The organism is Delftia sp. WSY_7 (assembly GCF_043104845.1).
Classification (GTDB): Bacteria; Pseudomonadota; Gammaproteobacteria; order Burkholderiales; family Burkholderiaceae_C; genus Comamonas; species Comamonas tsuruhatensis.
Genome location: NZ_JBICLB010000028.1, coordinates 1 through 55619 on the forward strand (window position 1 = coordinate 1; position 55619 = coordinate 55619).

Annotated in this window: 57 protein-coding genes (1 of these 57 running past the window's edge); 13 read left to right on the forward strand and 44 right to left on the reverse strand. The window is 59.0% G+C overall.

Annotation, left to right across the window (positions count from 1 at the left end; genetic code table 11):
* Positions 1 to 741: ATPase, T2SS/T4P/T4SS family (locus ACF8ME_RS11410; protein WP_392416452.1), on the forward strand; the 741-nt coding region annotated here is incomplete at its 5' end.
* Between the two features lie 18 nt (positions 742 to 759).
* On the opposite strand, the gene ACF8ME_RS11415 is transcribed toward ACF8ME_RS11410, so the two are convergent.
* The 18 genes from ACF8ME_RS11415 to ACF8ME_RS11500 form a co-directional block, all read right to left on the reverse strand.
* On the reverse strand, positions 760 to 1485 hold the full coding sequence (locus ACF8ME_RS11415; RefSeq protein WP_392416454.1) for a hypothetical protein: 726 nt from the start codon (positions 1483 to 1485) through the stop codon (positions 760 to 762).
* Between the two features lie 297 nt (positions 1486 to 1782).
* Positions 1783 to 4170, reverse strand: a complete 2388-nt coding sequence (locus ACF8ME_RS11420) for an SNF2-related protein (protein WP_392416455.1) — start codon at positions 4168 to 4170, stop codon at positions 1783 to 1785.
* Positions 4171 to 4287: 117 nt separating this feature from the next.
* Positions 4288 to 4890 (reverse strand): hypothetical protein, encoded by a 603-nt coding sequence (locus tag ACF8ME_RS11425; RefSeq protein WP_392416458.1) that lies wholly within the window; start codon positions 4888 to 4890, stop codon positions 4288 to 4290.
* Between the two features lie 64 nt (positions 4891 to 4954).
* Positions 4955 to 5209, reverse strand: coding sequence for a hypothetical protein (locus ACF8ME_RS11430; protein WP_126312624.1), 255 nt, complete (start codon positions 5207 to 5209; stop codon positions 4955 to 4957).
* The gene (locus ACF8ME_RS11435; RefSeq protein ID WP_126312623.1) at positions 5202 to 5549 is read right to left on the reverse strand and encodes a hypothetical protein; all 348 of its coding nucleotides are present in this window, start codon (positions 5547 to 5549) and stop codon (positions 5202 to 5204) included. Before ACF8ME_RS11435 ends, ACF8ME_RS11430 begins: the two co-directional genes overlap by 8 nt.
* Positions 5550 to 5777: 228 nt before the next feature.
* Entirely contained in the window at positions 5778 to 6713 is a 936-nt protein-coding gene (locus tag ACF8ME_RS11440) for a hypothetical protein (RefSeq protein ID WP_392416462.1), read from the reverse strand.
* 68 nt (positions 6714 to 6781) lie between these two features.
* On the reverse strand, positions 6782 to 7069 hold the full coding sequence (locus tag ACF8ME_RS11445; protein WP_392416464.1) for a hypothetical protein: 288 nt from the start codon (positions 7067 to 7069) through the stop codon (positions 6782 to 6784).
* A gap of 2 nt (positions 7070 to 7071) precedes the next feature.
* Positions 7072 to 7389 (reverse strand): type I restriction endonuclease subunit M, encoded by a 318-nt coding sequence (locus ACF8ME_RS11450; protein ID WP_289241074.1) that lies wholly within the window; start codon positions 7387 to 7389, stop codon positions 7072 to 7074.
* 113 nt (positions 7390 to 7502) lie between these two features.
* Positions 7503 to 7754, reverse strand: a complete 252-nt coding sequence (locus ACF8ME_RS11455) for a hypothetical protein (protein WP_392416467.1) — start codon at positions 7752 to 7754, stop codon at positions 7503 to 7505.
* Between the two features lie 65 nt (positions 7755 to 7819).
* Positions 7820 to 8947: a DUF6094 domain-containing protein gene (locus ACF8ME_RS11460; protein WP_392416470.1), complete on the reverse strand. Its 1128-nt coding sequence runs from the start codon at positions 8945 to 8947 to the stop codon at positions 7820 to 7822.
* A 91-nt stretch (positions 8948 to 9038) separates the two neighbouring features.
* On the reverse strand, positions 9039 to 9269 hold the full coding sequence (locus ACF8ME_RS11465) for a hypothetical protein (RefSeq protein WP_392416473.1): 231 nt from the start codon (positions 9267 to 9269) through the stop codon (positions 9039 to 9041).
* Positions 9270 to 9390: 121 nt separating this feature from the next.
* Positions 9391 to 9633, reverse strand: a complete 243-nt coding sequence (locus tag ACF8ME_RS11470; RefSeq protein WP_392416475.1) for a hypothetical protein — start codon at positions 9631 to 9633, stop codon at positions 9391 to 9393.
* A 201-nt stretch (positions 9634 to 9834) separates the two neighbouring features.
* Positions 9835 to 10119 (reverse strand): hypothetical protein, encoded by a 285-nt coding sequence (locus tag ACF8ME_RS11475; protein ID WP_392416478.1) that lies wholly within the window; start codon positions 10117 to 10119, stop codon positions 9835 to 9837.
* Positions 10120 to 10191: 72 nt separating this feature from the next.
* A complete protein-coding gene (locus tag ACF8ME_RS11480) occupies positions 10192 to 10509 on the reverse strand; it encodes a hypothetical protein (RefSeq protein ID WP_392416480.1) in 318 nt (105 codons plus the stop codon).
* 453 nt (positions 10510 to 10962) lie between these two features.
* On the reverse strand, positions 10963 to 11661 hold the full coding sequence (locus tag ACF8ME_RS11485; RefSeq protein WP_392416482.1) for a DUF3275 family protein: 699 nt from the start codon (positions 11659 to 11661) through the stop codon (positions 10963 to 10965).
* A gap of 369 nt (positions 11662 to 12030) precedes the next feature.
* A complete protein-coding gene (locus ACF8ME_RS11490) occupies positions 12031 to 12786 on the reverse strand; it encodes a DUF3577 domain-containing protein (protein WP_392416483.1) in 756 nt (251 codons plus the stop codon).
* A gap of 213 nt (positions 12787 to 12999) precedes the next feature.
* The gene (locus ACF8ME_RS11495) at positions 13000 to 13599 is read right to left on the reverse strand and encodes a hypothetical protein (RefSeq protein ID WP_392416485.1); all 600 of its coding nucleotides are present in this window, start codon (positions 13597 to 13599) and stop codon (positions 13000 to 13002) included.
* Between the two features lie 90 nt (positions 13600 to 13689).
* The gene (locus ACF8ME_RS11500) at positions 13690 to 14154 is read right to left on the reverse strand and encodes a hypothetical protein (RefSeq protein ID WP_392416487.1); all 465 of its coding nucleotides are present in this window, start codon (positions 14152 to 14154) and stop codon (positions 13690 to 13692) included.
* A 294-nt stretch (positions 14155 to 14448) separates the two neighbouring features.
* Between ACF8ME_RS11500 and ACF8ME_RS11505 the strand changes: the two genes are divergently transcribed.
* A complete protein-coding gene (locus tag ACF8ME_RS11505) occupies positions 14449 to 14730 on the forward strand; it encodes an H-NS histone family protein (RefSeq protein WP_338500735.1) in 282 nt (93 codons plus the stop codon).
* 433 nt (positions 14731 to 15163) lie between these two features.
* On the opposite strand, the gene ACF8ME_RS11510 is transcribed toward ACF8ME_RS11505, so the two are convergent.
* The 17 genes from ACF8ME_RS11510 to ACF8ME_RS11590 form a co-directional block, all read right to left on the reverse strand.
* The gene (locus tag ACF8ME_RS11510) at positions 15164 to 15448 is read right to left on the reverse strand and encodes a HigA family addiction module antitoxin (RefSeq protein WP_392416489.1); all 285 of its coding nucleotides are present in this window, start codon (positions 15446 to 15448) and stop codon (positions 15164 to 15166) included.
* 9 nt (positions 15449 to 15457) lie between these two features.
* On the reverse strand, positions 15458 to 15736 hold the full coding sequence (locus ACF8ME_RS11515) for a type II toxin-antitoxin system RelE/ParE family toxin (RefSeq protein ID WP_338500734.1): 279 nt from the start codon (positions 15734 to 15736) through the stop codon (positions 15458 to 15460).
* 202 nt (positions 15737 to 15938) lie between these two features.
* Complete coding sequence (locus ACF8ME_RS11520; RefSeq protein WP_392416603.1) at positions 15939 to 17789, reverse strand: DEAD/DEAH box helicase; 1851 nt, start codon at positions 17787 to 17789, stop codon at positions 15939 to 15941.
* A 173-nt stretch (positions 17790 to 17962) separates the two neighbouring features.
* Positions 17963 to 18247, reverse strand: coding sequence for a hypothetical protein (locus ACF8ME_RS11525; RefSeq protein WP_289241057.1), 285 nt, complete (start codon positions 18245 to 18247; stop codon positions 17963 to 17965).
* Positions 18248 to 18367: 120 nt separating this feature from the next.
* Positions 18368 to 18694 (reverse strand): hypothetical protein, encoded by a 327-nt coding sequence (locus tag ACF8ME_RS11530; protein ID WP_392416492.1) that lies wholly within the window; start codon positions 18692 to 18694, stop codon positions 18368 to 18370.
* A 3-nt stretch (positions 18695 to 18697) separates the two neighbouring features.
* Positions 18698 to 19330, reverse strand: a complete 633-nt coding sequence (locus ACF8ME_RS11535) for a hypothetical protein (RefSeq protein ID WP_392416494.1) — start codon at positions 19328 to 19330, stop codon at positions 18698 to 18700.
* Between the two features lie 172 nt (positions 19331 to 19502).
* Entirely contained in the window at positions 19503 to 19931 is a 429-nt protein-coding gene (locus ACF8ME_RS11540) for a single-stranded DNA-binding protein (protein WP_289241054.1), read from the reverse strand.
* A gap of 61 nt (positions 19932 to 19992) precedes the next feature.
* Entirely contained in the window at positions 19993 to 20586 is a 594-nt protein-coding gene (locus ACF8ME_RS11545) for a hypothetical protein (protein WP_392416497.1), read from the reverse strand.
* A complete protein-coding gene (locus ACF8ME_RS11550; protein WP_392416499.1) occupies positions 20546 to 21730 on the reverse strand; it encodes a PFL_4669 family integrating conjugative element protein in 1185 nt (394 codons plus the stop codon). Before ACF8ME_RS11550 ends, ACF8ME_RS11545 begins: the two co-directional genes overlap by 41 nt.
* Before the next feature lie 151 nt (positions 21731 to 21881).
* Entirely contained in the window at positions 21882 to 22247 is a 366-nt protein-coding gene (locus tag ACF8ME_RS11555) for a hypothetical protein (protein ID WP_392416501.1), read from the reverse strand.
* Between the two features lie 291 nt (positions 22248 to 22538).
* Complete coding sequence (locus tag ACF8ME_RS11560) at positions 22539 to 24458, reverse strand: hypothetical protein (RefSeq protein ID WP_392416503.1); 1920 nt, start codon at positions 24456 to 24458, stop codon at positions 22539 to 22541.
* Between the two features lie 14 nt (positions 24459 to 24472).
* Positions 24473 to 24901 (reverse strand): hypothetical protein, encoded by a 429-nt coding sequence (locus tag ACF8ME_RS11565; RefSeq protein WP_160853054.1) that lies wholly within the window; start codon positions 24899 to 24901, stop codon positions 24473 to 24475.
* 6 nt (positions 24902 to 24907) lie between these two features.
* Positions 24908 to 25531 carry an STY4526/YPO1902 family pathogenicity island replication protein gene (locus ACF8ME_RS11570; protein WP_160853056.1) on the reverse strand — a complete coding sequence of 208 codons (624 nt, stop codon included), beginning with the start codon at positions 25529 to 25531 and terminating at the stop codon, positions 24908 to 24910.
* A gap of 15 nt (positions 25532 to 25546) precedes the next feature.
* Positions 25547 to 27277 (reverse strand): hypothetical protein, encoded by a 1731-nt coding sequence (locus ACF8ME_RS11575; protein ID WP_392416505.1) that lies wholly within the window; start codon positions 27275 to 27277, stop codon positions 25547 to 25549.
* 25 nt (positions 27278 to 27302) lie between these two features.
* A complete protein-coding gene (locus ACF8ME_RS11580; RefSeq protein WP_160853060.1) occupies positions 27303 to 28184 on the reverse strand; it encodes a ParA family protein in 882 nt (293 codons plus the stop codon).
* Between the two features lie 663 nt (positions 28185 to 28847).
* Complete coding sequence (mobH, locus tag ACF8ME_RS11585) at positions 28848 to 31529, reverse strand: MobH family relaxase (RefSeq protein ID WP_392416507.1); 2682 nt, start codon at positions 31527 to 31529, stop codon at positions 28848 to 28850.
* A 522-nt stretch (positions 31530 to 32051) separates the two neighbouring features.
* Positions 32052 to 33005, reverse strand: coding sequence for an aromatic alcohol reductase (locus ACF8ME_RS11590; protein WP_392416508.1), 954 nt, complete (start codon positions 33003 to 33005; stop codon positions 32052 to 32054).
* Positions 33006 to 33100: 95 nt separating this feature from the next.
* On the opposite strand from ACF8ME_RS11590, the gene ACF8ME_RS11595 reads away from it, so the two are divergent.
* Positions 33101 to 33514, forward strand: a complete 414-nt coding sequence (locus ACF8ME_RS11595; RefSeq protein WP_034347780.1) for a helix-turn-helix domain-containing protein — start codon at positions 33101 to 33103, stop codon at positions 33512 to 33514.
* A gap of 458 nt (positions 33515 to 33972) precedes the next feature.
* Here ACF8ME_RS11595 and ACF8ME_RS11600 read toward each other — a convergent pair whose 3' ends face one another.
* Both ACF8ME_RS11600 and ACF8ME_RS11605 read right to left on the reverse strand, forming a co-directional pair.
* The gene (locus ACF8ME_RS11600; protein ID WP_392416510.1) at positions 33973 to 38307 is read right to left on the reverse strand and encodes a hypothetical protein; all 4335 of its coding nucleotides are present in this window, start codon (positions 38305 to 38307) and stop codon (positions 33973 to 33975) included.
* Positions 38308 to 39180: 873 nt separating this feature from the next.
* On the reverse strand, positions 39181 to 40533 hold the full coding sequence (locus tag ACF8ME_RS11605) for a hypothetical protein (protein WP_392416512.1): 1353 nt from the start codon (positions 40531 to 40533) through the stop codon (positions 39181 to 39183).
* A 261-nt stretch (positions 40534 to 40794) separates the two neighbouring features.
* Here ACF8ME_RS11605 and ACF8ME_RS11610 point away from each other — a divergent pair, with 261 nt between their 5' ends.
* The gene (locus tag ACF8ME_RS11610; protein WP_392416514.1) at positions 40795 to 41154 is read left to right on the forward strand and encodes a hypothetical protein; all 360 of its coding nucleotides are present in this window, start codon (positions 40795 to 40797) and stop codon (positions 41152 to 41154) included.
* A 14-nt stretch (positions 41155 to 41168) separates the two neighbouring features.
* Here ACF8ME_RS11610 and ACF8ME_RS11615 read toward each other — a convergent pair whose 3' ends face one another.
* Positions 41169 to 41318 (reverse strand): hypothetical protein, encoded by a 150-nt coding sequence (locus tag ACF8ME_RS11615; RefSeq protein WP_392416516.1) that lies wholly within the window; start codon positions 41316 to 41318, stop codon positions 41169 to 41171.
* On the opposite strand from ACF8ME_RS11615, the gene ACF8ME_RS11620 reads away from it, so the two are divergent.
* Positions 41317 to 43044 carry an Eco57I restriction-modification methylase domain-containing protein gene (locus ACF8ME_RS11620; protein ID WP_392416518.1) on the forward strand — a complete coding sequence of 576 codons (1728 nt, stop codon included), beginning with the start codon at positions 41317 to 41319 and terminating at the stop codon, positions 43042 to 43044. The two genes, ACF8ME_RS11615 and ACF8ME_RS11620, sit on opposite strands and share 2 nt — an antisense overlap.
* Positions 43034 to 43792, forward strand: coding sequence for a PaeR7I family type II restriction endonuclease (locus ACF8ME_RS11625; RefSeq protein ID WP_392416519.1), 759 nt, complete (start codon positions 43034 to 43036; stop codon positions 43790 to 43792). Before ACF8ME_RS11620 ends, ACF8ME_RS11625 begins: the two co-directional genes overlap by 11 nt.
* A 529-nt stretch (positions 43793 to 44321) precedes the next feature.
* Here the strand turns inward: ACF8ME_RS11625 and ACF8ME_RS11630 are convergent.
* The 5 genes from ACF8ME_RS11630 to ACF8ME_RS11650 form a co-directional block, all read right to left on the reverse strand.
* A complete protein-coding gene (locus ACF8ME_RS11630) occupies positions 44322 to 45734 on the reverse strand; it encodes a hypothetical protein (protein ID WP_392416521.1) in 1413 nt (470 codons plus the stop codon).
* Positions 45731 to 46690: an MvdC/MvdD family ATP grasp protein gene (locus tag ACF8ME_RS11635; protein WP_392416523.1), complete on the reverse strand. Its 960-nt coding sequence runs from the start codon at positions 46688 to 46690 to the stop codon at positions 45731 to 45733. The genes ACF8ME_RS11630 and ACF8ME_RS11635 overlap by 4 nt, the downstream gene beginning before the upstream one ends.
* Positions 46691 to 46890: 200 nt before the next feature.
* Positions 46891 to 47124 carry a hypothetical protein gene (locus ACF8ME_RS11640; RefSeq protein ID WP_392416525.1) on the reverse strand — a complete coding sequence of 78 codons (234 nt, stop codon included), beginning with the start codon at positions 47122 to 47124 and terminating at the stop codon, positions 46891 to 46893.
* 251 nt (positions 47125 to 47375) lie between these two features.
* The gene (locus tag ACF8ME_RS11645) at positions 47376 to 47921 is read right to left on the reverse strand and encodes a transposase (protein WP_392416527.1); all 546 of its coding nucleotides are present in this window, start codon (positions 47919 to 47921) and stop codon (positions 47376 to 47378) included.
* A gap of 210 nt (positions 47922 to 48131) precedes the next feature.
* The gene (locus ACF8ME_RS11650; protein WP_392416528.1) at positions 48132 to 48611 is read right to left on the reverse strand and encodes a TetR/AcrR family transcriptional regulator C-terminal domain-containing protein; all 480 of its coding nucleotides are present in this window, start codon (positions 48609 to 48611) and stop codon (positions 48132 to 48134) included.
* Between ACF8ME_RS11650 and ACF8ME_RS11655 the strand changes: the two genes are divergently transcribed.
* On the forward strand, positions 48594 to 48896 hold the full coding sequence (locus ACF8ME_RS11655) for an SDR family oxidoreductase (RefSeq protein WP_392416529.1): 303 nt from the start codon (positions 48594 to 48596) through the stop codon (positions 48894 to 48896). The genes ACF8ME_RS11650 and ACF8ME_RS11655 overlap by 18 nt on opposite strands.
* Positions 48897 to 49157: 261 nt before the next feature.
* Here the strand turns inward: ACF8ME_RS11655 and ACF8ME_RS11660 are convergent, their stop codons facing one another.
* Positions 49158 to 49649 (reverse strand): hypothetical protein, encoded by a 492-nt coding sequence (locus tag ACF8ME_RS11660; protein WP_392416531.1) that lies wholly within the window; start codon positions 49647 to 49649, stop codon positions 49158 to 49160.
* 587 nt (positions 49650 to 50236) lie between these two features.
* Between ACF8ME_RS11660 and ACF8ME_RS11665 the strand changes: the two genes are divergently transcribed.
* The 6 genes from ACF8ME_RS11665 to ACF8ME_RS11690 form a co-directional block, all read left to right on the forward strand.
* Positions 50237 to 50740, forward strand: coding sequence for a hypothetical protein (locus tag ACF8ME_RS11665; RefSeq protein ID WP_392416533.1), 504 nt, complete (start codon positions 50237 to 50239; stop codon positions 50738 to 50740).
* 293 nt (positions 50741 to 51033) lie between these two features.
* A complete protein-coding gene (locus tag ACF8ME_RS11670; RefSeq protein ID WP_392416535.1) occupies positions 51034 to 51924 on the forward strand; it encodes a hypothetical protein in 891 nt (296 codons plus the stop codon).
* Positions 51925 to 51980: 56 nt separating this feature from the next.
* Positions 51981 to 52478: an integrating conjugative element protein gene (locus ACF8ME_RS11675; protein WP_392416537.1), complete on the forward strand. Its 498-nt coding sequence runs from the start codon at positions 51981 to 51983 to the stop codon at positions 52476 to 52478.
* Positions 52475 to 53050: a PFL_4695 family integrating conjugative element protein gene (locus ACF8ME_RS11680; RefSeq protein WP_392416539.1), complete on the forward strand. Its 576-nt coding sequence runs from the start codon at positions 52475 to 52477 to the stop codon at positions 53048 to 53050. Before ACF8ME_RS11675 ends, ACF8ME_RS11680 begins: the two co-directional genes overlap by 4 nt.
* Positions 53051 to 53122: 72 nt before the next feature.
* The gene (traD, locus tag ACF8ME_RS11685) at positions 53123 to 55384 is read left to right on the forward strand and encodes a type IV conjugative transfer system coupling protein TraD (protein WP_392416540.1); all 2262 of its coding nucleotides are present in this window, start codon (positions 53123 to 53125) and stop codon (positions 55382 to 55384) included.
* Positions 55384 to 55619, forward strand: the 5' end (the start) of a protein-coding gene (locus ACF8ME_RS11690; protein ID WP_392416542.1) for a TIGR03747 family integrating conjugative element membrane protein. Its footprint extends 517 nt past the window's final position; 236 of the gene's 753 nt are visible here — the first part of the coding sequence; its start codon is at positions 55384 to 55386; the stop codon falls past the right edge of the window. The genes traD and ACF8ME_RS11690 overlap by 1 nt, the downstream gene beginning before the upstream one ends.

Here is a 55619-nt window from a genome sequence, read left to right on the forward strand (position 1 = left end):
CTGGTTCTGGTAACTGGCCGCACTGGTGCAGGAAAGAGCACGAGCATTGCAGCAATGCTCAACCAGGTTAACAAGCAACGCTCTTCCAACATCGTCATCATCGAAGAGCCCATTGAATTCATCTACAAGGCTCGGATGTCGCGCTTTACCTACCGAGAGGTGGGAAACGATGTAGACAGTTATGCCAACGCAGTTGAACAAGCGCTACGGTATGTTCCGGACGTCCTGAGCATCGGCGAGATCCGCGACGCAGAGACTATGAAGGCTGCCGTGCGCGCCGGTGAATCGGGTCACCTGGTGTTCGGCACTATCCACGCCGCCAATGCCATGGGCGCAATCCGAAAAGCGCTGGGCTTTCTTGATACGCAGGGCGAAAAACTGTCTTTTGCGACAAATGTAGTAGGAGTCTTGGCTCAAGCCTTGCTGCCAACCATTAATTCTCACGCGAAATCGCTCGCTTTTGAAATTATGGATTTCACAGCGAAGCAAAATGGTGTGACATTGCTGGCGGAAACGGTTGAGAAAATGCTGTCGCCACAAAGTGATGGCACAGAGCTTCAGAGCTTCGAAAAAGACTTTCTAAGTCAGCAAAGGCGAATTGGCGTTGGCAGCTCACCATTTGTGCAGAGTTTGAAATATCTTCTAAAACACAAGCAGATCGATATTGCAAGTGCTTTGTCACTGATTCATGACTCAGCCAGCATAAAAGAACTGAGAGATATATTTACCCATCATGGTTGATTATTTGTATTTTATCACTTAGGTAGTTGATGATATGGCGCGGCTTCTGTATTCAACTTCAACAATGAATTTAGTAGCTGCGGATATTACAATAGCATCATACATGCTAATATTTGATTCTTTGAGACTCCCATGCCCAGCCGTGGGAGTCTCGTTTCTCAGTCTATAAATCGTTCCGGCAACTTTCTTGATTTCTTCTGGCAATTCAGATTCTTTCTCATATTTTTGCAAAAATGAGCCAAGTGTTTTATCTCCTAGCACTGGATCATTTAAAATATCCTTGGCTAAGGTTTCCAATACGTTTGCCGACGCGTGCAACACCCCAGAAAAGTCATTTTTCTCCAAGCACACTTCCATTCGCGCAATTTGGGATTTTATATTTTTATGGATGAAATTGTCAAACCTCCATCCGGTGTCTCCATTAAAACTCTTAACTTTCTCAAATACAGTACAGTCTAAGTAGTGGCATGGAACAACAGTTTGCCAAACATATCGCCAATCGTCGATTAAACCATCCCGTTCTGCCCTTCGATGTCCAGAGTCTTGATCTATATGATCAACATATTTAGACATAAAACTTGCATAGTATCTGTAATATCTGCCCGATACTTCCGGGCAGAAATTAGACAAATGATCTACTTTTCCAGCTTCGTTTGAGATTGAAGTTCTATCCTCTTCTATCAGCGGTACGAGCGTTTTATCTTTCCAATGTTTATCTAATTCATTAATTGTATCATCGTCCAATCCAGCTATCGCTCCTACGTTTGTGAGTAGATATATACTTTCATAGTATCTATGACATTTACGAACGTCGGCATAATTGCATGAGTTTTGTACGCCTGACTCTTTGCTTTTCTCGGTATACCATGATGAGCTGGGTATTATTGGAATCTTATTGAAAATCATTGAACATTAATCCAGTGCTGTTTAATAAGTTCACAGCATGCTATTCAAACAATTAAGACAAGTCAAATAAATTCTATAAAAAAGCCCCGGCAGAATGATTCTGTCGGGGCTTTTGTACTTGCGCACAGTACGCTGTTAGGCTGCGAGCAACTCCCTGGCCAGGGCCACTTCGATGCTCTCGCCCTCATTGTCATTGAGCACGTCCAGGCCACACTCCGGCATGTCGCCCGAGGTGGACTGAGACACCGTGATCTTCTTGGCCATGAGCCGCAGGCAATCCATCTGGCTGGTGCCGGCGTAGCCCAGGAAGATCACGCGCACGTCGTGCTTTTGACCAATGCGCCATGAGCGCCTGGCCGCCTGCATCATCGTGTAGACATTGAAGCCGGACTGCATGAAGACGATGGTCGGGAACTCCAAAAGATCCAGGCCCGTCTTCACTAGCTCAGGGTTGGTGATGACCACATCGACGCCGCGATCGACCTGGTCGGCCACCCAGTCCTCTCGCTTCGATGCGTCCACGCTGGCGCGGAGCACGGCGACCTTCAAGCCCCGGGCCTCCAGGTGCATGCGCAGCCTGGCGGTGGTGTCGCGTGTGCCCGTGTAGATGGAATAGACCAGCACCTTGCGGCCCTGTGCTTTCTCTTCCAAACACAGCTCGATCAGCTTTTGCTCTTTGGGTGTGCACTCGGTTTCCGAGAAGACCGGCGCCTGCAGGTGAAGCAGTGCCTTGGTCCTGGGATGCCTGACGGTCTCGGTCCTGAAGCAGCATTCTGGCCATGCCAGCAGCACGTTCATGACCACGCCCAGCAGCGTGCTGTCTTTCATGGCCAGGGCTTTTTTGAGCATCTGCACGAGCTTGAGCGCCATGACCTGGTATGCCTCGGCCTGGTCCTCCTGCATCTGCACGTCGATGAAGGACTCGGCATAGGCCGGCAGCACCTTCTGGCCGATGTCGCGCAGCTTCAGGAAGACCGTGATGGGCAGCACGTAGCGCATGATGCCCACCGGGCCGAAGCCCGGGGCCTTGGATGTGCGCACCGTGAGCTGCTTGCCCTTGGCCGTGCGGTGGGAGGTCGATGCCGACTCCTTGTATACGTCCTTGAGCACGCCGTGCGTTCGCATGAAGCCCATAGTGGCGGCAGCCATGGAGCCATTCTTGGAGGGTTTGAATCCGTCCTCGATCAGCGCAGCGGGGTTGATCCGCCACAGCAGATGGAAGAGGTCGTCTGCATAGCCGCCCATGAGCGTTCCCGTCAGCAGCAGCACCCTGGAGCACTGGCTGGCCAGCACACCCATGGCCTGCCCCTGGGCCGAGCCCTCGTTCTTGTACTCATGGCCCTCATCGACCACCAGCAGCCCAAAGTAGTCCTTGGGCAGATAGCGCTTGATGAACTCGGTGGGCTGATAGCCCCCCTGCCCTATCGAGAACTCGAAGTTGGCCAGGCGCCGCTCCATGCGCTTGGCCTGTCGGTCGGAAAACACCAGGTCGCCATTCTCGTCCATCAAGTTCACGAACTCGTAGACGTTGTCCTCAAGCATGGCAGCCAAAGTCTTCTCGCCGAAGGTCTTGAGCAGGCGCTTGGCTGCCACCGGCCCGATGGTCGGCAGCTGCTGCAGCGCGTCGAGCACCAGGTCGTACATGGACTGGATGGGCTTCCCGCTACGGATGAGCGTCCACAGCGTGGAGCTGCAGCTGTCGCACTTTCGCCGGCGCTCGCTCAGCAGCTGCTTGGCCAGGGGGGCTGACAGCGGCAGCGTCTCACCCTCCTCGCCTTTGGATTCGAGCGGCCGCATGCAGTTGGGACAGCACGCCGCAGAGAACACTTGGCCCTCGATCAGCAGCTTGCGTTCGATGAACGCCGGCCGCCAGTGAAAACCCATGCGCATGCGCACGCGGCCCAGGACGAAGAACTCCGGCTGGCTGGATTCCAGGCCCAGGCGCGAACGCAGGGCCAGCAGCTTGCGCAGCGTGTCCGGGCCGTTGAGCACCCACACGCGCGCACCAGGCACGGTCTCCAGGATCTCGCGCCGCCACTTGTAGACCAGGTGGGGCGGCGAGATGATCAGTGTCCGAGGATTGCGCTGCTGCAGGTGCTGCAGCAGCACGGCGGTGCAGATGGCCATCATGGTCTTGCCCGTGCCCATCTCGGCGTTCAGCACGGCCGCGGGCTCACCCCGGTCGGCCAACAGCTTGACGATGGCCTGCACGGCCTCCGACTGCGCGGCGAACGGCTTGCGTTTGAGCCCCTGCAGGATCTGTTGGCGATCCTTCCAAACGCTTGTTTGGCTGTCTCGCTCGGGCATGTAGACAGGTGGATGCTGGGCACGCACCTGGTCCAGCAGGCCCTGGCCAAACTCACGGATGAAATCGCCCAGCGGGATGGTCTCGCTGATCACATCGGCCAGGAAGTCCTCGCCCTCGATCTGGCCGAATTCGCCCGTGGCATCCGATGCTGCAACAGGTGCAACGGTAGTAGTGTCCTGCTCCAGGACGGGTGTGGTGGGTGTGGAAACTTCCATGATTTGCTCCAAAAAATAAGGGCGCACCGCTGAAGAACAGCGGTGCGCCCTGGTGGTTGGGTGGAAAGGTGTGCCCGAGGCCTGGCGCATGGCCTGGCTCGAATTCAGGCGAGAGGTTCAGGCGACGAGCTGACGCTCGCGGACGCCGGCACTGACGTGCCGGATAAAGTGGTCGGTGATGCTCACGCGCAGCGCGCGGAGTTCGCCGATGCGCGGATAGAGACCTTGGCCAAGCTCGTGCACCGCGCCTTTTTCTTGACACCAGGCCAGCAGAGGCTGCTGCCAGGTATCCAGCAAGGCGATGGGCGCCAGTTCCTTGACAAGGCTCCACACTCGCGCATCGATGTCACCGCTGGTTGCCAGCACCCAGCCGATGCGATTGGCTTGGTCCAGGGCGCGCAGGCGTTTGTCGTAGAGCCAAAGATGGCTCAGCGGCCCGAACAGGTTCTGGCGTGGCAGCCGGCCGCTGAACTTGGCCAGGCGGTCGGTAGATCCGAGGTCCACCAACTGCCGCTCGCCGCCGGCGCCGACCAGGGCGAACCGGCTGATGCCGGATTCAGCCTGGCTGCCGAGCTCGGCGGCCGCTATGAACTGCATGGCAGAGGCATCGCGGCCGTAGAACGACAGGAACATGAGCTCGCCTTCGTCATTGCGCAGGCAGGCATCGACCCAGAGGTCGGCGTAGCCCTCGATGCGGTAGAGGCTGCGGTGTGGTGTCAAGAGATGCTCCAGAGAAGACGGAGCAGCCCCATGCGGGGCGTGCCCCGCATGGGTTGAGAAATGGTCAGGTGGGATTCGGCACCCACAACCAGACCGAGACATAGACGCCTTCATCGGCCGGTGCCACAAGTGGCGACACATCTGCGAAGGAGTCATCGCTGCCATGCAGCTGGCGGGCCTGGTCGACGGCCCAAGCAAATTCCCGACGGAATCGATCTTGGTCCTGCAGGCATTTGTCCAGAGCGCAAACGGCCTGGGCCAGATTGCCCTGCTCCCAGGTGTTCACAACGCCGCGGGCAGCAACTTCCAGGTCATGCATGAGCAGGCTCCTTGCGGTCCTGCGCCGCATAGTGCATTTCCACGGCCAGCTTGACGGATTCGAGTTGGGCCAGGATTTGTGCGTGCTGTTCCCGGGCCACCTTCTCGGTGACACGCTTGGGGGTGGTTGAAAGGAAGAGACGATTGAAGTCGCCCTCGCCGTTGAAGCCGATCACATGGCGGCGAGTGTTCCCGGTGCAAAGGTGGACCGATGCACGGGACTCCAGTGAGCCGCCAAGACCCTTGCGGGTGCTGATGTCGAGCTCCCTGGCGCCGCCCAGGTCGATGATCGTGACGAGTCTGTGGCCATCGCGTGTGGAGTGGCTGTAGTGAGTACGCATGAAATGCTCCTTCAAGTTGGATTGAGAGAGCGAGCGCCGCCCTTGCGGGACGAGGCCCGCAGGGGTGGTTGGAAAAATGCCTGGTCTTGCGACCTGCGCGCTTGCAAGGCTCAGCGCACCTAAAACCGTTCTGAATGGTTCAAACGGTTTTCCGCAGCCCACCCCTGGCAGGCTCTGGAAAACCGGCTGTCGCCGGTTTTGGTTGAATTCAGCAGTGCTGAAAGGTGGTCAGTTCAAACGCAAGCGCTCGAAAGCGATCACGTCCGCAGTGGAGAAGACCTGGACGAGCTCAGCGCGCGCCAGGGCTTCGAGGTCCGGTGCTGGATCTGTGTCGCCCCAGGCCTCGGGATCGCAGTCGGTTGCATCATCGAGCTCCTTGCCCTCCGCGACGTGCATCAGCTCGCCGTTGATGAGAAAGATGGCCCCACGAGCATCCTTGAGGCCTGTGCCCTTGGGCTGATTGACCAGAAGCTCCTTCACGGCGCATTCGTACTCCCGGCAGCTCATGCGTACGGTATCGACAGTGGCCGCCGGCGCAAGATGCCCCTCGGGGTGTCCATCCTGCAGGTAGGCTTCCAGTTCCTCTGCGCAGAAGCGCTGAAAGAACTTCGGCGATCGCAGCGCTTGCAAGTCCGCCTCCATCGACGACCAGTTGCCGGCATCACGCAGGCATATGCCGTCGATGCTGGACTGACTGTCAATGCAGCTGAGCAGGCCCCCGACAAGCAGATAGTCCAGGTGGTTTGGCACATGCAGCGCCGTACCCGCTGGATGCTTCATAAGCAGCATCCTGGTGTAGCGTGCAAAGTCGTCGTAGCTGACCTTTCGGTGTGGCAGCGGTTGCAAAAAGAACTGGAGGATCTCCAGTTCGTCGGCTTCCACTTCCTGCGGCGAACAGCGTTGGAAAAGCGTACGCTCGGCCAGCGCTTGCATGCCCGAGACCAAGTTCTGCCCTTCCCAGGCTGAGGCCTCGCAGCTGCCGGCATCGCGGATGGAATCACCTGACTCAAGATACGCAAGCTCATCAAGCACAAGAAGGATGGCTCCGTGTTGACCAAGCTTCAGGGCCGTGCCTTTCGGCTGCGACCGCAAAAGTTCCATCACGGCCGCCTCCCACTGTTGAAAAGTCAGTTCCGCACAGGAGGACTGGGTGAGTGTCGTCATGGCTATCTCCAAATAAATGGGACAGCCTCCCCCGAGGGCTGCTGCCCCGGGTGGGTGGATGAAAGATGTCAGTGCAGCCTGCTGCCAGGCTGCCCCGAGAGGACCTGCAGGGACTGCAGGAGCTCGGTGGCCACAAGGTCGCGCGCACGAAGATCGGCGGCGGTCATGCGGGTGCCAAGATGGCACAGGACGTTCTCCAGCGAAGCTTGCGCATCGCTGGCCAGGTCCAAGGTTTTCAGAATGCCCGGCACCAGGGCCGGAAGCGTTGCCAGCAGATCGAGCATGGATTCATCCAGGGCCGTGAGGCCTTGGCGATCCAGCGCTGCAATCTGCTTGAGGGTCTCGATCGCGGACATCATCAATACTCGTAGGGCAGCAACAACGTGGTTGTCTGCCACCCTGCATCGGTGATGACCCAGATCGTGTGATCGCCCACCTTGTAGACGGACATCACCATGGCGCGATCGACCAGCGCGTGCTGGTTGAGCGCACGATCGAGCGTGTGGATCTCCCCCCAATCCCCGCTTTGGTGCCGGCGCAGCAGCTCGTGCGGATCGACTTCACCTTTGCAGATGAGATCGTCCACGCCGATCGTTGTGACACAGCGACTCGCGTGAAAAAAGGGTGTGGTCTGTGGGATGGTGGCGGCGGGCCGCACCAGGTCTTCAATTTCCATGGGTCATCTCCTGTGTTGCAGGGACGGCCCCACGATGGGGACTGTCCCCATCGGGTGAAAAAAGAAGGATGGCCCTACCCGGCACGAGGACCCGGTAGAGACGAGGATGCAGATCAGTCCGTTGCGGGTTGATCGCGGTGGTATTCGCCATATTTCTCGGCCATTTGGCGAGCCACGTCCTTGGCAATTGCTTGCCAGTACGTACCCTCAAAAAGCGCGCAGTCATAGCGTTCGGGATGTGGCTCGCTGGCGATCTCATCCGCCTTTTCGTGCAAAGCCTGGATCACGAAAGCCTGAACCATGGGCCCAAATTTCGAGAACTCCATGAGCTCGGTGAGGAACTCGACATTGGTTTGCTGTGGCACGGCCACCTCCTTGAAATGCGAGGCAGCCGACCCGAGGGGCTGGTGCCCCATGGGGTTGAAAGAAGTCAGGCGATCTTGACGATCTGCCCAAGGCGCGCATCGGGCGTGAGCTCGATGGCGTTGATGACGGGAACGAAACGGTCGAGCAGCACGGTGGACTGCGAGGCATTGCCCTTCTCGTCCACGTCGATGCTGACCTTGCGCTCCTTGCGTTTGTAGGTATCGCCCTTGATCAGAAACGTGCGGCCGTTGCCGGCCGTGATCTTTCCCGTGACCTGGCCAGCGGCCAAGGCCAAGGCCAGGTGCCAAGGTGTCAGGTCACGAAGTGGCGGCCGACATGCGCCAGTCGCCTGAGCGAAGTGAGCCTGCAGGCCCTCCCACAGCAGGCTGTGGGAGAACTTGGCCAGCTCATCGACCAGCTGCTCCTCATCGATCTGCACGGCATGGAAGTCGAGCTCCAGATCCCCCTGCAGCGCAGGGATCAAATAAGGCTCCAGCTCCCACGAGTCCGGTAACAAGGGTGCGCCCTCCTCCGAGTCCTGCGCGTCCACGAGCGGCTGCAGAGCGGCCTTGGTGGCATGCGTCGGCCGGCAGCGGGTGCCGATCACGATGCACTGCTTGAAGCGCCGCTCCGGTGCCATGAAGACGCGCAGATCCTGAAAGTTGCGCACCAGGTAGCCGCGGATCTCGTCGTCGAGCGCGTAGTGCGGAATGAGGTAGACCAGCACACCTCCGTAGGCCAGGTAGGGCACGGTTTTGCGCAGGAACGTTCGTTCCAGTCGCTCGGCCTTCTCCGGGTCGTCGATCAGGGATCGCTGTGCGGCCTGGTCAGAAACACCGTAGCCGTATGGCGGGTTGAGAAACAGAAGACCCATGCTGCGCGGCCGCACGATGACATCGTGGACATCGGCTTGCAACACGCGATCGAGGATCTCCTTGGCGTGCCGCGCACGGTCGCGGTCCAGCTCGATGCCGAAGGCCTCGGCGCCGGCGGCCGCACCGCGAGCAACGGTCAGCAGTTGGCGCACATCGGCCAGGGCCGTGCCCTCGCCGCAGCAAGGATCCAGCATGCGAACGTTGCCGTGATCGGGCATGCGCAGCAGATTGGCGATGCGGGCAATCGATTCTTCATCGGTCGGGAAGTACCCAGCCTTGATGTAGTTGCGCGCCAGGCGCGCGAAGATCAGGGCCATGGCCTGCTCTCCCCAAAAAAAGAAAGCCAGCCCAGGGAGATCCCTGGTGCTGGCTGGTTGGTGGATGGCAAAGCAAGCTTTGCCTGGTAGATCACAGCTGGGTCCACATTCCGGAGTTCCAGGCCGAGATGGCCTGACGCTCGCTGTTCCAGGACTCATCAGACTCCCGCGTGAATGGACCATGCTCAGACCTCGTACCGAGGTAGAAGTCTCCATTGCTGGACAGCACCTGCAGCTGCAGGAACTTTCCGCGTTGGGCTGCGAGCAGGCCGAAGGGCGCGATTTCAGACTTTGCGGACGTTGCGAATTGAACTTGCGACATGTCATTTCTCCTTGAGGGGAAATGGACGAGCGCCCCCGGACGGGACGGCCCATCCGGGTTGAAGTTGAGTTGAAGTGTTGAAAGCCCTAGCCACAGGATGACCTGTGAGCTGGGTTGGTGGTCAGAGATAGGTGCGCTGTGTCCAGCGCCCTTCATCCCATGCCTTCTTGGCCTTCTCACGGGTAGGCCAGTACTGCATGGATTCGCGCGTGAACGGACCACTGTCGGAATAGGTCCCGAGATAGAAGCCCGCAGCACTTTGCAGAATCCCCATCGGATACTCCTTTCCGCTTGCGCGGGCAAGAGCACCAACTTGAACGGTTTCATCTGCCTTGGATGCGCTTGGGATTTCGGTTTGCGTCATGACATTTCTCCTTAGAGGGGGAAATGGACGAGCGCGCCCGGACGGGACACGGCCCATCCGGGTTGGGGGGAAGGTTGAAATCGTGAGACACTTTTCGGATGACCGAAACGCGCCCCACATTGAGAGTGATTGAAGGAAGCCCCGTCGAAGAATTGGACCTGGTCCACATCTTCGAGGAGCTCGATGCGCGTGATGCGCTTCCTATCCTGCGGCAGCGGATGCGACAGCAAAAGGCTGCGGCAAATTCCGTTCTCGCATCAGTTGAACCAGGCCGGCCGGCAGACCAGCAAGCAGCTCCGGACGTGCGTAGCACGACTGGACCAGCTTGACGATCGAACAGACTTCGCCAGGCGCGACCTGCTCGCGCAGATCCATCAGCTTTTCATATTCCTGCTCCGTGCAGGCCTGCATCCAGCGGTTGAACGCTTGGTGCGTGCGCGCGCGCTGCTCGGCCGTCCAGACAGGAAGAGCTTGAGGGTTAGTCATGGTTGACTCCAAAGAAATGGGGACAACCGGCCCTTGGGGACGATGGTCCCCGAGGGTGGATGAGAAGGTGAACTACAGAAGTTTGACCGCCGCGATGGCGAGCCCGACAACCGTAATTTGCGTAGTGATGATCCAGCGCAGCTGGTCATTGAGACGGGCATTGAGACGAGTCTCAGATGCCGAGATTTCAGTTCGCACGTTGGCGATCTGAGATTTCAGCTCGGCGCCATCCGATTTGGTCATGACCTGGTCGCGCATCTCTGCACGCACAGCATCCTGGACAGTCTGGATGGCGTTTTCAAGCTCACGCTCCACGGCACGGGCCTTGTCTGGCGTGACGCCAGCCTCGGTCAGTGCTTCAAAGACGCTCAGTTTGATGCGCATGCCCATGAGTCTACTCCTCCCGAAAAAAGAGCGGGCACGCCTTCCCTGACGGGCTCTTGTGCCCGCGAAGGGTGGTGATGATGGCAATGCCCAAGCAGCGAACTGCTTTGCACATTTGCGGGGCTCAATGTGCTCGAAACCATACTGAATGGTTGGATGGTTTCCCTCAGCAGCCGCAGCTGCAGCTGCTGAGGGAACCCATCGGATTCCACAGATTTCACAATGCTCCTGGCCGCCAGTGGCTGGCCGGTCACCAGGTGGAGCTCAGGCGACCGAGGAAAGGCGCGGTCACAGGCACGGCTTGGCTTTCACCGTGGCTGCACTATCGCAAAGCCGCTGCGCATCAGGTCGCAGCCACCCCAATTTGAGAGCCCCCTACCCTGTCGGGTCCTGCAGGCTGTCTATTGAGCACCGCCAGATGCGCAAGAGACAACCCGCGATGCGGGCTGATGTGTCAGGTCAGATCGGATGCCAGGTCTGGCTCTGAATGTCTGCCATCCTGTAGCCCAGGTCCTTGAGGGCTGCCACTTGCTGACGCAGGCGAAGACGATCCACGGTCGGGTCGAGCTTCACAGCGTCCCGGCTGTGCACTTGCGGCCAAAGCTCCCCGAAAAGCTCCTGCAGCTGCGCCTCTTGCGCTGACTGCGGATCTTCAACAGGTACGGGGTCAGAAACCGTCATAGCGGTCGGCGCCTGATCCACTCTGGCCAGCCGCTTCTGGATGCGCTTTTTGAGCTCTTCCACATTCGCTCTGGACTGGGCCGAGCCCGGACTTGATGTCCCGGACATAGGAGTCGAGCTGGCGGTTGCTGATGCCGACCGAGGAGGCGGCGGCGGGACTGCAACCGGCTCTTCGTCCGCCGGGTCAGCTTCAACAAGATGGGGTTCTTCAGGCCTTTCTTCCATGTCATCGATCTGAAGATCGTGCAGCACGGCGCGGATCTCAGTGATGGACTTGTTGAAGTGGATGTACTGCTTAAGGAAGATGCGCTCAACCCAAGCCGTGCCTTTGTAGACGCCGTCATCAAACTGGTCGAGCAGCTGGTCAAAGACGCGGAACTCACCGATGTCGGTGAACAACTCACCCACGCAAAAGTCGCCGTTGCGACCCCCGCGAATTTTCTTGACTCTCAGCGTGATGCCGGAGAGCTTGATCATGTGCTCTTGCTCCAAAAGACGGAGCCAGAGCCCATGGGCAAGGCCCCACGGGTGAAAAAAAACACTCCACACGTGAACGCATGGAGTGCTGGTTGGATGTTCCGGGAGATTTCCAGTCAGCCGGCTGTGTGATCTCGCACACCGGCGAAGTGTGTGCGTCAACGAGATGGTGCGCAAAATCAAAGTGCTCCAACCCGAGGGCGTGCATGTCTCAGGAGCTCACATGCCTTGCCACAAAGTGGCCACAGGTTTAAGCGATACCTGCAAACGCTTGGAAGCCTTGAGCATAGCGCAAAACTTGTAAATCTGGGCCAAAAAACAACCCCTGGCCTGCGATGCAGGACAGGGGCTGGTTGGCGCTAGTTCAGCTTATCGCTGACCGGCAGGCTCTCGGTAACCAGCTCCGCTATGCGGTGCTGGACGACGAGGGTATGCCGAGGGGCCATGGCCGCGGGCAGCCGGAGCGGCTGCTTGACGCGACTGAGCGTGCCCTTGAGGGGCAGTGCTTGGCCGTTGGGCATCCACAGGACGCGACTGCTGAGCGCCCCGGGGGGCCTCTTGCTGCGGCGCATGCTGTGGAGCTTGGCGAGGCTGATGCTGTTGCTGGTCTTCAGGCCAGGACTCGTCCTGGTAGAAGCCTTCGCCCTGCGGTTCATGCTCACGAGGAGCATCTTCGCCTGCAGGCTCAGCACCATCTGCGCTGCGCTTGTACACCGACTCCCCATCGACCGAAATCGAATAGATGAGAATCAGGCGGCCCTTGATGAGCGCGGCCATTTCCTTGTGCCCCGTGGGGCGTCCGGTTTGCTGGTCGCGCACATCGCGCTCGTAGACATGAGGGTAGGTGTCGGCGATGCGGAAGGTCACAGTGACCTTGCGACGTTCGTCCACACTTTGCTTCATGCTCTCGATCAAGCCGATCGCTTCGGCACCGCTCACGCGGAGGTCGAAGTAGGTCGTGTCGGACGAATCAGAGCTCCCACGCAACGCACTGATAGCGCATGCGAGGAAAGGCTCAGACTTGCGGCCACGGCCTTGCGGCGTAACCCAACGGACACGGCTCAGATAGCCGACACCGGTGGTGTGCAGGTTGAAATACTCGCGTTGTGCGTTCGTTGCTTGCATGGTGATCTCCAAAGTTTCCAGAAGAATGTGGAAAGGGAGCGCAGATGCACGCACCGGACCGCGAGGTCTGGATGGGGCAGCTGGTCCCCATCCGGGTTGCGAAAAATGCTCTACATGGTCCTTGGGAGACCGTGCTGTGACTAGAAAGAGCTCAGTCACTGTGTGCCTTGCGGCGGTTCACGGGAAGAAGACTAACAGACAGATTTCAGCTGGTCAAATGCGGTTGACAGTTGCCTGCTGCCGTGCACTCTCCTCCTCCAGCAACTCAGTGATCCGCAGGATCAAGGCTGCATGTTTCTGTTTCAGAGAGGGGAGCTTTTCCTGAAAAGTGCTCCATGCTCTATCCAGCTGTTCGGTTATTGGCTCAGCCCTGTACGCGATGCTATCAACCATGGATTTCAGGCATTCCTGATGGCATTCACGATAAACATATAAAGCATACATCCTGTCATCACCGAACCAGGCAATCTTATGGAAGTCTATAAGGCTTAAAAGTGCGATATGCTCGCCAACAGTATTCAGCTTAGCAAAGTCGCTAGCATTTACAGCTTTCTCCACTGCAGCGTGACGCTTAGCTCTAATTTGCTCCTGCTCAAGCTTCAGCTTTGCTGTTTTTTTTAGAACCTGGGCGCCCTTCTCCAACACGGCGATTGCATCATAAATTGCCATGGATTCTTTGACGTCCAACTCAAACTCACCATTTTTAAAGTTTCGCAGCCCACCAATCAGACGCATGATAGCAGTTGCCTGCGCCTTTCTAGCACTGCTATTCTTGGATATAAGCCCCTTGGACAATTCTTCAGCATTGATCATTATTTCTCCCGCGTTATAAAGAATCACACAAGTAAAAATCCCATCACCAAGCAAATGCTCGATGATGGGATTTGTTTGAAGCCCAAAGGCTTAGCGGTCAGTTCCAGTAGGCCGTTGGACCATTGGAAGGCAGATCACGTTCTCGCCTTTCGGCTTGGCAGGTGCAGGTGCAGGTTTAGCTGCTTGCTTCTCATTTTGCTCAGCGCGAGATTTTTGGATTTCTTGTCGCACCAAGCGATAGAAATCACGCAACACTCTCACTGACCAGGTCACGCACATGGACACCTTGCGGCGCCGATCTGCGTACTTCTGGCCGGCCTCATAGGCTTTTTCCCGGATCTGCTCTGCCCGACGCAGAGTTTCCCAGGCCTTGGTATAGACACCCAGATACTGCATCTTCAGATCGGGATGCTCCTCGAGCAGACCAATCAAAATATCAGCGACCAGGGGATCTTGAACCCGCGAAACCATATCTGCCAGATGCTTTGCATCCCACTGGGAGGCGCTGACAAAGGCGGATGCGGCTTGTTGGGGTTTGCGAGTAGATGAGGACATGTCGTTGATTTCGAGTGAAGGACAACGACCCCCAGCTGGGACTCGTTGGTCCCGGTGGGAAGGTGAAGAAATGTGCCCTGCCTGCAGCTGCAGGCGCGCGTCTCACAAGGGCTCAGACGCTACGTGGTGCTCGGAGAGCGTTCACGAGACGATTGTAGCGGCGCTGAGCCCGCTTCGCTAGCTTGTAGTGCAGGATCAATCTAATACGTATTAACCACAGTACACATTAATATCCTCAGCACATCTGAAATATTGTTATCATTAAGGCTTCTTTAACTTTTTAGGCGAACAACCGTGAGCAACTCATACAAAGAACTTCTCGCCCAGCGCGAGGCACTGGAAGCCCAGATTGAAGCCGCTCGCAAACAGGAAGTCAGTGATGTGGTTGCGAAAATTCGAAGCCTTGTAGCGGACTACGGCCTCACTGCAGATGACATCTTCACTGCAAAGCGCACATACAAGACTACAGCCGGCGAGCCAAAATTCCGAGATCCTTCCACTGGCAAGACCTGGACTGGTCGCGGTAAGCCGCCAGACTGGATCAAGGGCAAAGACCGTTCTGCCTACACCATATGATGGCTAGAAAAAAAGACTACCAAGGTAGTCTTTTTTTATGCCTGCGCGCCCAATCTTATGAAGCGTGCCTCGCCTCATAAATTCTATTTCCGTGATCTATCCGTTTAACTGAGTAAATGCGACAACCAGGCCGGAAGCGCTCACTAGGAACGACAGCAAGCAAGACGGGGCCGCATTCCTCGCTTGTATAAATCCAATCATGAAGCTGACCATCGAAGCGACCACGCCAATTGCGCGATTGAGTTCTGCAGGACCTGGGCCAACTCCTGCGAACAGAACGGCCCCGCTCAAGATAAAGACTGCCCATGCGTCGAAATTTGTTGTCACGGTGTTTTCCTACTTGTTCCGACGGGCAGTTAGCACCTTGCCCTGTTGATCGACCATGAACTGTATACCGTGAGACTGCCCATCCTGGTGATCTTCTTGGTGGCCATCACGCGGGAGCAGCAGTGATGCGGTGAATGCGTGGACGCTTCGCCTTGCTGGCCCGGTAAAGGTCGTACTGCATCTGCATCCCAGCCCAGAGTTCAGGGCTCGTGCCAAACGCGCTTGCCAGGCGAAATGCCATGTCCGGGGAAATCCCCGAATGCCCGGAGACGATGCGTGTCAGCGTGACGCGGTTCACGCCGAGTTGCTGGGCCGCGTCCGTTACGGTCACCTCTCCAAGGTATTCGCGCAGGACTTCGCCGGGGTGCGGAGGGTTGTGCATCTTGGTCATGTCTTTCTCTCAGTGGTAGTCCAGGTAGTCCACCAATACAGCGTCGGTTCCGTCGAAGGTGAAAACCATGCGCCAGTTGCCATTCACGGTGACGGCCCAATGCCCTTTTAGGCCACCTTTCAATGGGTGAAGCCCCCAAGCAGGAGCCGACATATCTTCGGGCTTGGTTGCCTGGTTGAGGGCCGCCAGTTGCAAACGCAGCCGAGGGGCGTGTGCAGCTTGAATGCCCGCCTTGCTCCCTGACTCAAAATACCGCTGCAGCCCTTTGTGCCTGAAGCTCTTGATCATGGTCGAAATTGTAGCGTGTGGCGCATCGCGCATCTATATCATAGTCAAACGACATCTGCATACAGCGCATGCAGCACATCCTGGTTGACATCAACGTACCGTTGCGAGCAGTCGATGCTGGCGTGCCCCAGAAGTTGCACCACGGTGTCCATGTCGCCCGTGGTGACCAGCACCTTGCCCGCGAACGTCCGTCAGCATCGCCTCACACTGCCAGCGCAGCCTCCTCCTCAACCACTTCAGGAGGAACCTCAACAAGCATAGGCCGCTGTTCTGCAGGAAGCGCTGTCTTGGCGGCTTCAATGACCTCCTCCTCGGTCGTGCGCTTGTTCTCCTGCAGCGCGAGAACGCCTTCGTCGATGGTTCCAGGAATCACAGGCACCAGCACCAGGACATCCCTCTTCTGCCCCAGGCGGTAGGCCCGATCTTCAGCCTGGCGCATCAGCGCTGGAGTCCAGGGCATGGACGCGAAGGCCACGATGTTCGCGGCCGTTAGCGTGATGCCCACGCCGGCTGCCATGGTGGTGCCGATGAACACCTTGATTCCCGCATCTGTCTGGAAGGCATCAACAGCGGCTTGGCGCCGCTTTGCGCTGTCTGCGCCTACCAGGCTGACGCTACGCATGCCCATCGCATCCAGGGCCTGTTTCAGCGCCTCCACGGTGCTCATGTACTCGCAGAAAATGATGAGCTTGTCGTCCGCGCCCAGGGCCTCTGCAGTCTCGACCAGGAACGGGATCTTGAGCGTCTCCAGGGCCTTGCGCAGCCGCACGATCTTGGGCATCGCCTGCAGGCTCATGTCGCCGTAGATCTCTTTGTAGGCATCCAAGCCTTCCGCCGGCGACAGGTAGCGCATCTGCCGCTCCTTGCTGCCCAGGTCTTTGAGCACCGACTTGCTGCGGCGGATCATCCAGCCCTTGATCGCCTCGGCCAGGGCCGCACGCTTCTCGGGCGCACCGGCGAAGCGCTTGCGGAAATCCGCCAACGTCAGGTGCCCCAGCTCGTGGCCAGTAATGCGCAGCAGCGTGTGCATCTCGACTTCCCGGTTCAACAGCGGCGTTCCCGTGACCACATAACAGCGCTCGATGCGCGCGCCCAGCAGGAAGACGTTGCGCGTGCGCCCGCTTTGGTACTCCTTGAGGTAGTGGGCCTCGTCAACAGCCATCACAGCGAAATCCAGCCCTGTTTCCCGCACCAGGCCACCCATGCGCTCATAGTTGCCGATCACCCAATCGCAGCCCTGCAGCGTGGCCATGCGATCCTCGCCCACCATGCCGATTCGGGCGTCCGGGTAGATCATGCGGATCTCGCGCTCCCAGTTCAGGCGCAGCGAGGCAGGGCACACGATCAGCACCCGGCCGGTGCCGGCGGCCATGCGCGATGCGACCACAGTCTGGCGGCTCTTGCCCAGGCCCATATCGTCGCCCATGCACGCACCCGACTGGCGCAACATGTGGACCACGCCCTCGGCCTGGTAGTCGCGCAGCGTGCCGCACGCGACCATACTGGCCAGGGCCACAGCGTCATAGGGCAAATCCGCGACATGGCCGCGCTCCGTCGAGAGGAAGCCACTGCCCTCCTCCTCGCTTGTGCCAGACCCACCACCGCTGGGGGGTGGCGCGGACGGTACGCTGATGGGCGAGCCTTGGTTGCCGGTGCTCGCCAGTTCCTCAATGACGACAGGCTGCTCGTGCACAAACACGAACTCGGGCTCCACCCCAGCAATCGATTTCAAGCGCTCTTGGATCTCCTGCGGTGTGGCCCTGACCTGCCAGGCGGATGCATGCTTGTGGAAGTAGCCGCCCAGGGAGCGCATGGCGCGCACGCACAGCGGGTCGTATGTGAAGCTGACGGCATACCGGCCGCGGCTGAGATCACCCTTCGCAAGCGGGAAGACCTGTACGTCGAGCAGTTGCGTGAAGTAGTCGTGCTGCGGCGCTGCCATTGCGGCCCGGAGCGTCACATCAAGGCGCTCCAGGTCCACGAACTGACCGGCGTATGCGTGCTGCAGGATCTGCTCGACGCGTGCAGGATCATTGACATCCAGCATCCACATGCGCCGTGCTGCACACCACCAGGCATCGTAGGCTGCCAAGGGCCGCTTCAAACCTGGCACATGCGTGAGCTGCAAGCCCACCCTGAGCCCGTCAAAGGCAGCCTGCAAAAGCAGGTCCGGGGGCGTGATGGTGACTGGTCCGATATGCACAGGTTTGATCTGACGATCAGTCATCAGATCACCCACTCCACTTTGTCTATATTCGGGCGCTTCTCAATGGGGTAATGCCCACGCTCTTTCAATTCATCTATTCTCGAACGACGATTTTCAGCCGATTCATAACCCCAGTTTCTGGCTATTTTTATTGCTTGCGGATGGACTGACACAGGGAGAAGAGCTATCGCGCGATCAAACTCTTCGCAGGCCATCAGAATAAATTGATCAAATGATGCGCCATACTCAATGATATTTCTCTCAAATATGGCATTACAGAAATCATCCCAATTGGACTCAACCAAACGGCCATCTTGAACCAGTGGCCTACGATGGAAATCGTTGCAACAACTTAAATTCACCACCCACTCCTGTGACAGCTTATATAGGCTGGCGGTCGCAAATGCGTCACTAGGAGAAATTAATTATTGTGCCGGAAAATAGCTTGACTCATGCCGTCGGCGCCACATCAAAACAATGGCCTCAACACGGCTATCGAAATCGCCGATATGTATGGAATCCGTCTCAGAAACCTCATCGTATGTGACAGTAATTCGAGTATTCCAGGCACCGTCGAGCTCTAGTATCGCGCTGCCAACGCATGGATCTTTGGCGGCACCAGTCTCGCGCATCAGCAGAAATGCAGAAGCGTCCTCTTCACGCTGGCCTGCACTCTTGACGACAACGACATAGAACTGGGCGTCGTCCAGGACGCAAATCTCTTGGCAATCCATCTCTGATTTCTTGAACATCGATCATTTCTCCACCGGAAGATTCGTAGACCCGTTAACAATTGCAGACTCGACGACCTCTTTGATCTGATTGATGGTCGGACTGTTCATTGCAACATAAACACCCCACAGACCAAACACAAATGACACAAATCCGATGAAATTCATGAAGATTGCAATTTTCTTCGAACGAAGATAGTCATTCTCTAAATCCACATGGGCTGACAAGTTCGAGATTATTGGCTCCATCAATCGCTGGTCCTTAGCAAAGCCGTTAGTATCTAGAAACTCCCTCATACGGAGAAGAGAATCCCGCACATCTTCTGGAAGATCGGAATATGGAGTTATGGCTTCCATCTTTTCGCAGAGTAAGGACAGCTTTTCATGAAGGGCTGGGTCTCTTGAGTCAGAGCATATTTTACGGAGCATGCTTGTCGCAGCCCCGTCCTTGAGCCCCCTTGCTTTTGCTATTCGTTGAATTTCAACACTCTTTAAATCAATTTTATTGCTTATTTTCTCCTTCACATCTCGGATGAATTTTCTTCTGTTTTTGGCTTCCACCAACAATACAAAAATCCCAAGCGGAAATAATCCAAACATAAGAATAATATAGGCCAATGGGACAGCAATAATTAGGAAGTCATGCAGCAGCTTCATCGTGTTCACAGCCTGTTAAAAGCGGCAGATTGTGTTCGATGCCCAGCCACATGCCAAGCTTGGTACGCCCGACTTTCGGACAGCAGTGTTGGCTACCGTCTACAAAAAAGCCTAGGTGACGGCATAGCGCACTGTGATCGATGGATGGAACGGAAACAGCGCGCCGTCAGGTTCAAACCGTAGTTGGCTCAGCTTCAGGCTGCGGATCGCCAGAGGCGGGAGCACGCCGAGTCGCGGTTTCGAACTCGATTGACTTCACCCGCGACAGCTGAAGCGCGATGTCTTCAGCGACGACCTTGATGACCTGCACCTCGGCACCCGTAGCCGCGTCCTTGGCCATGAAGTCGCGCTCTTCGCCATACACCAGGACACGGCTGCCCTTGCGCAGCAGGCGGGCAGCATCCCGGGCCTTCTGACCATAGATTTCAACTTCCCGCCAGAAGCCTCCAACCTGCTCGACTTCCCCTGTCGTTTTGTTACGGGCGTAGCGGCCAAACATGATGCGCATGCTCGCTACTTCGAAGTCGCCGTTGGCTCCGGCAATAACGCGCAGATCGGGCGACTGACCGAGATTACCTTTACCGATAAAAATGTTTTGCATATATGGCTCCAATAGTGCGAGATGAAGAGTTGCCCAGCTGCACCACTGCCGGGCAAATCGATTAAGGAGAAAAGCTGGAACGAGGGTAAAGGTGGGGCTCCGAGAGCTCCAAAGACCTGCGCGCTATCTTGATTTTTGAGCGCAGTTGAAGGTGCTCTTCGTTGAGTCGTTGGGCCTCCCGGGATGCGCGCAGACACCAGGCGCGAAGATCACCAGGCAGCATTGAGGCAATCTCTTCGAGCTCATCCCAGCTTAGATGCCGGTTTGCGCCAAGCCGCTGACGCCAGCGCAAAAACACGGAGCCGCGCGAACTGCGCTGGTGCACCACCAGATATGCGCCCACGCCCTTGACCGTTTTGGACTGCTCCGAAAGGTGGCGCATCTTGTCAGCCACCGCATCAAGACTGGCAACACCTTGGCGCAGGGCGGCGAGCCCGCCCCTACCCGTAAGGGCCTTTACGTCAACCTGATTTTGACAGTCCTGATTCACTGCGGTATGCCTTGCCCAAACCACATGATTGACGATGCGTTCATCGCCGGCATGCTGTGATTGCCCTTTCAACACCTGCCCTTTCACACCATCCCCTTTCATACCAATACCCCCGATATTTAAATCACGCAGATTCTGTGCTACTCGTCGGTTCAGCCGGAGCATCAGTAGACGCATCGGCCTCGTCATGACGCTGAGCCTGCTCATCGGCCTCCAGCTGCGCGCCGACCTGGTGCAAGACTGCACGCTCAGCCTCCGAGAGCGAATAGCGACGACGCGAATGCGAAGGTGCAACTTCGACCTTGTAAATCACTGCCGGTACAGGCCCGAAGACTTGCATGGCAAACTCAATGCGCTTACGTGCTTGCTCGTCAGCACCGACCCAGTCTGCTCGGTTGAGATCTGCCATCTCACTACGCGACAACCACCTTGAGAAACGAGCGGTGTCGTAGAACACTTTTAGGATTGCCCGGGATGCAATGCTCAGGGACTCCCGCATTTGCGAATCGCTTTGCAGGCTCTTGCGATTCAGCGTTTTCTGCAAACGAACGAAATAGTCGTATTGCACGATGAGCGTCGAGATGTCATAGCCATATGGGCTTTTGAAGCCGAGATTCACGGCGACGGGATTCGATGACGCAGCAACCGTGTAGTTGAGCCCCAGCTTGCGCTGCTGCTGCATGCGCTCCTCGCACTGCTGAATTGCCCCGCGAAGGTGCTCTTGAACCTCCTGCAGGCCGCGTTCGTAGCGAACAAGCGCCCAGTCGGCATAGGGATTGTTGTTGGCCGTCAGCAGCCACAAATTGCGAAGAGATGCGGCTATTCGCCGGCCACCAATGATGGGGTTCACCTTCGAGCCAGGCTCACGGGCGCGGCCGTAGAACATGCGCAGCGCTTCGATCGTGTGGATGGTCATCTGGTCCACACCGTCATCGATCAGCATTCCCAGATCATCAATGGCTTGGGCATCGGAGATAGGCACCAAAGGATCAGCACCTCTGCGCTCCTGATGCTCGGATTGCATTTGCGCCAAACGCTCCCGACGATCAAGCAGTTCGACATAGCGATCGAAGCGAGGATCGCTTTCAGACGCACCAGCTTGGATGTATTCGGCGAGGACGTTTTCTTCGCCACGAATGGAGTAGCCATCAGCGAAAGGCGATCCGTCCTCTTTCTCGAACACGATTCGTGTGCCCAAGATGTTCTGTAGGTCTATGGCATCAATGCCGCTGCTGCGCTTGGTTTGTTGTTTGCCTTGGTTTGTCGCCATCTTCTTCTCCCAGTCAGTGTTAATAAACAATTTACCCATCAGTCAGGGCAGTAATTCCACATAAGCCATAAATCCCTTGACGACCAGCATCTGCAGAAGCAGAAGCAAAGCCAGGCAACCGCATCTAAAGAATAGTAGGCCCGCTAGATTCAACTGCTTCTTGAGCAAATGCACATTCGTCCTTCTAAGCTCAGTTCGTGCAGTCTGCTTTCCAAGCTTCCAAAAATGCGAACTCCTTCTTGCTAACGGCGGGCAGCCTTTCAGGCAGGCTCTGCCGAAGAAGATCCATGACCGCTTCGCGATGGACGGTTACAAGCGTTTTGGTATTTTTATGAACACGCACATTGATGTAGCCTGCTCCCGCGAGTCGATCAATTGCGCGTTTTACTGTCGTGACTGACACCGTCCCGCACAGTTGCTGATCCGCCATCTTGCCGGCAGTCATGGCGAACTCTTTAACATCCGCCTCCTCTTTCAGAAGTACCCACAGGACTGCTGCGTCAACATAGTTGTGCAGCCGTTGAACCAAATGGAGGAATAGTGAATTAGCTTTCATGTTCATCTCATTTCTTAGAGTCGAATATTTGGAGTCCAAAAAAATGCACTTATTAGAGTTGGCCATCACCACAGAGAGCTACTCGCTTTACGCGGTGGGCCGTTTCGGACTACTCGGCAAGCCTTGCGCAGTGGGCCGTTTCGGACTACTCGGCAAGCCTTGCGCAGTGGGCCGTTTCGGACTACTCGGCAAGCCTTGCGCGGTGACCCGAGTCGCGTTACGCGGACAAACTGAGGAGATGCCGAGTCAGCCTTCAGATCGTTGACTTGAATTGAAATCGAGTTCATCAAATCATTCCTCGGCTGGAAAAAGATCGTTCGTCCGCAAAGCCCGAACCAGAGGGCCAGCGTTCAGCATCACAAACCAGGCCTGCTGATCAGCCCTTTTCACACGCAAAACATTTGTAGAGCCGTCAATCTGAACGAGCGAACCCGTAGAGCGAATGATGTAAACCACACCCGGCGTCAGTTTTGATAACACCTCGTTCATCTCGATGTTCTGCATAAACCGCTGATTTGGCTCTGCTGGCAGTCCAAGCCGTTCCCCAAGTTCATCAAATTTCTCGCGTGTCATGGTCTCCATGCGAGCTTGCGCAACTTCGGCTGCATAGACCAACGCCACGGGTTGCCCCTGAGCCTTCTTCGTGACGATTCCATGCAGCCATCCGGCTGGACTGCGAATCTCTTTGCCGCGAGCCATTTGCCCTTGCAATTCATCCAGCAGTTCTTGCTGGTCAGGAAAAGCCAGTCCGTGAAGGACGCGCTCAACAGCTTCGCGGTGAGATGCTGACAGAGCGATAGGGAAAACAAGCTGGGCTTTTTCCTCCTGCAGACCGACTTCTCCTTCTTCCGGAGCAAACTCAAGACCACTACTACTACCTTCAAGTTCTTGAGCAACCTCTGATGTAGTAGTAGTTATTGAAATAACGTCTTGTATATAGGTTGCAGGAAAGGGCAAATCTAGCTTGCAGGTTTCGGCAAGATTTCCAGGGTGTCCGTTGCAGGAAACGGCAGATTCGGAAGACCCAAGGATGCAGGAAACGGCATTTTTCAGACCTGATGCCTGCGCCCGTTGAAGAGGGCTCGGAAGATCGCCTAAGTCGTTGTCGCTACTCCGTTTTATGGCTGATACCAGTGACTTTTGGGAGGCATCATTCTCCTTGCCAACCTGTCGATTTCCGACAGGTGCAGGAAAGCTGTCCTCCAGGAAGTGGAGGAGCAAATCACGAGAACGCTTCGGCGCTGGCGGGCGAGCCGCTGTGACTCCTTCCAGAGTCAGGGTGAGTTGCTGCAGCCCAATTCCCAGACCAGACAAGTCCAGACCAGGCCCAGACGCAGCGGCACGCTCAGGCAACGCGGTAGAGGCAACTTGGGGCTCGCCGGTCGTGGCAGGAGCTGCACCAACAGCCAGGTCTGCACTACGCGCCGATTTCTTCAGAGGCTTGATGGCCTGGCCACGCAAGCACAGGAGCAGCGCTTCAAAGTTGAGCCGGACAAGTGCACCACCTGACCCGCACTCCTGGATGAGACCGGCTTTTTTCAAGCGGTCTCGGGCGTTTCGCTGCACCTTCGTTCCAAGTGCCAGGGATTCGCTGATGTCGAGTTGAGATGCAGAGACACAGCCGTTGTCCAGCTGGCCGGCCCTCAACTGATCCCGATGGCACTGCAGAAGATATGAGAGGTACAGACCTGCTGCGATGTTGCTAGCGATGTCGGCCAGGGGCTTGTAGTAGACACGGCAGCTTCGCATCCACGATGCGACCGCCTCCAGGTTGGGCTTTGAAGGCCCGTGCTTTGTGCCTCCCAGCGCTGCGGTGAGAGCTTTAACGTTGATGCGGTAATTCAGTACGCTGGGGCGACCGATCAGCAGTTCTTCGAGAACCCCGGCCTCCATCAACTCTGTTCTCACGGTGGCTTGCTCAGTCCTGGTCAGACCGATTGAGGTTTGCCACTGGGCGATGGACATGTGGAACCATCCGCCGCGCTGTGGATGATTGCGCAGGCTATGGCGTGTCCAGTACAAAGCCATGCCAACAAAGATGGCTGCCTTGTGCCCAAACCTTTCGGAAAGAGCGGGGTGAAATGGCACGAAGCCGCGATCTTCGAGATGAAGGATGATCTGTTGGGCAACAGGCCCGGAGCTTTCGACTGCACCGGAGTCATCGCCACCCGACATGGGTGCATGCTCAGCAAGCAGTGGTTGAAGACGCACTGAGTGACTCCTGCTCAGTCCGGACTTGCAGGCCTGTCGGCCGCCGCAAGCTCAATCCCCAAATCACCTTTGGCCATGGCGGCAGCAAGGGGCTGTGCCTGCTTCTGCAGCTGCTCCATGAGCCGGTCGAGATGCACGCGATACTTCAGCGTCCGGCCCTTGCCGCCCTCTTCGGTCAGCAGACCCATTGCGGCCAGTGTGCGGCGGCATGTCTGCTGCTGAGGACGTGTTATGCCCGTATCTTTTTCCACATCACTGGCGGATAACTCCAGGACAAAGGAGTGCCCATTATCTCTATCCAACCCCTTCTCAACTGCATAGGACAGCCAGAGAGCAGCGAGAACATTACCGGTCAGATCAACAAATGCCCGATTAATAGTTATAGGCGCCTGACCGACCAGGTCAAGAAGCATTGCAGATTGGAGATAGTTTTCGTCCGTCATACCGAATCAGTGATTACCTAGTGCTTTAGTGCTTGAATTGGAATCGTCACTTCCATAGAAGCTTTCATATTCCTTCACGCACGTATGAAGTGAATCTATAGAGTAGTCTGGAAATTTTTGATGAAGCGCGTAAAGCCAGTCCCTCAAATTCTCAGTGGGACCAGCTTTACGTCTTATTTCATGCCAAACGATGTGAATATGGTCAACAACATCGTGTTCTTTTGGGAGCTTTGTTCTCCCAACACTGGCACCACCCAGCAAATCACGCAATCTCCGAACTTCGTCGGAGGAGCGCTTAAATAATCTTGTGACCAGCGATCTGGTCGCGCCGTTGCGGACAAAATACTCGCACATTTCATCATCACGACGCTGACGATCAATTCCGTCCAGGTGACCGGAGATCTCACTCACCGAGAGATTTATACGAATACTTCGCATACGCGAGGCAAGATCAATCAAATCGCGTGTTTGGCGAGTCCGGAGCGTATCAATTAGCTCCGGAGTCAGTCCTAGCAGCAACAACTGATCGAGTCCAGCCTCCGTTTCAATAACGCGAATAACTTCGGTCAGAACAATAAAATTGAACTGCTCGTTACCGCGGATATCAAGAGGAACACTGCGACTTGTCATTGCACACACCAAAAATTAGGAAAACAAAGGTTTGTACGGAATCTGTGTTTTTGCAGGATAGGCAGCAAAATATTCAGAAACAGTGCCGAGAAATTTCACAAACGGAGTCCCGGCAACGGGAGAACCCATCAGCCGAGCAAAATGAAGAGAGTGTGTATATAAAACGCCTGATTTGAATGCAAGACCAGCAGCAGCGCATACATCTCGCATTTCGGCTTCGCTAGTTTTCAATGCTTGGCTCCAGCGGGTATCTTTGGAGCACAGGCTAGCAAGCTCTTGATTGAATTGACCCGTGAACACCGCAAGGACTGACCAAAGAGCGGTGCGCAGGTCTTGCTTTTCCTCATCAAGTGCTTGGCCGTCAACCATCTGAACATCACTGGGAATTTCAACAATGAATCCCAAAGGCATCTGGCTCTCTACGACGATGAAATCAGAAATAGGTACAACGGCGTTCAGTGCGAGAATATCGTCAGAGAGTCGCTTGGCGAAATTAGCCAATGCATCGGCATCGGAATTAGCAGGCTTGACCTGGCTGGACTTGCGTGAAGCCGCGGGCTGTTGATTTGTGGCCCCGCCCCCCACAGCGCCCAACATTCCCCCCAACGGTGCTTGTTGCCCACTAAGTTTCGCGTCGGGGGCAGCAGCCTTCACGCTGGCGAGCTCCTCCGCTGTGATTTTGGGATTGGCCACCACTGCGGAAAGAGCAGCTGGGAGATTTTCAATCTCTATGCCAATGGCTTTCGCTCCGACAGTTTGCAGGTCAAGGACTAGACTTTGCAAATCGACAACCACGTCCTTGCGTTCGGCCGGGTCCTTGGCCACATTTGAGGCCTCCAGGCTTTCAAGGTCTTGACCGTGCATGAGGAAAATCTCCTCCAGCGCGGACCTAACTTCCTTTGACCTGTCAAATTTTTCTGCAATCTCATATATTCCGCTAAGTAGCGGCTTCAAAACGTTGCTAACTTCGTCGGTGCGTAGCCAGTTTCCAATGAATTGCATGTGCTCAACTGCAAATGCAAAATTTTGGATCATGCGAACTCCGTAATTGAGTCCTTGTTTTTTAAGTGCTTTATTGAGCTCCGTCGAGGAAAGAGCGCAACCATTCTCTTCCTCAAACTTCGATTTATACGAAGCCACACCTTTGGCGCGCTCCCAGAATGAAATATCGCCACGATTGTCGTTCTCGCTGAGATGCGCGGAAATGACAGCGGCTTCACCAGGCCATTTACGAGTGATGACAGTAAGCTTGTTAAAGCGTGTATCCCCTTCACGCTTGAGTTCTTGTGCGATGGAGACCCGTGTATTGCCGCCGCCATAGGGAAAATACTTTTCAGCTGGCGAACGGCGCGTAACCATGATCGTATTCGTGATACGACCTTCGGCTATCATGCTCGCCTTGATTTCTTCTCTTTTCGGATTAGGGCGAGTTCGCGGGTTGTGTTTGTAGATCTCAATATCCTCGGGATCAAGGGTAGATACTGCACCGTCCACTTCCGCAAGTGGATCAACTCCAGCCGTCGCGTTGCGAGGGGTTGCGGTGGGGGCAGCAAGCGCCCTACGTGCCGCTTCCAGTTGCTGCGCTTGCTTATTCGGTTTTGTGGCGGAATCGTTCATGCTCTTGGACTCTTCTTCTGGCTTGGCGGTCGGCAAATCAGCTTTTTCGCTGACGCCTGTTTCTGATGGATTGTTGCGCTGCAAATCGGCAGCGCGCTGCGCTGCATTCAGCGTTACGGGTGTACGCATATAACCTCCTGGTTAATAAGGAGGATTAAGCAGCGTAATTTACGAAGCGCTTGTGATTAGGCGCGTACATTTCCGTGACGCTCGGGATGAGTTCCCAAAGCAGTTCGTGCATCGTTTCAGCTGCTTTGATACTGTCGATCCAGTGCACAGGAACTTGAGCGGTTGCAGCTTTTCTATATGCCACAGTTGATGGCACAGCCGTGTTGAGCATATTGACGCGGCCACGCATGGTGATGAAGTTCTCGCGAATGATGTCCGTCATCACGCGGCAATCGTTCGTCTTCTCCGAACGACTAAGCACAGCTTTCATGGGCGGCATCTTCATGCCGAAGTTGGCAACGCATTCGTGGCGCTCGATCAGCGCAGCTGTTCCGTGGAGAAATTCCCGTGCGGACACCACATCTGGCGACACAGGAACGAGCAACAGGTCCGCAGCCATCACTGCAGCGTCTTGCAGATGTCCCACAGCGCCCTGTGTGTCGATGATCACCACGTCGTAGGTGTGGGTGACATCGGCATGCTGCAAAGGCCTGTTGAGCCTCAAAAGCATGTCCATGGGGTTGCGCGTGGCCATCCAGTCCTGGAGTACACCATCCCGGGTGTCCGACTGGACAAGGTGCAACTTGGCGTTGGGGGCGGGGCTGATGACCGGCTTGCCGAGGTAGCCAGCCGGGCTCAGCTTGCAGTGCGAGATGCAGTCGGACGTGAGCACGCCCGACCTCACGAATTCGGTGAGGCCTTTTTCCGCCTGGTGGCTGAGCTCGTAGTAGCGGGAAAGCGACGGCTGGATGTCCGCGTCGATGAGCAAGACACTGAGGCCCAGGTCGTGAAGGAGGCCGCCAAGATTGGCAGCAAGTGTGGTTTTACCGACTCCGCCTTTGGTGGAGACCACGGTGATTGTGAGCATAGATACCTCGTTGAATGGTTGAACCAAACAACAAGGGCCAGGGGACTAATCAGTGCTCAAAATACTCTAACTGCATCTAAAACACCATGAAAATGGCGTTTAGCTTGCTAGAGTATATACATCGTATCTAGTAAACGATCGCTAAAAAAAGTGAGCTTTGATGAGGCTCACAGTCGTAGCAGTCACTAACTAAGCGGACATTTATGTTTAGAGGCTTCCTCGTTGACGCACGCGTTGGACTCTATGGGCTGCGCTCCGAACTGTCAACCGTTTGAACTTTTACCCCTCCGCCTGACCGCTGCTCAGGCGACTCCAGCGCTACGCTTTTAGCGGTTGCGGCTGAGCTGTTCGCCTCACACATCTCCGTGTACTCGCGTACAGCCGCAGGACAGACAAAAATCATCCCGTGCTTCGGCGTCCGCAACGGCAACATGATCACCTGGTGAGGATTGCGCAAGGCATCCCAGAGATGTCTGACTGAGACCTGCCCTTGAGCATAGGCCGAGACGACATTCCAGCTATACAGCGCCCGGTGCTGCCATGGCCTCGATCTCCACAGCCCAAGGCGCTGGACAGCATCCAGATCCACCTTCGGTTCTTGGTTTCTGGAAAGTGCGTTGAATCTCATAAGCTATTGATTGATATTGTCTTTTCGAAAATTCCCTAAACCATCTTGAGCGCTGGATTGCTCGGCGGAACGGGCTGAACCCATCGCCCAGGCTCGACCAGCACCACACATGACAGCCGGCCTTTGACATCGCCGCGCGAGTAAATCTCGAACGCGACGATGTTGGTCCGATTGGCTGCCGGCAGGTGCCAGCCGCACTTGATGACCTCCCGCTGTACCTTCGTGGCCAGCTCAGTTGGGCTTTCTGCCAGGTCGGCATGTTCCTGAGCAAATTTCTTGAAGATCAGCGGAGAGACCAACGCCATGCCTTGCTCGACAAAATGCACGGCTGCCCCCGTCTCGTTGAACTTGATCTCACGATCAACTAAGCCCTGCTGAACCCACCGTATGAAGTCCAACGCCAACTCGCTGGGCTCGTGCGCAGGCCTTTCCTGGCCATCGATCTTGGGTAGCTGCTGCAAGAGCAGTACCGGCTGGGGCTCGTCTGCACGGTGGGCCTGGGGCTCGCTCCTGGCCCGCACCACGACCGTGGGCAAGTCATCGAGCTCGTCGCTCAGGCTCCGGAACTCCGAAGCGACGCTCGCGGCGCGCCGAGTAGGAAGGACAGGCATTGGTGGCGTCGCCTCGGGCGCAGGCACTGCTGCAGGTTCTGATGAAAGGATATGGGCGGTAGGCTGTGCGGGAGGCTCTGGCGTAGCCCGGGCCTCGTCCAGGCCTGCGGCAGCTTCTGATGATTGCTCGCGCACCGCCCCGCCCTCCTCCCTGGCCCGCGCCGGCTTCGGCGGCCGTGGGCCTTTCTTCGGTCGCATCGCTGCTGCAGTTTCGGCCTCATCGAGGAAGTCACTCTGGTCGAGCAGGTAGGCTGCATCGCCTGGGTCAAAATCGATTGAAGATCCCGCCGCCGGCGGAGGCGCTGCCAGTGCAGCATTGTCAGGTTGCCGAACTGGTCCAGGCACTGGTTCTGCCTTGATTGCTGGGCCAGCTTCTGCTGGAGCCGTTGCAGGGGCACGTCCGGGTGCAGGCGTTTCCCGGGGCCTCACTGGCGTTGCATCTATCTTTCGTGACTGAGGTGCTGTGCCAGTTTCGCATTTCATTGCAGGCGACTTTGCCGCAGCAGATGGTGCCCTAAACGCCGGTTCACGCATGACTGCCGCAAGCTTCAATTTCTGCTTGCTGGGCGCATTGGGCGCAGCTGCAGCTGCAGGCGCGCGTGGACTGGTTGGTAGTGCTGCAGCTTCGGGTGCATGGGCTGCCGCATCCTCCTTACCACCAGAACCTGCCGCAGGAATCTGCAGCTGCACGGCCTGCGTTGAGGCCCCGCCCTCCCCGGCCTCATCCTTGCGTTTTTGCCGCAGGACCAATCTGCCTTGCATGGGCGCCGGATACTTGCTCTCGTGCGAAAAGACCTTGGCCAAGGGAAATCGCAGCATGGCCAGGTCGTGCTCATAACCTCCTCGATCTGCCGCAGCTTCGGATGCCTCTCCTTGCACTGTCACATGCCAGATAGCCTGCCCGGTAGCCGGGTTCAGGTCGATGACGCCATAGTCCTGCCAGGTGTCGAATAGCCGATCGTTCTTCGAGTCCCCTGGTACAGCCTCGTCGGGCTCATTGCGCTTGATCCATTCGCGCACCGAATCCGCCAACCGCTTGGCCACGAACCAGATGGCTCCCTCAAACACCCAGGCCGCGCCACCTGAGCGGTTCAGCGGCAGATCGGTGCCGGCCTGCAGCATGCTGGTGATGGCCTGCATCAGCAAGTCGATCAACGGCTTGGACTTCGAGGTCGGGAAGCGGCCCTTGTGACCCGAAAGCAGAGCGCGCTGCGTGGAGGCCTGGTCGGCTCGGCGCACCAGCTGGGCCACCAAGCTGTCGCGGTCCTGGCCGCAGAGATACTTCTCCAGGGCGTCCATGGCTGCAGGCGTCTGGGCCAGGAACACGAGCGCCGACTCTGGCGCAATGCGAGACAGCAGCAGCTGCGCCAGTTTGCCGTGGGCGCTGTAGTCGCGCTGGCTCTTGGGCGTGAAATCGACCAGGTACTCGGCGGCAGCACGCCGGGCCGTGATCTGGACCAGGCTGCCGCCTGCAGGTGTCCAGCGAATCGAATCGGCCATGCCATCACAACGCCACTGGATCCGCAGATCGGTCATGGGCTTGGCGATGTCGTGCAGCAGCGCGGCGAAGAACACCACGTAGCTCCACTGGTCACGTTGCGCATCGATCTCCTCGATCTGGGAGCCGCCAGGCAACAGCATGGCGTTGCGCCAGGTCAGGGCTGCCAGGACCATCTCGATGGTGTGTGAGAGCAGCCCGCCGGCATGGGCATGGTGGTGCGCCTCTGACGCAGGCATCAATTGCACGAACGCTGCATACCGATGGATGGCCGGCAAAAGATCTCGCTCCCAGACTTCACGGCTCTGGTGCGACTGGCGCCACATGGCATCTACTGCCTTTTCTGCGCGCACGACTGCGAGCAGTTGATCAGAGCTCAGTACCCGAAGCCAGCCTGGTTCCGTACCGGCTACGGCGGGCATCTGAGTCGCCGCTGATTCGGCCGCTGCGCCAGGCCCCAGCTTGTCTTCTGCAGGCTGTCGCTGCCTGCGATGCTTTGACCAGGGCGACATAGCCAGCAGCCGTGCGGCAAGACTCTTCATCTTGCCCTCGGACATGGATGGCAGTTGCAAGGCTGCAGGGTCTTGTGGATTGACGAGGGCAGACATCCCTGCCCTCGGGGTGTTGCCCCTTGCTGTCTGAAAGATGTCTTGGGATAGGAACTACAAGGTCGGAGACGGTCGATTACCATGGCCGAGCACCATACGGACGATGCTGGTCGTAGTCATCCTGAAAACGTTCGGTAAGGACCGTAGGTTTGACGCTTGACTTTTATGATTTTTATGGATCGATCTACTACTGCACGCCGGTAAAAATGAGAATGATGAACCGAGGTGCAGCAGCAAGACCAGCCCCTCTGAGGTGGCAGCAGATGACCTGATGCCGACATGCGCTGGAGCTTTGTCGATGACTGCTGTGCAGCGGGAGCGGTCTGTCGCCTGACGGCGGGCTCGGCGGATCAGCGGTATACCGCTGAACTCACCGTCAGTGGTCGTTCGCGTCAGCCAGCAATCGACCCGTTGCTGTCGCTCAGCTTCAGTTTGCGGGAGTCGGCTTTCGAGCCATCGTCGCTGATTGCGGACAGATTCCGTTGCCAACTGAGAAGCCAGAAGCGCTCGCCTTAAACCCCATCATTCGGCGCGGCGAGATGCCAGGTTGGCATGAATCCACGACGACACGTCCGTTACCGGAATGGAGCGGCGTTGGTTGAACGTGCCGCTCTTGGCCCACGACATGCCGCGCCCCTGGGCAAAGGCTGCACGGTACTTGCTCATCATGTTTTGCGGGTCGCGCGCCAGCTCATCCAGCAGGTACTGCTCGGTCCATACCGACCGGGTGAAAGAGCGGCCAAGGCCCGCCTCCAGCTTGTCCGCCACCTCGCCGTAAGTCACGGTGTCGCCCGCCAGATACACAATCTCGTTGCGGATGCGCGGTTGGGCGAACACCACTTCGGCCGTCAGCGCGCCGATGTCGTCGGGAGTGGTCAACGTCACTGCAGTATCAAGGCTTCCCAGGGCGTGGACCGCATCGTTGTGCAGGTCGACGACGCCGAACTCGGGCTCGAACAGGTAGCTCATGAACATGCCGGTGGAGATGATGACCCACTCCGTCTGATTCTGGCTGCGCAGCAGCTCACGCACGTCGAGCTGTGCGTCGAAGATGTCCTGCGGGCCGCCCCGGCCGATCACGTCGAAGTCGACCCCGAACTGCCAGGGGAAGTACCGGGGAATGCCTGACTGCAGCGCGGCCCGCGCCAGCTTCATCGGTGTGTTGATGCCGGCTGCATAGCCAGCGCACCCGATCACCGTGTCATAGCGTGCGAAAACCACGGCAAGCTCATCGATGGAGCTTTTCACCAGGTCGCCCAGGACGATCTCGATGCCGAGGCTACGAATCTCCGCGATATCCCGCTGCTTGGCAGACGCGGAGGAATCCACGGCGCTGGCGCGCAGCAGCACGCTGATCTTGCTACCAGCCACGCTCTTGGCACGACGTGCGAGGTTGCGAAGCACCGGCAGGCCGAGTTCGCCGGCACCGAGGACGAGGATGTTTTGAGACGTCGCGTTAGGGTCTAATTGGTTCATCGTGTGGGCAGGAAAATGAGAGAGTTCGGGCAGTCTAGCCACGCATCGCGGGTGATGTAAGAAGGCACACGCGTGATACCGGGAGCAAAACCACAGTGAACCGAGACGAAATTCTTCAATACGCGCAGAACGTTTGTGATGGCCTGCGAGACGATGATGATGGGGTTCGACGCGAGGTGCTTGCGCATGCCGGAAACCGCTGGTCGCTTGGCATTCTTCACACCCTGGGGGTGTACGGCAGGCTGCGGCATGCAGAGATTGGTAGGCGCATGCACGGAGTCACCCAGCGCATGCTGACGCTGACACTGCGGCAGTTGGAGCGTGATGGCTTAGTGCTGCGCCATGACTTCGAAGAGGTGCCGCCCAGGGTGGAATACGAGCTGTCGGAAACTGGCATGGAGTTGCTCCTGCGCATGGTGCCGCTGTGGACGTGGATCGTCGAGAATGCAGACCACTTTCGGGAAGCTAGGCAAACGTTTGACACTCTTCACCGCGATGCCGACTCATAGGCTGCTGCGGAGTTGACAAATAAAGCGGTCAGCCAAGCAGTCATTGCCAACGGCAGCTTCTGGCCGAAGCCGGGCCTAGCTACTGGTAAGTACAGCACTGCAAAGCAGATCTTCGGGAATGCACCTTGAGCGTCCGGTTTAGGGTAGGCACTCAGCGGGTGCAGGCCATCGCCATTCGGCCAGGAGCGGTCCTCACAGACATCCAGGTAGATGACGGCTTCAGGCTGAGTGCGGTCGTTCGAATGCGGTCCAAAAATGTTTGTACCGACAGCAAGCGGGCTTTCGCCTCTGAGTAGCTTGGCCGCGTGCTTCGCTGCTGAAATTGAACATGCCTACAGCTGGGCCCCGTTACAAAAAGGGGGAAACCGGCTTTGCTGATGCGCCAAGTACTCCACAGTGTCGTGTGCGAGCCCTTCGACCGCGCGTCTCATCGCCACGGAAGCGGCGCAGCTCCCAACCTACTTCTTAACCGACTTCTTCATCGCAGCCTTTTTTACCGGCGCCTTCTTGGCAGGGAGCGGGGCGACAGCGCGCATGGTAAGGTCAATGCCGATGACCTTGATTTCTTCGACGCGAGGGTGGGCATTGGTCACCGATGCCCAATGGTCTTGGAGTGCATTCACCAGCCCGTCGAAGTCGACCCACTTCTTGTTGGGTAGCTGCCAGCGTTTCTGCACGCCGCGCCAGACTAGCAGGTAGATGCCGCGGACGGATGCCACGTCGCGCAGATAGTCGCCCGCGAGCTGGTTTTCCAGTCGCTCAAAGAGCTTGGGGCCCGGCCAGTTGTCGGCGATTTTCAATTCGGTCGGTACCGGACCATTGAACGCAGTGGTGGTCCACCAGAGGTCGGGGCGCTTGGCGTCGGGCAACTCCAATTCCTGCGGTATCACGTATCGACCGAGCGAGCGGTCGTTGCACCATGCGCTGATCTGGTTTCTGAGGACGGTCTCCCGTTCGGCGAGGATCACTACGCTAGCCGTGCTGTCGTTGCCGTTTTCAAGGTGATGTTTGTAGTCGAGCAGTCGCAACACAGCCAAGTCAAAGAGCTCGCGGTGATTGGCCGGCGTGCGCTCGTAATCCGCGCCGAATTGGCTAACCTGCAGTGCAGTCCATGCCGGACGCTCACTGTCTAGTTCCGCTTTGGTCCGAGCACGAAGCGTGAACCAGGGGCGCAAGTCGGCTTCCGGGTGGTGTTCGGCGATTTCTTTGAGCGCTAGGTAGGCATCGCGCCCCGGGATGTCGCCAAGGATGTTCACCAACCGCTCGCGGGCGTCCTGCGCGCTGTCGCGCAGGCCCGGCGAGTAGACGCCCTTGTTGGCACGCTCGACGTCGTCCCTGAACCGCACGTGTTCATGGACGAGGATGTACAGCCGTTTCAACACCGCGGGCGTCCAGAAGGCCTTGCGCGCGCGCGATGCCGCCATGTGCCGCCCACCTAGCAGATAGGTGACGTAGGTCATCGTGAACACGGTGCACTTTTTCGCTTCATCCAACGCAGCCAGGTGCCCCTCCACCGCGTCGATGGCTGCATCGGGGTCCACGCCCGTCCACACAGCGGCCCAGAGCGCCACGTGCCTAGGGTCACCGCAAGCAGCCAGCTTCTCAGCAGCGAGCGCGGCGAGCGCGGCGTCGGGAAGGTTGGACGCTAAGACGATGTCCACCAGGTGCTGCAGTCGCTCGATACCCTTGGGCAGCTGCGTGCGTAGAAGCTTGAGGATGTCGGGGGCGATGCTGTCCCAAAGCCAATCACCGAATCGGCTCAGATCGCCGATGATGTATTGGCTGGCCGCCCCCTCTTTGTCACTTTCCAACTCGAAGGAGATTTCGGTCAGCGCCATTGACTTCACAACGTCAGGGTGTGCGGACGACAGCGCCGCGAACCAAGGCGGGAAGCCATTGAGTTCCTGCATCGCGTAGCGGAAGGCCACGGCCGCCTCCGCAGGGGTCAGTCGCCAGGGGAACGTCGAATCTTCCGCGGCCTCGATGGTCAGGCCCGCCAAGCCAAAGATATCTGCGAACGGTGTGGAGCCCTGCGCTGCGCCTTCAGACGCTAGCTTCGGCGTGTACCGACGCCAGAAGCGGACCATGCCGTCGCGGAATGCCCGAGGCGTCCTGGTGCCGAACTCAGGCTCCAGGTCCCGCCAGTTCCCGATGCTCCACCGCGAGTTCTCATTCCTCGCCAGGTCTCGCATCCGGTCGTACAGGTAGTGCTGCGATTTGGATACATCGGCTGGATTCTTGAAGCCCGAGTCGCGCAGCGTATCTAGCTGGGCCTCAAGCTTCGCCGGCGCTTCCAAGCGGGCCTTTTCCTCCCGCGCCCTGTGGGCCTCTGCCTTGCGGCTCCAGCGCTTATTCTCAAGCTCCATGCGCTTCCACACGGCATCCTTCTTGGGCGGCTTAAGCATACCGGCCAGTCGTGATTTGAGGTGCTTGTCGGCCGCGACAGAGGCCTTTAACATCGCGAGGCGCTCGGGTTGGTTTCCGGAATGCACGTAGATCCTGTAAGCCAGCGTCAGCGCGACCTCCTTGTCGTCGGCCAGCGGCCGCTCGGCGATGGCCTGCACGGCGACATCGAAGTCATGAGATTCGAAGTGCAGATAGGTCTGCACCGCCAACGCCATCCAGGCGTCGGTAACGCGCTCACCCTTCTTCTGCTTGGTCTTTCGCTCTTGCTCGATGATGTGCCAGAACAGGGCCCAGTTCAATTCGGGCCACGCCCGCACCAGCTCGGCTAGGCCTAGATTCTTGACGTCGGCGGCGTGAACGTTGTAGTGGCTATCTATCGGCAGCATGTGCAGTACTGACAGCGAGGTGTGCTTCAGTGCCGTTGCGTCACGCGCGATGATCAGGCGGCGAACGGCCGCGCCGACACACTGCTGAAGCCACTGGTAGCGTTTGGAGATATTGCAATAGCTCTGCTCGATGACAGGCGGCATGGCCAGCAGCGCCCGCAGCGAAGGAATGGCAGCGGCAACCAAGTCGATGTCGGCGCGCTCGAAGAACTCCGCCAGCTGCTCAGTCAGGCCCGTGCCCTCATACCGGTTGTACTCGACCAGTCGCGGGATGCAATCCAGGATCCACACTAGGCTCTGTGCATCGGGCTTTGCGATGTGGCTGACCAGATCGGCCATGCATCTGCGTTTCAGGTCGCCACTCTCCTTCGAGAATCCCTCGCGGATCACGGCCATGTCTTCAGGCGTTCCCAGCTCGGCGGCGGCCCGGAAGGCGGCAATCCTTGCGTACTGCCCGGCTGTCGGCGAGCGCGCGACGATCATCGCTTCTGGCTGCGCCTCGGCCAGACGTCCTTGCCAGACCATGCACATCAGGAACGAGACGATGTCATCGTTGCCTGCATGCTTCCTCGCCAGCCGGCGCACCGTGTCGGTCAGATCGAGCGCGGCGAAGCGCTGGATGGCTGCAAAGTCCGCGATAGAGCGCCGAGATACGCCATCAGCCAGTTGCTTGCACACCTGCTCGAGGATCTCGCGCCGGACGTCGACGGGTAGTCGTACCGGGTCACCGCCTTCGAAGACGATCTCCGGCGCCAGGCGACGCACCTTCTCGAGGATACGGCTGTCACCCATGGCCATCCAAGGCAGCAATGGCCGCATTGATGGCACGACAACCTCCAAGCCGTACTGCTCCCGAAAGAACAACTCCTCGACCTTGCGACGCGAAACTTCCTGACGGAGCAGCTTCAGGAACCACTGCGCCGCCAGATACTCCTTCACAGACCGATGGTGGAAGCGCACCGTGCTGTAGATGTCTTGATCGAACAACGGGCGTTGCAGCAGCGCGCCGAGATCGGAGGGATGCCGACCTTTGAACACTTCGCGAGCGTCGAGACCCTGCATGCCCTTGCCGGCATCGGGCACACGGACGTTCTGCATTTGGGTCAGCATCAGGGCGCCCGCGATCATCATGGCGCCTTCCAGCGCCTCGTCATCCGCCAGCAATCGTGCCTCGATGCGTTCCTCGCTGGTCTCCTGGAGTCGGCGCTTGATGCTGTTTTGCATTAACTCGAGCCGCGAACCGATTCGGCCCTTGTCCAGCCAGTACTCGGTCACCTCGATCAGGTCCTGAGGCCGGGCCGTGAAGGACCATGCGTCGGCACGGTCAATATCCCCTAGGAACTTCGCCGTGTCTCCTATGCCTTTCTCGCATGCAAATATCTTGATCTGCTCCGGCGACAGGTCTTGCAGTGTGACGATCTTGAAAGGGGTCGTTGTGGGCTTTGATCGTTCGGCCGTCTGGCCGCCGTCGGCGTTCTCCCCACCTGCGGTGACCTCGTTGGCCACCGGGAACAGGCTGTTGCAGAGGTCCAGGTCGGATTTTGGTCGCCAAGCCGCCGACCGGCTCGTGACCAGCAAGTGAGCACGCTGCTTCGCCTTGGAGAGGCGCGTCGCGACTTTGCGGATGGCTCGCTCGAAGTCCTGTGCCGACCGGAGCCGCGACTCGTCAACGGAGTCGAGTATCAGCCAGCCAGGTTCCGACGACGCCAGCCACTTTTCGAATTCTGCAAGGTCCCCTTCGACGAAGGCAGAATCGAAATCGTGCGACACGTGCTCTAGGCGCATGAAAAACGCCGCCTTGCCCTCTGCACGTAGCCGCCGAGCTGCCTCGTGGATCTCTTGGGTCTTGCCGGAGCCCCCTTCGGACAGGATCACCACGCGGAGTTCGTCCAGCAGCGCTGGCAGCGACATCGTCGCGCTGCCGGGGTAGAAAGTCAGTGTGTCGTTGGCTGGTTCCTTAGCCAGCAACTCCCGGAACGTGCGGTTCAGTTCGATGTGCATGGGGGACAGAATATGGCATCTCACAGCCTCAATCCAAGCTACAGGGCTTGATCACGCGATATTCCAGCTATGCGAAGTTGTCGCTGCAGTCGGTCTCCTCCGCGAAGCCTCGGCCGGGCTTCGTGGCGGCTAGTACTGGGCCGGAAATGTCGGGGGCGATCTCAAATCTGATACGTCCCCCCCGGCTGCTCTATTGAACAGTTAAGGGGAACTGGTGAGAGTTCTGCCAAGGCCTGATCGCAGGTCGAACAACGTCCTGCCGACAGACACCGTGAGTTCCGCTGGCACCAGCGACCGCCGCTTTCCCTGCAAAAGATAGCTATTCCAAGAGCCTTTTTAGGATGGTTGCTGTTGCTCGAACCGCTGTGGTTACGCGTTCGATATGAGCATCACGAAGAGAGAATCTCTGCATCAGCGCGCAGTGACCAGGACTGCTTGACGATCAGGCATGCGAGCGGCGAACGGTAGCAATTGCTGCAAAGCCGACACAGACAGGCCCGCGACGAACGACTGCAACGGGTCGATTGCAGGCCGACACGAACGACCGCTGATGGGCACCTCCGGTTTGTCGCGCTGTCCCATCAAGTCTGCCGTCCGGCGACAGACCGCTCACAGCCTAGAACTGCCGTTGTGAGTGGCGGTTTCGCAGCGATTGCTGACTGTGATGTAGGCACCCTGAATTCACGTTCGCGACTACACAGCGGTTACCGAGGCACACTTTTTGCATACAACTCGGCAGTGATGACGCCACGATGGACGCATAACTTGAATCAAACAGCCTCCACAGACCCAATCTCCATTGGATTGCCGAACTCCTCAGAAGAGGCAATGCAGGACTAGCGACAAGTCAACGCCACATGAAAGTGGCGCGGCTCACTGCGACAGCGTCTGGACCATCGGAGCCAACACGGCTTGGCCTATCACCGCCGCGCCAGGCCCCTCGCCCAACAGCTCGGCGATGCGACGCTCGTCAAGGCGGCCCGCTTTGATGTCCTCTCTCATCTGAGAGGCAAGCGCGCCCTTGGCGAGCTCTAGCGTCTCGGTCGCCTTGGTCGAGAGCCCATTGGCTGAGTTCGGGTCATGGATGGTCATCGCGTCGATCATTGGCCCCAGAATCGGGAGCAGCGCCGCCGGAAGATGCGGCTTGAAGTTTTTAAGAACATATTTGGCGACGTTGAGCACGCGCTGTGCCTGTCCATCAATCACACGAGCCAAGAGATCCTCGGCCTCAAACTCAGACAGCGCCGAATAGCCGGCAAGCTCGGCATGCACCTTGGAGGCTGCCTTGCCCAACGAATGGGCTTCGATCTTTCGCAGCAGATCCGACAACACGCTCTCTTGGCTCGTGCTTGAAATCGCGGCAGCCAGACTCGCCGTGGGCTGCTCAGGGACAGCAACGCGGGCGATGGCTGTGGCGGACTCGACCTTTTTGATGTCGTTAGGCGGGTGGGCCGCCATGGGGTCGATGTCCACTGTCACGGTCTTGGTCACAGCGCCCGCGCTCGCCGCGCCAAAGCGCATGCCGAAGTGGATCGACGAGAAAAGCGAGAAGCGGCCGAAGATTTGCCCGTCGGCCGCATCGACGCCCACGACCACACGGTGGCCGAACTCAAAGGCGTTGGGCGTGGCGTCCGGCTGCGGGCCGAAGTCCCACCACACGGGGGCCTCCCCACCCCAAGGCGCGAGCGAGGCCTCATAGGCTTGGCGCGCGGGCTCCAACCTTGGATCGGGCGGGCCGTCCTTGGCCTCGCTGCAGCCGCCAGTGATTTTGGAGAGCCTGGCGATGGCCTGCGTGTAGGCGATGAACTGCGCCGAGTCGCCAGAGCGCGTCAAGTCGGGGAACTCCTGGGCCAAGAAGGTCTGCGTCACATACGCGACTGCGCCGAGGCCGCATGGACCGCCAAAACGCCGCTGGTGGTGGACCGCTCCAAGGTAGTAAGGGTGCGCCTGAGGCTTCTGCAACGGCGTCACGCTGAGCCCGTTGACTTTCTGCTCAGCGAGCCACTGGTTCATGGCCTGCAGGCTCGGAAAGGACATGTCCATTTGCACGCCATTGGCGACGGGCTTTTGGGAGAGCAAGCGCGGAGCAGTGAAGGAACTCTCCTTAACCGAGAGCCTCAGCTCCTCGCCCGAGCTGGCGTCGCGCGCGAACACGCTTTTGAAATCATTGGAGTGGTCGGGGACTACTCCAAGCATGGCGTTGAGGACATCGACCTGATTCGCCAAGTCCGCGACCAAGTTGGAATAGCCGTTGTCGTGGGTCGCGCAGTAGATGTTCTTGTTGGTCCTGCGTCCACCGAGCGCCGCCGGAAAGACGTGTTCGCCGGAACCTGCGGCCTAGCCGCAAACGATGCAAGTATTGGCCATCGTCTCCCCCTGGATAGTACTGTGATGCCCCATTTTCAGGCATCGCCAACTAGGCCTTGACTGGCAAACTCCGGCCAGCGGACCAGCTATAAACGACGTTGAAGTGAGCCGCAGAGCTCTTTGAGAAATAAATCCAAGGGGCGTTTCTATGTGAACGAGAGCGGGCACACGGGTCCGCAATTGTTCGACACAGCTCAGCCGGTCTTGTATTACGGGGTCATTTCGAGCGACGTAAATCTCGATGTACTGGCCGAGGAGCGGCTGATTCCCTTGCGAAAGCACCCTGGCATAGACCGGCTGCACGCGGCGCAGCTGGGGGGCGGCAGGCTTGTCACCATTGCCGACGAGCTGGTGGCCATGCAGAAAAAGTTCGACTTGCGCTTCGACCTCTACCGGGTCAACAAGCCGGACCACGCCGTCATCTGCTTCTACGATCAAGTCTCTGACCCAGCCATGAACCCGGCCGTCACTTCAGCATGAAGCGGCGCGGGAGATCATGGCCAGGGAATAGCAGCGCAGACAGGTTGCGGTCCAAAGTCTTTTAGGCGCACCAGACACCGCCACACACGCTTGAACGGGGCCGCTTCCGGCGGCAAGGCCACATCAAAACCCAGATAATGGAGGTTCTTCTCGAAGGAATCCATGGACCAGTCCGAATTGCTACTCGACCAACCCGGCCTGCCAGGCATGTGCCTGGTGACGGACGCCGTGCGAGAGCTCGCCCACGGGTCAGGGGCCGATGAGCGCGGGGCCATCTTTACCCGCCCCGAAGTGGTCGAGTTCATCTTGGACCTCGTCGGCTACACCCCCTCGGCCGCCCTTTACATGAAATCCATCCTCGAGCCGTCGTTCGGCAGCGGGGAATTTCTGTTGACCGCCATCTCCCGGCTGCTGTCCTCCACCGCCGACGCCCGCAAGCGCGGCGTCGAAGTTCCGGCCCTCGATGGCTGCATTCGGGCCTTCGAGCTTCATGCCAGCTCGTTCGCGCAAACGCGCGGGCAAGTCCTGCGACTGCTCGACTCGCATGGGTTCAAGGCTTCCGAGGCGGAGCGCCTCGCGGACCATTGGCTCGCGCACGGGGATTTCCTCTTGGCGCCGCTGCCCGAGTCGTTTGACTTCGTCGTCGGCAACCCGCCCTACGTCCGCCAGGAGCTGATCCCCGCCGCGCTGCTGCGTGAATACCGCCGCCGCTACGCCACCCTCTACGACCGCGCCGACCTCTACATCCCTTTCATCGAGCGCGGCCTGCGATTGTTGAAGCCCGGCGGCAAGCTCTCGTTCATCTGCGCGGACAGGTGGATGAAGAACCGATATGGCGGCCCCCTGCGCGCGCTGGTCGCCAGCGACTTCCATCTGCAAGCCTATGTCGACATGTTCGACACGCCCGCCTTCCACTCCGAAGTCGTGGCCTATCCCGCCATCACCATGATCGAGCGGGCAAGTCCTGGACCCACGCTGGTCGCCGCGCGCCCAAAGATCGAAGGCCCCTACCTGCGCGAGCTAGCGAAGGCCCTGCGCGGCCAAGCCAAGGCGCTGCCGGCGTCGGTGTATCGGCTGGACGGTGTCGCCAATGGCGACGAGCCCTGGGTCTTACAGTTCTCGGACGCGACGAGCCTCGTGCGCCGCATCGAGCAGGCGTTCCCGGCCCTCGAAGAGGCCGGCTGTAAGGTTGGCATCGGCGTGGCCACTGGCGCCGACAAAGTCTACGTCGCCAAGTACGACGAGCTCGACATCGAGCCCAGCCGCAAGCTGCCGCTTGCCATGACCCGCGACATCAGCAGCGGCCACGTCGACTGGCGCGGCTATGGGGTGGTCAACCCCTTCACGGACGAAGGCCCCCTCGTGGACCTGCGCGACTATCCGAAGCTCGCCGCCCACCTCGAAGCACACCGCTCGGCCATCGCGGGCAGGCACGTCGCCAAGAAGGACGAGAAGCGCTGGTATCGGACCATCGACCGCATCACCCCTTCGCTCGCGCGCCGACCCAAGTTGCTCATACCCGACATCAAGGGCGACGCCCAGGTCGTCTACGAAGAGGGGCTGCTCTACCCCCACCACAACCTCTATTACGTGGTGTCCGACGACTGGGACTTGCGCGCGCTGCAGGCCGTGCTGCTGTCGAGCCTGACCCGGCTCTTCATCGCTACCTATTCGACAAAGATGCGCGGGGGGTTCCTGCGGTTCCAGGCCCAATATCTGCGTCGGATCAGGCTCCCGCTTTGGGAGGACGTCCCCCGCTCGCTGCGCGCACGGCTCGCGAAAGCGGCCAAGGCGCTCGACATATCGGCGTGCGACGCGGCGACATTCGAGCTGTACGGCTTGACAGACGAAGAACAACACATAGCAAAAGGGATGGCGCATGGCTCTTGATTTGGCGAACTACCGCGAGCAGGCTCGCGACGCGATAAAGGCGTTCTGGGGCAACCGGGAGGCGGCCGCAAGGAAGCAGGCCGAGACGGGCAACATCGACGCAGGGTCGCGCGGCGCCGTGACCGCCGGCAACAACCTCAATGGCTTCCTGGCCCTGATGCAGAGCTTGGTGTGGGCAAACGGCCTGCACGACGCGGAAATCCATGTGGACAAGGGCTTGGTGGTTTTGCCCGGCTACTTCCGGCCCAACAAGCAGTGGGACGTGGTCGTCATGCGCGGGCATCGCCTCGTCGCTGCACTCGAGTTCAAGTCGCAGGTCGGCAGCTACGGCAACAACTACAACAACCGCACCGAGGAGGCCATCGGCACCGCGCACTGCCTCTGGACCGCATTTCGCGAAGGCGCCCTCGGCGACGAGCCCCGGCCGTTCCTAGGCTGGCTCATGGTCGTCGGCGACGAGAAGGGATCGCGCAGCCCAGTGCGCACAGCCGAGCCGCACTTCAAAGTGTTCCCGGAATGGCGCGACGCATCCTACATCCAGCGCTACGACCAGCTCTGCCAACGCCTAGTCAAAGAGGGACTCTACGGCGCGGCGGCACTCCTGGCAACACCGCTGAATTCTGCCGATACCGGCGAATACTCTGAGTTCTCGTCGCTATCTGGCTTGGGGTACTTCGTGACTACCTTTGCCGCGCACATCGCGGCGGAGGCTTCCCGGCCGCCGCCAACGCCACGCAGCCTCTTTTAATGACCGCGAGGCGCTGAACAGAACAACACAAACCTCCGCGAAGAAACAGGGGGAGCCCAATGAAAGTCGTTCGCTTAGCTATCTCGAATTTCCGCGGTATCAAATCTGCGGAGCTTGCCCGACTGCACTAGCAGCAGACCGGTGAGTTCCAGAACCTTGGGCGTGGCTGGCGCCATCGCCGCGTTGTCCATGCTCACCACCCGATTCGCATACGGCTCTAGGACCGATTGCGTACTTAGACGTCACTAGCTCTACACGTGCCGGACGACCGCAACCAGCCTGCAGCTGCCGTCGGCAAGGACGGCAGTGCAGCGGAAGCGGTCCTTTGAGTTGCCGGAATAATCGCCCGGAAGCTGCCACTCAACGTCGGAAATTCAGTCAACCAGCCAGCCGAACTGGCGCAGGTTGGCCGCAATGAAAGGTTGTGCCTCTGTCGCTGCATGCACAAGCCTAACAAGCTTGCCCTGATGGGCAACGTTTGAAACAGCCGACCACATCTGCGGAGCCTCCCCGCGCGGAAGGTATGCAGCTACTTTGGCGCTGACGGCAGCGGGCAAACCACCGGCCCAGGAAGGTCTGCGGCGCCTTTTTCGTTCAAGCTGGCATTGACGACTGCAAATACGTCGACAGCGCGATCTGACTCAAGGTCTTCTTCGCCGACCGATGCTCCAATCCCCCGGGCGCCGCCCACGGAGACAACTGCATGAGCGAGGTCGAAAGAGGACTGTGTGGCCATCGCCCTTTGCGCAACCCAGCTAGCCCGGGCCATGGCCAGGGCCTGGTTTGAGCCGTAAACCTTTGCCCTTTCCGGTCGCAGCTGGCGCTTGTCGACGCGCCCCACCACTTCCCATCCTCCGATGGGTGTTCCCTTGTATTTCTCAAGCGCGAGAGATATGCACTTGGCCACTTCTGCATCCGCAAGTAGGTGGTCTCCATCTGGGAAAGGCCCCACAGTGACGACTCGCCGAATGAACGCTTGATGCCGGTTTCCCTTCGCGCCAACTGACACCTCAAGACGGAGTTCCCCCATCAGCTTGTCGATCTTGAATAATGTCGCGTCTAGCTTGCCGGTGCCGAGCAGCGTGAGACCAAGTCCGCTGGCGGTCATGGCTGCTGCGAGGACGCGCCGGGATGTCGTTGTGCTGAACGCGAACAGGGCTACACCCAGCGTAAACAGAGACATGCCCGCAGAGATCAAGAAGACCGGCTGGCCAAAACCGAGTTGGGCCAAACCTTCTTCGGGCAGCACCCGTCCAACCGCGGGAGGCCCGACCACCGGGGTCGGCATACTAGGCGTTGGCAACTGTGCGACGATAAATGTGAACACAGCGACGCCGAGCAGACACCACAAGAAATTCCGTAGCGCAACGTGGGCAATATTCAGTTGGTCAAGCTTCCCGTTGTTCACCTGCCGATGCTCGGCAACTTGAACGAGGACTTGCTCAATACGACGCCGAAGGTAAGCGCACTGTGTTGCGCCGGGCCATGGCAGCCGTTCGTGCGGTTGGTCTTCGACGTAGCCGGTTGCCCTTAGCCCTTTCACAGATGCATGAAGAGCAGCGACCAGTTGAATGGAGAGATACAGGCAGCCAGCCGAAAGAACGAACTTCGCTATCGGCGAGCCGAACGTCAGCTTCTCGGTGGCGAGGGAGAACAGCGCTCCCAAAACGACAGTGCCGGCAATGGAAACGAGACCAGCAATGCTCAGTAGTCGCGCCTCGATGCCGGTCTTCCTTGAACCTTCAGCCTCGAAAAGCTTCTCGCAAGCGGCTAGGTAGCCGCCTAGCTGGGACTTGTCAGAACGTAGGGCGGCTGCTGCCTCTGATATGAGTGCCGTCTCTCTATACAGCTTCACGCGCTCTTGCCGAGTATGGTTGTCAGAGTTTCCTGCCAGCCTGGGCCAGATGAGATCGGCCACCCTTTCAAAAAAGGCCTCCATCATGCGCGCGCCAGCCAGTCGACTATCGCGTCGGTGATTCCAAGCTGAAGCTGGTCATCTATCCACAGCCATTGGCCGTTCGGATTCACCTCCAAGAAGACAAACTCTCCGTCTGGGGTCTCGACCAGGTCCACGGCGCCGAAGGTGAGGCCGAGCTTTGACATCAAAGCCAGCACACCGTCTCTCACATTGGCCGGTAACTGGATCGGTGTGTGCGGAAGGTCGGGGTTGTCGGTGTGCCGCCAGTCCACCGCGGCCGCAGGGTCAGTCTGAGAGTGAATTGCCGCAGCGAAGACCTCAGTGCCCACGACCGTCGCTCGGATGTCATAACGCTTTGGAATCAGTTCTTGATAAATGGCCGGGCTGAGCCGAGCTTCGTCGACATGCTCCAGGTGCTCAGCGAGCAGGCGCGAGGTGTAGATCGAGCGCTCTTGCCCGTCAACGACGGCATAGCCACTGCGACTGGGCTTCACGATCATTGGGCCGAACGCATGGAAAGCCTTGCGTATGGCGTTCGGATCGTTCGTAACCAGTGTCTTTGGAACGCGCAATCCCATCCTTCGTGCCAGCTGGAGCTGATACGGCTTCAACTCCGCCCGCCAGACGTCCGCGGGATGGCTCATCCAACGTGTTTGATAGGCAGAGATGCTGCCGAGCAGGGCCGCTCTATTCTCTTGAAGACAGAACTCGTAGACACCTTCCTGCATCTCCGGCGGACGAGCAGGTGAACGGATCCGCCGATACCAAATCGACGAAGGATTTGGCTGTTTCCGGCCATCAAGCTCAAGCGACGACAGTGCCTCCGTGCCCAGCTCCAGGGTCAGCGAGCGGGAGAATGGCAGGTCTTCTGTGTTGACCCTGTGATGGGGGACGCCTCGCCGTAGAAGGCCTTGAACAACGTAGTCGGTGGCGACATCCGCGATGGTGCTCAGGATGAGCACATGGTAGTCAGTTGTCATCCGTAGTCTCGGCCTGGACCCTGGTTATGAGTGTGCCGCCAGCGAAGGCGTTGCTCGCGATGGCGTCCACCCACTGTCCGTTGACCGCTACGAGAGAGACTTGTCTCGCTGAGTCGTACTTCATGCGGACAGGGGCTTGAGCCGGGAGAGGTTCGGAGAATCGCAGCAAGAACGGTGTCAGCGCGGGTTCAAGCTGAGATTCAGTTGTCATCTGTTGTCTCCTGCCTGACTTCGGTCAGTTTGGTTGCTGCCTGAAGCACGACTCCATCGTGGACCTCGACCACGAACGGGAGGCGCTCGGGTGACGTCACGTCAAACTCGGAAGACCGGTCCGAGCCTTCGTCGTCCATGCCGAGGCGCATGAGTAGCGGCCTTACATCCATATTTCTTCTCTCCCAGTATCGATGTTGCTGATCCAGACGATCAAAGATCATCCGTCGATTCACGGCCCACGGCTGTGACCTCTGACCTGCGCGTCATAAAGACGCCATCGCCATGTTTGGCGATAGGGGGTGAAAGTGGTTCTAGTTGGGTAGCAGCGCAGTGCTCAGCAGCAGCAAAGGTGTCGCGTGGCGAGGACGCTCTGAAAACGAGCGGCAGTGGGCCTACGCCATCACAAACTTCATGCTTTACCCATTTGTATTGTTTTGTAACGATTCTGCCCGTTTTCTGCGGCGTACTCAAGTCAAGCGACTTGATGTGTCTCGGCTGTGTTCAGCAGGTCAACGGGGGGTCGCAGGTCCGCAGGGGCTCTCGTCCTGTGAGGCGTGATCCTCGACTTGGGCACGGGCATGACGGACTTGGTGCTGGGCGCGACGGTCGTGAATCCCTGGTCTTTTAAGCACAAGGGCCTAGTCATGACGTTGCTGACTGGCAGCAGCGCGACGGGCCAGCTCGTCTTTCTTCCGCTGGCTACTTCGCTGATCGAAACTATGGTTGGCAGCGCTGCTGCTGGCGGGATTCGGTCGCAACTGCTGTGCGGGCACACCTCGTTGTAGTCGGCTCGCCAGCGCACGAGCTCGACGCGGGCCAGCTTCATGCACTGAAACCAATGCTTTTTCAGGCACTCGTCGCGGAACTTCCGGCTGAAGCTCTCGATATGGACGTTCTGCGTGGGCTTGCCTGGCTGGTTGAGGCGTGTGTCCCACGCCCTTGGCCTTCGCCCAGGTGACCTGCCCCCCGTCCCTCCGTACCAGCTGGGCGCTCTCTGCCCGGATCTTAATAGCCGCAAAGCAGTCGCTGATCAACTACCCCAACCAGCCTGCAGCTGCCGACGGCAAAGACGGCAGTGCATCGATAGCAGCCGGCCGGGATATCGCTGTAAACGACCCGTTGGCGCCCATGGGAGGCATCTCAAGCGACGCTGCCGCACGCTAGCGTTCCGTCGCAATGTCAGTCGGACGCAGGGCTACATGGTGTCCGCTACCCTACGGGCGCCGAACTACACGCCATAGGCCGCCATAAAGATCCTCACGGCCTCGCGCAGACAAGCCTTGTTTTCCCCGGCATCAGGCTTTTCGAGCATCAGTAGACCTCGGAAATGCCCAGTGCCCAAGAACATTGACAGAAACATGTCCGCAGCCTGAAGCGGGTTGGGCACTTTTAGAGTGCCCGCCGAGTGTGCGCGTTGCAGGTAAGCAGCCAGCTCGCTGACTGCACGCTCTGGGCCTTGTTTGTGAAACTCACGGCAGACTTCTGGCTGCGCCCCCGCGACGCCGTATACGGAGCGCAAAGCGCCAAGTGCATCGTCCCCGCGTGCCAGGTCAAGAAACTGAGCACCTATCGCCAGCAGCACCTTCTCAGGCTCGGCAGTGTCCAGTGCCCCAGTACCCGGGACGTCAGCCACCACCATGGAAGTCCTGTCGCGCCCCCCCGCCTGGAACAGTCCCTCCTTGGAGCCGAAGTGGTTGTACACGGTCATCTTGGATACACTGAAGGCGCCCGTGTCATAGTGACCGGTGTCAATCCCGATTCGATCGCCAAGGCCCAGGCCGAACTCGGCTCAGACGTCCCGGTGCTGCGCGCGGACTCCGCCAGCGTCGCCGCACAGAAAGCACTGGCTCAGACCGTCAAGGATCGATTTGGCCAGCTGGACATCGCCTTCCTCAACGGTTCCGTCCCGAAGGCGACACTTCGGAAAACGCCACACCTTACCGAAACAGGCTGGGACGCTTCCAACTGGAGCGTCCGTGGAGCGACCGGCTAGCTAACGCGAACGACCGCTGATAGGTACCTCATGTTTGTCGCGCTGCCCCATCAAGTCTGCCGTCCGGCGACAGACCGGTCACAGCCTGAAGCTGTCGGCCAGGCGGGAGCAGCGACCGACCGCTCCTGGCCGTTTCCAGTTCCGCACCGTCAGACCCAAAGCCAGCGCACGCATCGTGTTGACGTCCTCTTGATCGACATTGTGGGGGGCTTGAGCGCCGCCTCAGCCCATGCACAATATGTTGGAGCGCCATCAGGTTTTTCACTGAAGAGCTTTTTTGCAGTTCCTCGCCCTGCTGGGCATGCCTGCTGCAGGGGTCCAGACCGAGAGCTCTTCTTCCGAACGGCCTAGAGCCAGGAACTGCAGGAATGAGTTCTCGATGGGGTCCCAGCGAATCCGAGGCCGTAATCCGTCGATGCTCCAGTCGCAGCACACTTGCACGAAGGGCTGGGCCACGATGGTGTGGACGATGCTGTGCCAGGTCGCGTCTGCCAGGCCTTTCTGCTCCCCGGCGCGTCTGGGCTGCTCTGCCACATGCCGCAGAAGAATCTGGCGTACACACAGCACCGGATCGCAATCCTCTTCCAAATGGCGCTCCAGCCCTTCAAACCTGCCCAGCCAGCTCAGCAGCCGCGCCGTCCAGCTTTCCAGACCAAGCTGCTGCAGGGACTCGATGACGGTGAAGATCGCACAGCCATGGTCCAGCGGATCACGCCCTAAAAACGGATGCTCCTGGGACGGGCGAACTGGCATGTGCTGGCTGCGAAACGACGGTGTATCCATGGCCGCGCACGGTACATGGATGTGTCGATGCAGTCAGCAGTAAAACGAGCACTTCGCACCGCACGATTTACGCTTGAAATCCCAGTGCGTCTATGTTATGGCTTGCAACATCGGCTCAGCTGCGACAAGGATCTTCTGCATCATGGCGCCCTGCATTGGGCCATTTTGGGATTGCGGCGCCGCCTCGGCGCAGCAATCCGGCCCGTAGCCCGTCATAGCCCTTTACCAGTACCAGTAAATCCTTTGCGGCTGCTCCTCAATTTTGAGGAGCAGCCGCGCCCTTTGGGTAGGGCCTGTAAGCCGGTAGGAGCCGTTTATCCCGTAGCAAGCAGCCCTCTGCTTGCTGGCAGCTAAGCCATTTCAATACCTGCCTTTTTTTTACTAGTGTGTCAAGCGTAAAACGTTCGGTATGCACCGCACGTTTTACGCTTGAGAGCAAATGCTCGAAATCCGAATATGCCGACCGGCGGGCGCGAATGCGTCCTTTCCCCGGGCCGCATGTCTTCTCCTCCTCTTCGTCATGCGGTCCGGGATTTTTCTTCTGGAGTTTCTCCCGCATGTCCCGGCAATCGCACCGATATCTCATCGCTGGAATGGCATGGCTGGCTGCCGGCGTTTGCCACGCCAGCACGCCCCTGGTGGACGGCAATAAGCGCCTACAGCTCGGCCGCTACACCACCGCCGAAGCGCAGCCTCAACTGGGTTTGAGCGAACCTTTGGCGCTCGTCGCGCAGATCACCTTTCCGCGCGAACAGGTCACGACTATTGGCGAGGCCATCGACTACACCCTGCTGCGCAGCGGCTACGCCTTGGCCGATCTGACGGCGCTGTCCCCGGAAGCCCGGCGCTTTCTCGGGCTTCCATTGCCTGAAGCACATCGAACCCTCGGTCCCTACTCCGTCCAGGACATGCTGGCTGTGCTGGTGGGCAAGGCCTGGACGTGGCAAACAGACCATGTAACGCGCCGCGTATGGTTCGTGCTGGGCAATGCCGGCAGCGCACAGCCGCCGCGCCGGCTCCAGCCCATCGTGTCTCCTGCTAAATCGGGTAAAGAGCAATGAGCGGGCAGTCATTTCATCCGCCCGGCAAACCCGTTGTGCCAGGCCGGGATTTCCCCCACCACATCGGCGGGCTGGAGTGGATGCAGGACATGGAAACGCGGCAGGACCAAGTCCCCTCAGAGCACGATCAACCCAGCAAAGCCGCAGCCACAGATTCTTCGTCTGCTGCCACATCGGCCCAAGGGGATACGCCTGCTTTCGGTGAATCTTCTGCGCACGAGTCGACCGCACAGGCTCCAGCCAAGACGGGCAAAACAGCCCTTCTCAATTCTTCCACGGGAAGGCGCAGTTTGATGGCTGTGTCCCTGGCAGGGATCGCGCTGCTGGGCTACCTGCAGTACGGGCCATCCATCGGCCAGGTTCCCGACCTTCTTGGGACAAATCTCCCGACCGTGGGCGCGATCGAGCCCAGCGGCCCGGACGAGCTCCGGGCACCGATTGATCCACGGCTCGGGGGCTTGGATCAGCTGGGCACATCGGAGTTGGAGACTTCCGCCAAACCCGCTCAGCCTTCTTTGACTCAGTCACAAGGGGTCCAGTCAGAGCCCGAAGCCAGTGCTCTCGAGGCCGGCCCTGTGCAAGCTCCAGTCGCGTCCGCCCCCGCCCCCACCACTGCCGCTGATCTGGAGCTTGCAGCTCGCATGCAGCGCATGGAAGCGATGATGATTGAGCTCAGCCAGCAACTGGCGCACATGCGAGAGCAGGACGCCAAAGCGCGTGCCGCCACGCCAGCCGTTGTCCAGGCTGTGCCCGCGCCCGCGACTGCAGCTGCAATCGCTCCCGCGCAATCCTCAGCGCCTGCGCCCGCGCCGACTGCCACTGAACCCCAAACCGCCCGGCCCGCTACATCAGCACCGCGCGTGCTGGTCAAGGCCCAGCCAGCCAGGGCCGCGACTTCGCGGCCTGCAGTCAATCAGAAAGCCGCCGCCTCCAAAGCAGTGCCCGCCGAAAAAGCATCGGCGCCCGCGCTCTCCGGCCAGCTGATCGCTGTTGATATGTGGAACGGCGAGCCCTCGGTCGTGGTGGCCTCGGGCATCCCTGGTGACCGCCGCATGCGCGTGCTGCGCCCGGGTGATGTGGTCAATGGCATGGCACTCAAGTCCGCCGACCCCGTTTCGCGCACAGCGACCTTTGTGGCCCCGGGCAGCCCCGGCCTGACGCTCTCCGTGAGCCAGGGAGGCTGAGCATGCGAGCCGCTATTTGCCTCAGTGCAGGCTTTCTGCTGGCCCAGCTGAATTGCATGCCAGTTGTGGCCCAGGTCCGCACCACTCAGACCACCGAAGGAAGCTCCACAGCCGCCAACACGGCCCATGCGCGCAGCCAGGCCGACGATACCGACCGTCAGGTCCAGCAGATGTGGGGGCTCAATGCCGAAGAAATGCGCCGAGCCAAAGTGCTGGCCCTGGGGCCGCGCGCGAACTTCTCGGTCGAGAAGCTCTCGCCGCTGGAGATCCTTGGCATCCACGCGCGCTCCGAAGCGGAGCGCCGGCAGTACGCCGAGCGCATGGCGCGGATCTTCCGCGCGGACGTGGAGCGCTCCATTGCATGGGAGCGCGAGATGCAGGCGGCGATGGCGCGGCTGTTCCCGAACGATCCCATGATCAGCTTCGACGGCATGCCCAAGGTGCATAGCTCGGTCGGCGCCGCCGACATGCTGGGCGTGCCCCGCACGCAGATCATCGAGCCCCAACCTGCTGCCAGCACGCCGGCCCCTGGGCGAGGAGCGCTTCGCCGATGAATCTCCGCCTCCTCTGTGCCCTGGCCCTGTGCTCGGTTGCAGCCGCTCCTGCAGTCGCCGGGCAGCCCCTGCCCGAGTCCCAGAAGCTTCAGGTGCTGCACGACAGCGGCCGCAGCGTGCCGTTCGCTCCCTATGTCGCCCAGCTGGTGGGCGATGCGGACGATCCTGGAGTGCTCGACGGACTGCGCTTCCCGTTTGGCGCGCGCATCCTGCGTAACGGCGTCCTGGTACAGGAGGGCTTGCAAGTCTTCGACGGCGGCTGGATGACACAGCCGGTGTTTGTCCTGGCGGCTGATGAGCTTTCCATGCGCTGGCTCGCACACAACAAGGACCAGCTGGTACAGCTGCAGGCGGTTGGCATCGTGGTGCAGGCCGGCAGTCCCCTGGCCTTCAAGTCTCTGCAGCGGCTGGCCATGCCGCTTCGCCTGGCGCCGGAAACGGGCAGCTGGATGTCCGAGCAACTGGCCGCTGCAGGCGCCAATGCCTACCCGGTGCTGGTGCACTCGAACGGACGTGCGTACCAGATCCTGTTTCAAGAAATGTTCCAGCAAACGTCGAGGTCTCCCCAATGAAAACCTGCGCTTGGAACATTTCTGGAACGCGGTGGTCCGCAACATGTTCCACCCCTGCCACCGGAGACCGGCATGAGTGAAGGCGTGATGGAAGGCCTGCTGCGGCCGCCAGTGGAAGCATGGAGCGCTGCCACAGCTTTCGGTATTGCTGGCGTGGCTGCAGCTGCGCCGTGGGCGCTGATGATGCCGCACTCTCTGGGTGCCGTGTCCGCAGCCATTGCTGCAGGCTTTGGCTGCAAGCGCGCCCGCGAGGCCTATTCCGTGTATGCCTACCAGCGTGGACTGAAGTTCACGAAGATGACCCGCGTGGCTCCCCACCAGTTGCCGGGAACCAAGGACCATTTGTATCTCGGAGAAGGCTTCGCCTGGACCCAGCTGCATACACAGCGCAAGCTGGACACCCAGGCAGTCAAGGTCCGCGAGTACGTCAAGCCCTCTCCTGCAGAGATGCGCCTGGCCAATGCCGGCGAGCAGGTTCGCAAATGGGCCGAGAACAGGACGGATAGCCTGCTTCGCCAGCTCGTTCGGCGTGCAGTGGATATCGGCGGACCAGCGAATCCATTTGCCTCGGGCGTGGATTTGGGCGGCTCGCCCGTGCTGCATGGCGTGGGCGTTCAAGACGAAAAGCCTGTGCTGCTGCGCCAGGGCTCCCGTACCGGCCACATGCTGGTCATGGGCACGACGCGGGTGGGCAAGACGCGCCTTCTGGAATTGCTGTGCACACAGGACATTCACGCCGGCCACGTCACGATCGTGATCGATCCCAAGGGTGACGCTGAACTGATGCTGCGCATGCATGCCGAAGCGCGCCGCGCCGGCCGCGAGAAAAGCTTCTACCTGTTCCACCTGGGCTACCCCGAGATCAGTGCCCGCTACAACGGCATCGGCAACTTCGCGCGCATCACCGAAGTCGCCGGGCGCGCGACCAACGCCCTGCCCTCGTCCGGCAACAGCGCAGCGTTCAAGGAGTTCTCCTGGCGCTTCACCAACATCGTGGCCCAGGCCCAGGTCGCATTGGGCCGGATTCCAACATACGAGTCCTTGCTCAAGGACGTGACCGGCATCGATCCGCTGTTCATGGACTACGCCGCGATGTTCTATCGCGTGCAGGCCGCCCAGGGCAGGTACAAGAACTATCAGGAACGGATCGCTGACATCGAAAAGAAGCTCGGGATCAAAGGCGCGGTCCCCGTGCCCCGCAGCCTCCAGGACCGGCCACCCGAGATCGTGGCCATGTTCATGTTCATCAAAGAGAGCCAACCTGATGACAAGGTGCTGCTGGGCCTGGCCGCTGCTGTCAGCTACGAGCGCTCCTTCTACGAAAAGATCATCGCATCGCTCGGCCCGTTCCTCGAAAAGCTCACGTCGGGCGCCGTGGGCAAGCTTATCTCTCCGGACTACTTCGACCCGAACGACCAGCGGCCCATATTCGACTGGATGACGGTCTTCCGCCAGGGCGGCATCGTTTACGCCGGCCTGGACGCATTGTCCGACTCGGTGGTCTCCTCTGCCGTGGGCAACTCCATGCTGTCCGACCTGGTGAGCGTGGGCGGGCGCCTGTACAAGACCGGCCTCGATCCGCATGCCACCGACGGAAAGCTCAAGCTCCCCAAGGTCTGCGCCCATTTCGATGAGGTCAATGAGATCGCCGGCCCTGAGTTCGTGCCCATGGTCAACAAGCTCGGTGGCTCAGGTTTCCAGATCACGGCATACACGCAGTCCGTGTTCGACATCGAGGCCCGCGTGGGCGACAAAGCCAAGGCCGGCCAGATCCTGGACAACTTCAACCATCTCTGCATGCTGCGCGTGCGCTCGGCCGCGACTGCCAGCCTGCTGACCGACCAGGTGCCGCAGGTCAACGTGACGCACCTGACGCCGGTGTCCGGTGTCTCGGACACCGCTGCCACAGGCAACGGTGTGGACTTCACCAGCCGCAACGATGACATTGCCACCACAACGAAGGCGCCGCTGATCGAGCCCTCGGACATCCTTGAACTGCCCCAGGGCCAGGCCTTTGCGCTGCTGGAAGGCAACCGTCCCTTCAAGATCCGCATCCCGCTGGCAGACACCACCAACGATCCGTTCGTGCCCAAGTCCCTCAGGGCGGTGGCCGAGGACATGAAGCGGCGCTACCGCACCAGCGAGACCTGGGCAGCCGACACCGACTGGATGGGCCACAACCATCTGGGTTCAGGAGGCCACGAGCTCATCGGCATCGACTTGGCGCACAGCGCAGCCAAGAACGATTCCGAGTACACGGCCGTGTCTGGCGCCCAAGGCAGTGCCCTGCGCAGCACCGGTGTGATTGACTCCATCGTGGGAGGGCACCACTGATGGCTACAGCACAGCGCGCGCCCTCCAAGGCCCCCACAGTCGGCCCTGTGGACTTGGTGGCCAAGATCGCCTTCGGCCTGGTCAGCATCACCCTGACCAGCTGGCTCGTCGGCATGGTCATCGAGATTGGCGGCAGCATGTTCTTCTGGAAGGGCCAGGGCATCCCGCACGCCCAGTCGGTCCTCCAGCAAGACCTGCAATACATTGCGGCGGCGCCGCGCAGCGTGCTGGTGCC

What these genes read in the sequence shown, in the direction of transcription:
- ACF8ME_RS11440 (WP_392416462.1), bottom strand. Translation starts at nt 6,713, where the DNA reads ATGACGACACTCACCCAGTCCTCCTGTGCGGAACTGACTTTTCAACAG.
- ACF8ME_RS11570 (WP_160853056.1), bottom strand. Translation starts at nt 25,531, where the DNA reads ATGACAAGTCGCAGTGTTCCTCTTGATATCCGCGGTAACGAGCAGTTC.
- ACF8ME_RS11660 (WP_392416531.1), bottom strand. Translation starts at nt 49,649, where the DNA reads ATGCCAGTTCGCCCGTCCCAGGAGCATCCGTTTTTAGGGCGTGATCCG.
- ACF8ME_RS11485 (WP_392416482.1), bottom strand. Translation starts at nt 11,661, where the DNA reads ATGATCAAGCTCTCCGGCATCACGCTGAGAGTCAAGAAAATTCGCGGG.
- ACF8ME_RS11420 (WP_392416455.1), bottom strand. Translation starts at nt 4,170, where the DNA reads ATGGAAGTTTCCACACCCACCACACCCGTCCTGGAGCAGGACACTACT.
- ACF8ME_RS11465 (WP_392416473.1), bottom strand. Translation starts at nt 9,269, where the DNA reads ATGTCGCAAGTTCAATTCGCAACGTCCGCAAAGTCTGAAATCGCGCCC.
- ACF8ME_RS11435 (WP_126312623.1), bottom strand. Translation starts at nt 5,549, where the DNA reads ATGCGTACTCACTACAGCCACTCCACACGCGATGGCCACAGACTCGTC.
- mobH (WP_392416507.1), bottom strand. Translation starts at nt 31,529, where the DNA reads ATGTCTGCCCTCGTCAATCCACAAGACCCTGCAGCCTTGCAACTGCCA.
- ACF8ME_RS11445 (WP_392416464.1), bottom strand. Translation starts at nt 7,069, where the DNA reads ATGTCCGCGATCGAGACCCTCAAGCAGATTGCAGCGCTGGATCGCCAA.
- ACF8ME_RS11670 (WP_392416535.1), top strand. Translation starts at nt 51,034, where the DNA reads ATGGCTGTGTCCCTGGCAGGGATCGCGCTGCTGGGCTACCTGCAGTAC.
- ACF8ME_RS11495 (WP_392416485.1), bottom strand. Translation starts at nt 13,599, where the DNA reads ATGATCAATGCTGAAGAATTGTCCAAGGGGCTTATATCCAAGAATAGC.
- ACF8ME_RS11520 (WP_392416603.1), bottom strand. Translation starts at nt 17,789, where the DNA reads ATGTGGATGCTGGATGTCAATGATCCTGCACGCGTCGAGCAGATCCTG.
- ACF8ME_RS11460 (WP_392416470.1), bottom strand. Translation starts at nt 8,947, where the DNA reads ATGGCCCTGATCTTCGCGCGCCTGGCGCGCAACTACATCAAGGCTGGG.
- ACF8ME_RS11500 (WP_392416487.1), bottom strand. Translation starts at nt 14,154, where the DNA reads ATGTCCTCATCTACTCGCAAACCCCAACAAGCCGCATCCGCCTTTGTC.
- ACF8ME_RS11470 (WP_392416475.1), bottom strand. Translation starts at nt 9,633, where the DNA reads ATGACGCAAACCGAAATCCCAAGCGCATCCAAGGCAGATGAAACCGTT.
- ACF8ME_RS11555 (WP_392416501.1), bottom strand. Translation starts at nt 22,247, where the DNA reads ATGAAAGCTAATTCACTATTCCTCCATTTGGTTCAACGGCTGCACAAC.
- ACF8ME_RS11545 (WP_392416497.1), bottom strand. Translation starts at nt 20,586, where the DNA reads ATGCTCCGGCTGAACCGACGAGTAGCACAGAATCTGCGTGATTTAAAT.
- ACF8ME_RS11550 (WP_392416499.1), bottom strand. Translation starts at nt 21,730, where the DNA reads ATGGGTAAATTGTTTATTAACACTGACTGGGAGAAGAAGATGGCGACA.
- ACF8ME_RS11680 (WP_392416539.1), top strand. Translation starts at nt 52,475, where the DNA reads ATGAATCTCCGCCTCCTCTGTGCCCTGGCCCTGTGCTCGGTTGCAGCC.
- ACF8ME_RS11600 (WP_392416510.1), bottom strand. Translation starts at nt 38,307, where the DNA reads ATGCACATCGAACTGAACCGCACGTTCCGGGAGTTGCTGGCTAAGGAA.
- ACF8ME_RS11625 (WP_392416519.1), top strand. Translation starts at nt 43,034, where the DNA reads ATGGCTCTTGATTTGGCGAACTACCGCGAGCAGGCTCGCGACGCGATA.
- ACF8ME_RS11615 (WP_392416516.1), bottom strand. Translation starts at nt 41,318, where the DNA reads ATGGATTCCTTCGAGAAGAACCTCCATTATCTGGGTTTTGATGTGGCC.
- ACF8ME_RS11510 (WP_392416489.1), bottom strand. Translation starts at nt 15,448, where the DNA reads ATGACCAAGATGCACAACCCTCCGCACCCCGGCGAAGTCCTGCGCGAA.
- ACF8ME_RS11630 (WP_392416521.1), bottom strand. Translation starts at nt 45,734, where the DNA reads ATGATGGAGGCCTTTTTTGAAAGGGTGGCCGATCTCATCTGGCCCAGG.
- ACF8ME_RS11450 (WP_289241074.1), bottom strand. Translation starts at nt 7,389, where the DNA reads ATGGAAATTGAAGACCTGGTGCGGCCCGCCGCCACCATCCCACAGACC.
- ACF8ME_RS11575 (WP_392416505.1), bottom strand. Translation starts at nt 27,277, where the DNA reads ATGCGTACACCCGTAACGCTGAATGCAGCGCAGCGCGCTGCCGATTTG.
- ACF8ME_RS11535 (WP_392416494.1), bottom strand. Translation starts at nt 19,330, where the DNA reads ATGAAGCTGCTGCATGACTTCCTAATTATTGCTGTCCCATTGGCCTAT.
- ACF8ME_RS11430 (WP_126312624.1), bottom strand. Translation starts at nt 5,209, where the DNA reads ATGCATGACCTGGAAGTTGCTGCCCGCGGCGTTGTGAACACCTGGGAG.
- ACF8ME_RS11565 (WP_160853054.1), bottom strand. Translation starts at nt 24,901, where the DNA reads ATGACGGACGAAAACTATCTCCAATCTGCAATGCTTCTTGACCTGGTC.
- ACF8ME_RS11650 (WP_392416528.1), bottom strand. Translation starts at nt 48,611, where the DNA reads ATGACCGTGTACAACCACTTCGGCTCCAAGGAGGGACTGTTCCAGGCG.
- ACF8ME_RS11590 (WP_392416508.1), bottom strand. Translation starts at nt 33,005, where the DNA reads ATGAACCAATTAGACCCTAACGCGACGTCTCAAAACATCCTCGTCCTC.
- ACF8ME_RS11580 (WP_160853060.1), bottom strand. Translation starts at nt 28,184, where the DNA reads ATGCTCACAATCACCGTGGTCTCCACCAAAGGCGGAGTCGGTAAAACC.
- ACF8ME_RS11620 (WP_392416518.1), top strand. Translation starts at nt 41,317, where the DNA reads ATGGACCAGTCCGAATTGCTACTCGACCAACCCGGCCTGCCAGGCATG.
- ACF8ME_RS11665 (WP_392416533.1), top strand. Translation starts at nt 50,237, where the DNA reads ATGTCCCGGCAATCGCACCGATATCTCATCGCTGGAATGGCATGGCTG.
- ACF8ME_RS11640 (WP_392416525.1), bottom strand. Translation starts at nt 47,124, where the DNA reads ATGATCTTTGATCGTCTGGATCAGCAACATCGATACTGGGAGAGAAGA.
- ACF8ME_RS11675 (WP_392416537.1), top strand. Translation starts at nt 51,981, where the DNA reads ATGCCAGTTGTGGCCCAGGTCCGCACCACTCAGACCACCGAAGGAAGC.
- ACF8ME_RS11635 (WP_392416523.1), bottom strand. Translation starts at nt 46,690, where the DNA reads ATGACAACTGACTACCATGTGCTCATCCTGAGCACCATCGCGGATGTC.
- ACF8ME_RS11530 (WP_392416492.1), bottom strand. Translation starts at nt 18,694, where the DNA reads ATGTTCAAGAAATCAGAGATGGATTGCCAAGAGATTTGCGTCCTGGAC.
- ACF8ME_RS11540 (WP_289241054.1), bottom strand. Translation starts at nt 19,931, where the DNA reads ATGCAAAACATTTTTATCGGTAAAGGTAATCTCGGTCAGTCGCCCGAT.
- ACF8ME_RS11480 (WP_392416480.1), bottom strand. Translation starts at nt 10,509, where the DNA reads ATGGGCATGCGCATCAAACTGAGCGTCTTTGAAGCACTGACCGAGGCT.
- ACF8ME_RS11490 (WP_392416483.1), bottom strand. Translation starts at nt 12,786, where the DNA reads ATGCAAGCAACGAACGCACAACGCGAGTATTTCAACCTGCACACCACC.
- ACF8ME_RS11515 (WP_338500734.1), bottom strand. Translation starts at nt 15,736, where the DNA reads ATGATCAAGAGCTTCAGGCACAAAGGGCTGCAGCGGTATTTTGAGTCA.
- traD (WP_392416540.1), top strand. Translation starts at nt 53,123, where the DNA reads ATGAGTGAAGGCGTGATGGAAGGCCTGCTGCGGCCGCCAGTGGAAGCA.
- ACF8ME_RS11475 (WP_392416478.1), bottom strand. Translation starts at nt 10,119, where the DNA reads ATGACTAACCCTCAAGCTCTTCCTGTCTGGACGGCCGAGCAGCGCGCG.